A 57671-nucleotide genomic window follows, 5' to 3' on the forward strand; every position below is an offset into this window, starting at 1 on the left:
TGTCGTAGCCGTACCGGCCCGTGCCGCCTATCGTCTTGCGAATGCGTAGCTACAGCCCCGATCTGACGCCTCCGTGGAAGAAGTCCACGCCCGCGCCCGAGGTTCCGGCGGAGCCGGATCCGGATCTGGTGGTCGAGGAGGTGTCGACGGGCTTCTGCGGTGCGGTGGTCCGCTGCGAGAAGACCGCGGAGGGCCCGACGGTGACGCTGGAGGACCGGTTCGGCAAGCACCGGGTGTTTCCGCTGGTTCCGGGCGGATTTCTGCTCGACGGGCGGATGGTCACGCTGGTGCGTCCGACGGCGGCGGGCCCGGCGCGCCCGACCCGTACGGCCTCCGGCTCGGTGGCCGTGCCCGGGGCCCGTGCGCGGGTGGCGCGGGCCGGCCGTATCTACGTCGAGGGCCGGCACGACGCGGAGCTGGTGGAGAAGGTGTGGGGCGACGATCTGCGCGTCGAGGGCGTGGTCGTCGAGTATCTGGGCGGTATCGACGATCTCCCGGCCGTCGTCGCCGAGTTCGGCCCGGCACCGGACGCGAGGCTGGGCGTCCTGGTCGACCATCTGGTACCGGGCTCGAAGGAGTCCCGTATCGCGGCGGCGGTGACCGGCCCCGACGTCCTGGTGGTGGGTCACCCGTACATCGACGTCTGGGAGGCGGTGAAGCCGTCGTCGGTGGGCATCCCGGGATGGCCCTCGGTCCCGAGAGGCGAGGACTGGAAGACGGGCGTCTGCCGCGCACTGGGCTGGCCGGAGAACACGGGAGCGGCGTGGCAGCAAATCCTGTCCCGGGTCCGGACCTACCGGGACCTGGAACCGGCACTGCTGGGCCGGGTGGAGGAACTGATCGACTTCGTCACGGTCGGCGGTGACGCTTGACCGGGGGAAGCGTCTCGAACTCCGAGGTGTCGAGCTCGACACCGAGCAGATCCAGGGGCACAGGATCGCCGAACTTGGTGGTTCGCTCCACCCGGTAATCAGCGGCCTCGCCGCTGCCGACCGGCTCGGTGAGCAGCACGCACTGCTGCTCCGTCGGGTCGATGATCAGGTAGGCGGGCACCCTGCCCGCCGCGTACATGGAACGCTTCTCGCCGTAGTCGCGGTCGACGCTGGTCTTGGAGACCACTTCCAGCAGCATGGTGATATCAGCGGCGGGGATGAGCCGTCCAGGACCGATCTTGGCGACCCGTTCGAGAATGACGAGGTCGGGCTGCGGCTCGCTCTCCTCACCGGGGATGGCGATGTCCTGAGTCTGCATGCGGCGCCAGTTCTTGCGTGGAATCTGGTCCTGCACGAGCTCCACGATCGCATTGTGGACCCGGTCGGGCCCCGCCATCATCACGATGTCCCCCCTGAGGAGTTCCGCTTTGTAACCTTCGGGAACCTCCAGGTCCTCAAAGGTCTTCGCGGCGCGAGTGGCGCGAGTGATGGGTCGCTCATCCACAGCGGTCATCTCCGTGAACCTCCGCAATCCGCCGCTTTTCTGTCAGCGGCAGCCTAGGGACAGCGTAGGCAGAACTGCCCCGAACCGTCTCGGATTCACTCCGGCGAGTGATCAATCCGGGAGCGATCCATCCGCGAGTGGTCAGTCCACCAAGTCCCTCACCACCGCGTCCGCCAGTAGGCGGCCCCGTAGCGTCAGGACCGCTCGGCCCTTCTCGTACGGGCCCGGCTCCAGGAGGCCGTCGGTCAGGGCTCGGCGGGAGGCGGTCAGGCCGTCCGGGCGCAGGAGGGAGAGTTCGCAGCCGGAGGACAGGCGCAGTTCGAGCAGGACGCGTTCCACCCGGCGGTCCTCCGCCGAGAGGATCTCCCGGCCCGCGCCGGGCGAGCGGCCCTCCGCCAGCGCCGCCGCGTACGCGCCCGGGTGCTTGACGTTCCACCAGCGCACGCCGCCCATATGGCTGTGGGCGCCCGGGCCCGCGCCCCACCAGTCCGCACCGCGCCAGTACAGCTCGTTGTGCAGACAGCGGGCCGCCTCCGAGGTGGCCCAGTTCGACACCTCATACCAGGAGAAGCCCGCCTCCGCCAGCACCGCGTCCGCGATCAGATACCGGTCCGCGTGCTCGTCGTCGTCCGTCATCGGGACCTCGCCGCGCCGGATCCGCCGCGCCAGTCCCGTGCCCTCCTCCACGATCAGCGCGTACGCCGACACATGGTCGGGTCCGGCGCCCACCGCCGCCGCCAACGACTCGCGCCAGTCGTCGTCGCTCTCCCCGGGCGTCCCGTAGATCAGATCGAGGTTCACATGCTCGAACCCGGCCGCACGGGCCTCCGCGACGCACTCCTCGGGCCGTCCGGGCGTGTGCGTACGGTCCAGGACCTTCAGTACGTGCTGCTTCGCGCTCTGCATCCCGAAGGAGATCCGGTTGAAGCCGCCCTCCCGCAGCGCCGCCAGATACGCCGGACCGACCGATTCCGGATTCGCCTCCGTGGTGATCTCGGCTCCGTCCGCGAGCCCGAACTCGTCCCGGATCGCGCCGAGCATCCGTACGAGATCTCCGGCCGCGAGCAGCGTGGGCGTACCGCCGCCGACGAACACCGTACGGACCTGCCTCGGATCGTCGCCCAGCACCTTCCTGGCGAGCCGTATCTCGTCGACGAGCGTCTCGGCGTAGTTGTCGCGGGACGCCAGCACACCTCCCGAGCCGCGCAGCTCGGTCGCCGTGTACGTGTTGAAGTCGCAGTAGCCGCAGCGGCTCGCGCAGTACGGAACGTGCAGATAGAAGCCGAGCGGCCGGTCCGCCGCGCCCGTCAGCGCGTGCGGGGGCAGCGCTCCGGTCTCGGGCATGGGATCACCGTCGGGCAGTGCGGAAGGCATACCCCCCAGTGTCCCGTACCGGACGGGTTGTCCGTGTCACTGCGCCTGGAGTGGTCACTCCTCCTGGGCCCCCTCCGCCTGGAACAGTCATTCCGCTTGAAGCACCAGCAGCGCCAGATCGTCGCCCGGCGGTGTGTCACCGAAATCGTGCACCGCCCGCCGTATCCGGTCCGCGACGCCCTGTGCCGACAGCCCCACGCACTCCGCCAGCGCCCGCGCCAGCCCGTCGCCGTCGTCGAACATCCGCGCTCCCGAGCGCCGCTCCGTCACACCGTCGGTGACACAGAGCAGCGTGTCGCCGGGCTCCAGGTGGAACGTACGGCTCTCGTACGCGACGTTCTCGAAGACCCCGAGCAGCAGCTGCGGCTCCGCGGCCGGCCGTACCGTCCCGTCGGGCCGCAGGAGCAGCGGCAGCGGATGACCGGCGCTCGCGAGCGTGCACCGTACGCCGCCGCCCTCGCCCGGCAGCGGCATCAGCTCTCCGTACAGCAGCGACAGGAAGCGCGGCTGGCCGCTCTCGGCCGTCCCGGGGACGGCGCCGGGCCTGCCGAGCGGAGGACCGGCCGCGGCTGCCGCCGCGACCATCAGGGACGCCGATTCCGCCGCCTCCGTGGCGTCGTCCAGGAGCAGCCGGTTGAGCCGGTCGAGGACGGCGCCGACGCGGTAGCCCTCGCGGGCCAGCAGCCGCAGCCACGGGCGGGCGAGTCCGGTGACGACGGCCGCCTCGGGACCGCTGCCCTGGACATCGCCGAGCATGAAGCACCAGCGGTCGCCCGGCGGGCACGGGAAGACGTCGTAGAAGTCGCCGCCCGCGAGACCTTCGTCACTCGGCTCGTACACCAGGGAACTGGCGACACCGGGTATCCGCGCGACCTGGCTGGGCAGCAGGCCGCGTTGCAGAACACGGCTGATGGTGACCTGGCGGGTGTAGCGGCGGGCCGCGCCGATGGCGAGGGCGACGCGTCGCGCGAAGTCCTCGACCAGGGCGGTGACATCGTCGGGGACGCCGGTCCTGCCGGGCCGGCCGAGCATCAGGGTGCCGAGTGCACGCCCGTTGGCGACAAGCCGGCAGGCGAGCGCCGAGCCCTCCCCCGGCCCACCGTCCGCTCCAACTTCGGCCCCGCGCTCAGCTCCGGCCTCCGACTCCGCGCCCGGACCCGCTCCCGTCTCGTTCTCCGGCCCCGCCTCAGACGTATCCGTACCGTCCGTACCACCCGCACCGGATGCCTCGCTGTCCTCCACGCCCCAGCCGCCCGGCCACGGCACGCGCACCGGGCCGCCTCTCGGCAGGTCCGGCAGCCGTGGCGGGTCCTTCTCCAGGACCGCGCGCAGTTCGCCGGTCCTGGACTCGTCGGCGTGCCACACGCGGGCGAGCCGTGGCGCCGTGCCCGCCTGTGCGCTCTCGGCATCCAGCCACACCGCGCACCAGTCCGCGAGCCGCGGCACCAGCAACTGCCCGGCGAGCGCCGCGATCAGATCCTCGTCGAGCTGGCCCGCGAGCAGTTCCGAGGCCTCGGCGAGAAAGGAGAGCGCGCCACGGCCGATCCAGTCGGGATCGTCCCGTACGGAGCGCCGCGACGAGGGCGCGAGGATCTCCGCGGCGCGCAGTCCCCGGCGCAGCGCGGGTTCGGCCGGCTGGCCGGGCCCTGCCTCTCGTCCTTCGAGCGGCAGCCGGGCCCAGACGGTCTTGAGCCCGGGACGGTAGGTGATGCCCCAGCGTTCGGCGAGGGAGGCGACGAGTTGCAGCCCGCGGCCGTACTCCGGAGTGCCGGACGGCGCCTGGCCCCGGGCGTCGCTCTGGATGGCGCGCGCGGGATGGTGATCGGATATTTCCAGAACCAGGGCGGCCGGCTCCTCTCCCGTCCCCGAAGGATCCTCGGCCGCCGTCTCGTGGCGGCAGAGCAGTTCGACGGTGGTCCCGGCGTGCACGACCGCGTTGGTGACCAGTTCGCTGACGATGACCACCGCGTCGTCCGCGAGCAGATCGGTGCTGTGCCGCCCTGGCGCACACCCGCCGTCGCCTCGGCAGAAGGTGCAGGTGGCCAGCTTTCCCTGGCTGGTCCAGTCGGCCAGCGTCGCGCGTACGAACCGGCGCGCGGCGGACGGCGCGAGCGGGTTCCCGGGCAGGCTGGTACGTGACGTCGACCGCGCGTCCTGTCGTAACGGCACCTCGGGTGCCGAACGGTGCAGCGACTCGCGCGGAATCGGAATGGGCCCCACTGCGGCTCCTGATCCCGTTCTGGTGTTGTGCCACTTACGATCCCGACAGAGTGACAGACGGAGCGCGTCCATATGCGCCGAGTCATCGAAGTGGGCGGATATTTGCCTGGAGTTGGTGAACAGCCGAGGTCCGGCGGCGTGCTGGGAGAAGGACGGTATGGCTGAGGACACGGGTTGACAACACGGCGGCCAAACCCCGGGTAACGACGTGCGAAACCGCGCCGGACAGAGCAGTCTTGCCCCGCTGGCCGACAGGCGAGGGCCGAGGGCCGACAAGGAGAGCCGGATGAGCAGGTCAACAGCCGCCGTGGAACGCGCGACCATCCTTCTCGTGGACGACATGGAGGACAACCTCGTCGCGCTGGAAGCGGTCCTCGGCTCCCTGGACGTGACACTCGTACGGGCCCGTTCGGGCGAGGAGGCGATGGAGGAACTGCTGCGGCAGCCGTTCGCGCTGGTCCTGCTGGATGTCCGGATGCCGGGCATGGACGGTTTCGAGACGGCTGCGCGGATCAAGCGGCTGGACCACGCCAAGGACGTCCCGATCATCTTTCTGAACGGGCCCGAGTCCGACAGTGGTTACGCGTTCCGCGGGTACGCCACGGGCGCGGCGGACTTTCTGACCAAGCCGTTCGACCCGTGGGTGTTACGGGCCAAGGTCGGTGTCTTCCTCGATCTGCACCGGAAGAACCAGCAGTTGGAGCGGATGCTGGCGCGTGAGCAGGAGCATCTCGGGGAGATCGCGGGTCGGCTGTCGTCGATCGAGGAGGAGTTACGGCGCGGCGCGCCGAACGATCTGGCGGCGCTGGGACAGCAGCTCGCGCGCATAGGCGACACCTTGGGCGAACTGCGCCGCGAGCGGGCCCAGTAGCCCGCGGGCGCGCGGGCCGCTCGGGGGCCTGAGCCAGGCGCTGCTCGGGGGCCGCTCGCGCGCCGCGCCACCCGGCTCGGGTCCACGCGGGCGCGCACAGGCGCACGCACAGCTCGCGGCCTCGCGCCGCCTCCGCTCGGGCGCGCACGCCGGCCCGTTCGGGCGCACCAGTACGGCTCGGGGCGCGGGCCCGTGCGCTCAGGCCTCCCGGGACCCTTCGTACATCTCCTCGATCAGAGCCTTGTACTCCCGCTCCACCACCGGCCTCTTGAGCTTGAGGCTCGGTGTCAGCTCACCGTGCTCGATATCCAGATCGCGCGGCAGCAGCCGGAACTTCTTGATGGTCTGCCAGCGCTGGAGCCCGGCGTTGACGCGCTTCACATAGCCGTCGATGAGCTGCTGTACCTGCGGAGAGGCGACCACCTCGGTGTACGTCCTGCCGGCCAGTCCGTGCTCGGCCGCCCAGCCGAGGATCGTCGGCTCGTCGAGCGCGATCAGCGCCGTACAGAAGTTGCGGTCCGCGCCGTGCACCAGGACGTTGGAGACGAACGGGCACACCGCCTTGAACCGGCCCTCGACCTCGGCCGGCGCGATGTACTTGCCGCCCGACGTCTTGATCAGGTCCTTCTTGCGGTCGGTGATCCGCAGATAGCCGTCCGGGGACAGCTCGCCGATGTCACCGGTGTGGAACCAGCCGTCCGGCTCCAGCACCTCCGCGGTCTTCTCGGGCAGCCCGTGGTATCCGGCCATGATCCCCGGGCCGCGCAGCAGGATCTCGCCGTCGTCGGCGATCCGTACCTCCGTACCGGGCAGCGGCTTGCCGACCGTGCCCGTACGGTACGCCTCGCCCGGATTGACGAAGCTGGCCGCGCTGGACTCCGTCAGTCCGTATCCCTCCAGGATGTGGATCCCGGCGCCGGAGAAGAAATAGCCGATCTCGGGCGCGAGCGCGGCGGAGCCGGAGACCGCGGCCCGCAGCCGCCCGCCGAACGCCTCGCGCAGCTTGGCGTAGACGAGCGCGTCGGCGACCTTGTGCTTGGCGCCGAGGGCGAACGGCACGGACGCCGTGCCCGTACGGCGGAAGTTGTCCTGGGAGACCTTGGCGTACTCCCGGGCGATCCCGGCCGCCCACTGGAAGATCTTGTACTTGGCGGGACCGCCGGCCCGCGCCTTGGCCGCCACGCCGTTGTAGACCTTCTCGAAGATGCGCGGTACGGCCGCCATATAAGTCGGCTGGACCACCGGCAGATTCTCGATGATCTTGTCGACGCGCCCGTCCACGGCGGTGACATGTCCGACCTCGATCTGCCCGGACGTCAGCACCTTGCCGAAGACATGGGCGAGCGGCAGCCACAGATACTGCACATCGTCCTTGGTGATCAGACCGGTGCCCGCGGTGGCCTTGGCCATGTACGACCAGCTGTCGTGGGCCAGCCGTACGCCCTTGGGCCGGCCGGTGGTGCCCGAGGTGTAGATCAGGGTGGCGAGCTGGGTGGACGTGATGGCGCCGACCCGCTCCTTGACCGCTTCCGGGTGCGTGACCAGATACTCCGTGCCGCGCGCCTCCAGATCGGCCAGCGAGAGCACCCAGCCCTCCGGGTCGCCCTCGGCGGGCAGCGCGTCGGCCGCGTCGATCACGACCACATGGCCGAGCTGCGGCAGCTCTTCGCGCCGCGCGCGGGCCTTGGCGAGCTGGGCGGCGTCCTCCGCGATCAGAACGCGGCTCCCGGAGTCGGCGAGGATGTACGCGGACTCCTCGGCGTTGGTCGACGGATAGATCGTGGTGGTCGCGGCGCCCGCGCACATCACACCGAGGTCGGCGAGGATCCACTCGACGCGGGTGGCGGAGGCGAGCGCGATCCGCTCCTCCGGCTGAACGCCCAGCGCGATCAGGCCTGCGGCCACCGCGTACACCCGTTCCGCCGCCTGGGCCCAGCTCAGCGAGCGCCACTCGTCGGGGCCCTGGCCCGTGGTACGGGGGACGGGATGGCGGTAGGCCTCCGCGTCCGGCGTGGCCGTCACGCGCTCAATGAAGAGGGCCGCCACGGACGGCGGCCGGTTCTCGATCAAGTTCTGTGTGTCGCTCACGACATCCTCCGGGCCCGCGCGCAGCGCTGCGTGACTGATCCGACCGACTGGGTGTGACTGACGGGTAACTAACTGGCGAGTAACTAAGGGATCAGTGATCAGACTAGAGGCCGCCTCGCCGGTACGTAAGGGGCAGCAAGGCGCTGCTTCAAAACGAACCCGCCCGAGCGCACCCTGTACGCCCGTACGCCCACCGCCTCTACGTCCGTACACAACACGGTCAACGACGACGGACCCGCACGCCACAGCGTGCGGGCCCGTCGCGCACCGCATCCGTCCGCGTCCGTCCGCAAGGGGTCCGTCCGCAAGGGACGGGCGCGGCTACTTCTTGCCCTTGCCTCCGCCGGACTCGTCGCTGGACAGCACCGCGATGAAGGCCTCCTGCGGCACCTCCACGCTGCCGACCATCTTCATCCGCTTCTTGCCCTCCTTCTGCTTCTCCAGCAGCTTCCGCTTACGGGAGATGTCACCGCCGTAGCACTTGGCGAGGACGTCCTTGCGGATGGCGCGGATGGTCTCCCGGGCGATCACCCGGGAGCCGATGGCGGCCTGGATGGGCACCTCGAAGGCCTGGCGCGGGATCAGCTCGCGCAGCTTGGCCACGAGCCGCACGCCGTACGCGTAGGCCTGGTCCCGGTGGGTGATGGCCGAGAAGGCGTCGACCTTGTCGCCGTGCAGCAGGATGTCGACCTTGACGAGCTGGGCCGTCTGCTCGCCGGTGGGCTCGTAGTCGAGCGAGGCATAGCCCCGGGTCTTCGACTTGAGCTGGTCGAAGAAGTCGAAGACGATCTCGGCGAGCGGCAGCGTGTAGCGGATCTCTACGCGGTCCTCGGAGAGATAGTCCATGCCGAGCAGCGTGCCGCGCCGCGTCTGGCAGAGCTCCATGATCGAGCCGATGAACTCGCTCGGAGCGAGGATCGTGGCCCGTACGACCGGTTCGTGCACCGAGTCGATCTTTCCCTCGGGAAATTCGCTCGGATTGGTGACGATGTGCTCCTTGCCGTCCTCCATCAGCACGCGGTAGACGACGTTGGGAGCGGTGGCGATCAGATCGAGGCCGAACTCGCGCTCCAGCCGCTCACGGATCACATCGAGATGCAGCAGTCCGAGGAAGCCGACACGGAAGCCGAATCCGAGAGCCGCGGAGGTCTCCGGCTCGTAGACCAGCGCCGCGTCGTTGAGCTGGAGCTTGTCGAGGGCGTCGCGCAGTTCGGGATAGTCCGAGCCGTCGAGTGGATAGAGGCCGGAGAACACCATCGGCTTGGGGTCCTTATAGCCGCCCAGCGCCTCGGTCGCGCCTTTGTTCAGGGTGGTGATCGTGTCACCGACCTTGGACTGGCGTACGTCCTTCACACCCGTGATCAGATAGCCGACCTCGCCGACGCCGAGACCGTCCGCCGGAAGCATCTCCGGCGAGTTCGTACCGATCTCCAGCAGCTCGTGCGTGGCGCCGGTGGACATCATCCGGATCCGCTCGCGCTTGTTGAGCTGGCCGTCGATGACTCGTACGTAGGTCACGACTCCGCGGTAGGAGTCATAGACGGAGTCGAAGATCATCGCGCGGGCCGGCGCGTCCGCGACACCGACCGGCGCCGGGACGTCCGCCACCACGCGGTCGAGCAGGACGTCGACGCCGATGCCCGTCTTCGCCGACACCTTGAGGACGTCCTCGGGCTGGCAGCCGATGAGATTGGCCAGCTCCTCGGAGAACTTCTCCGGCTGGGCGGCCGGCAGGTCGATCTTGTTCAGCACCGGGACGATGGTGAGGTCGTTCTCCATCGCCAGATAGAGGTTGGCGAGAGTCTGCGCCTCGATGCCCTGGGCGGCGTCCACCAGGAGGACCGTGCCCTCGCAGGCCGCGAGCGAACGGGACACCTCGTAGGTGAAGTCCACATGGCCCGGCGTGTCGATCATGTTGAGGATATGGGTCTTTCCCTGGTCCTCACCCGTGTTGGGGGCCCAGGGCAGGCGGACCGCCTGGGACTTGATCGTGATACCGCGCTCGCGCTCGATGTCCATACGGTCGAGGTACTGAGCACGCATCTGCCGCGAATCGACGACTCCGGTCAACTGGAGCATCCGGTCGGCGAGCGTCGACTTGCCGTGGTCGATGTGCGCGATGATGCAGAAGTTGCGGAGCAGCGCCGGGTCGGTACGACTCGGCTCTGGCACGTGGGTAGGGGTCGCGGGCACGCAGGGTCCTGATTCTTGAGACGCGCGGCGTCTCGTCTCGGGTCGACTCGGATCGATACGTAGCCTCCATCGTCCCATGGGTGCGGGACTGCGCCCGGTTTGGGCGGGTCGGAGGGCGGCTGGTAGCGTGGTGAGCTGTGTCTCGTGCCGTCTCGGCGCGGGACGGGTTCAGTTAGTGATTCATCAAAGCTGAAAAGGCTGTATTAAACGTGGCGAACATCAAGTCCCAGATCAAGCGGAACAAGACCAACGAGAAGGCACGCCTGCGCAACAAGGCTGTCAAGTCGTCGCTCAAGACCGCGATCCGCAAGGCCCGTGAGGCCGCTGCCGCGGGCGACGTCGAGAAGGCCTCCGTGGCCGCTCGTGAGGCCTCCCGCAAGCTCGACAAGGCTGTCTCGAAGGGCGTCATCCACAAGAACGCCGCCGCCAACAAGAAGTCGGCGCTGGCCTCCAAGGTCGCTTCCCTTCAGGGCTGAGCCGTTCCGCTCCACTTGATTTGACCGCCGGAAGGGACTCAGCGGGCCCTCTCTACCGCTCCTGAACCGGCACTCCCGGACTCGTACGCGACTGCGTTCGCCACGCGGGTGCGAGTCCAGTCTCAAGACGCCGGGCCCCGGCGCCGCCCTTCCCCAGGACGGCGCCGGGGCCTTCGTCGTGTGCGTGTGTACAAGTGGGCCCGCTGTACGAGGGGGCCCGGCCGCTGTACGAGGGGGCCCGGCCGGTGTACGAGGGGCCCGGCCGGCGGTGGTCAGTTTCCGCGGCCGGAGCGCGCGGCGCGGGCGATCGCGACGACCGCCTTCTCCAGCGCGTACTCCGGATCGTCACCGCCGCCCTTGACACCCGCGTCGGCCTCGGCGACGGCCCGTAGCGCCGTCGCCACTCCGTCCGGAGTCCAGCCGCGCATCTGCTGGCGCACCCGGTCGATCTTCCACGGTGGCATTCCCAGCTCACGGGCGAGATCCGCGGGCCTGCCGCCGCGCGCGGACGACAGCTTGCCGATCGCCCGTACTCCCTGGGAGAGCGCGCTGGTGATCAGTACGGGAGCCACTCCCGTCGACAGCGACCAGCGCAGCGCTTCCAGGGCGTCGGCCGCCCTGCCCTCCACCGCGCGGTCGGCGACGGTGAAGCTGGAGGCCTCGGCGCGGCCCGTGTAGTAGCGGCCGACGACCGCCTCGTCGATCGTGCCCTCGACATCGGCGGTGAGCTGGGAAACGGCGCTCGCCAGCTCGCGCAGATCGCTGCCGATCGAGTCGACCAGCGCCTGGCAGGCCTCCGGAGTGGCCGAGCGGCCCAGCGCGCGGAACTCGGAACGTACGAAGGTGAGCCGCTCGGCGGGCTTGGTCGTCTTGGGACAGGCGACCTCCCGGGCGCCCGCCTTGCGCGCCGCGTCCAGCAACGCCTTGCCCTTGGCCGCTCCCGCGTGCAGCAGGACGAGCGTGATCTCCTCGGCGGGAGCGTCGAGATAGGACTTGACGTCCTTGATCGTGTCGGCGGAGAGATCGTGCGCGTTCCGCACGATGACGACCTTGCGCTCGGCGAAGAGCGAAGGGCTGGTCAGCTCGGCGAGAGTGCCGGGCTGGAGCTGGTCGGAGGTGAGGTCGCGGACATCCGTGTCGGCATCGGCGGCGCGGGCCGCCGCCACCACCTGCTGTACGGCGCGGTCGAGCAGCAGATCCTCCTGGCCCACGGCCAGGGTGAGGGGGGCGAGGAGGTCGTCGGGGGAAGACTTTCTGGTGGCCATCGCGGTCCAGCATCGCACGCACCACTGACAGCCGACGCCCGCACGGCGTCGGTGCGCGGGTCAGTGCCGGTACGTCTGTCCGTACACGCCCGTCAGCACACGCCCGTCAGTACGCGGCTTCCCGCCAGCCGTCCCAGTCCGCCACGAACGCGTCCAGCGCCGCGCCGTCCATCCGTGCCTCCGGGTCCTCCACGACCACCAGCCACTGGGCGTCCTCGGCGTCGTCCTCGCCGGCCAGGGCGTCCCGTACCAACTGCGGTTCCTCGGTCACTCCGAACCGCTCGCCGAGCGCCTCCGCCACCTCCTCGGCGGCATCGCGGTCGGGCAGCACCAGCACATGTCTCACATCGCTCACGGCCGTATTCTTCCAGCCGGTCTCGGCCGCCGGGAGCGGGTGCTCGGCTGCCCGGGATGGGTGTGCTCAGCTCTTGGGGACGATCTGGATATCCATCTCGATCTTGATGCTGGAGCCGACGACCGCGATGCCACGCGCCAGCATGGACTGCCAGTTGACGGTGTAGTCCTCGCGGTGCAGCTCGGTGGTGGCGCGGACGGCCGCGCGGGTCTCGCCCTCCATACCGTTGCCGATACCGAGGTACTGGGCTTCGAGCGTGATCGTACGTGTGACGCCATGGAGCGTGAGCGCGCCGGTGATCGCCCAGTTGTTGCCGCCTCGGTGCGTGATGCGGTCGCTGTAGAACTCCAGCGTCGGGTAGTTGGCCACATCGAGGAAGTCGGCGGAGCGCAGATGGTCGTCGCGCATCTGGACACTGGTGTCGATCGACGCGGCGCCGATGACGACATGCATCGCGGACTGGTCCATCGTGTCGCCGATCCTGATCGCGCCGGCGAAGTTGTCGAACCGGCCGTGCACCCGCGCGAGTCCGATGTGCCGGGCGATAAAACCGATCCGGGAATGCGCCGGTTCGATCTCCCACTCCCCGGGCGCGGGCAGCGGCAGCGAAGGCGCTATCTGGAGCGTGATGTCGCCGAGGCTGCCGGAGTCTCCTCCGTCGGTGACATACACATTGCCCCGGTACGGCGTGAAGCTGTCGGCCGAGATGGCCAGCCGGTACTCCCCGAACGGAACCATCGCCACGATCGTGCCGAAGGGATCCGTCTCACCGCTCACGATCTTACGGCCGCTGCTGTCACTCACCGTGAACTCGCCGCGTACGACGGGCTCGTTGACCGGGTCGAGGACACGGCAGCTCAGCAGACCGGCACCGGGTGGCACCGACAGCCCGGAGAGTGCGTGATTTCTCTGCTGAGCGGCCGTCCGTCGGCCGATAAGGCGCGTGATCATGGTGTGTACGTACCCCTGTGCGATCGGGCTCTGCGGGGCCGCGCACGGCCGGACAGCCTTGTCTGGGCGGCGACCCTTGACGAATAGGCATTCGACCACTCATGCGCCGTTCGAGGCAAACGTACGGACAGGCAGCGAACTCGGCTACTACACACCACCGACAGAAGGTTGCCGAACCTCCGGGACCCGGTCGAATCGCAGCCCGAAATGGTCACGGTAAGCGGCCAGAATCTCTTTCTCTCCCTCCAACAGCCGCTCCTGACGCCCGCCGTGCGCGGTGGTGATGAGCCGGTCGCCGCTGAGCGTGACACGGCCTTCCTCGGTCCGCCGCGAGCACACGAGCGAGCCGGTGAAGTGCGAGTCCGGTGACGTGCGGTGATACCAGGCTCCGGCCCTGAAGTCGGCAAGCACACCAGGGCGCGTCCCGACGCGGTACTGCGCCGTGCCGTCCCGCAGAACCTCCAGATCGCCCTCGGCCGTCTCGACGATCCGGAACGTCCCGGCCGGATCCTTCTGATCGCCGCGCTCGTCCAGATCGAGTGGGTACAGACTGTGGTCGCCGAAGCCGACATCGGTGAGCCAACGGCGAGCGATGCCCGCCTCCTCGGTCTCGACCAGGAGCGCGAGGTGGTCGTAGGGAATGCCCACCGTCCCTTCCGGGCCCAGGACCCTGGCCTGGAGGAGAACGACCGGGAAGCCAAGACCGCGCAGCAACGCGGAGAAAGCACCGTTGAGTTCGTAGCAGAAGCCGCCTCGGTGTCTCTCCGCCACCTTCCTTACGAGCGCCTCTTCTTCGAGGACGATGTCCTCGCCGAGATGGATCGAGAGATTCTCGAACGGCACGGACAGAAGGTGCCGCGCTTGCAGCTCGCGCAGCGCGGCGGCATCGGCGTGCCTCGGGCGGGTGGCACCGATCCGGTGCAGATAGGCATCGGTGAGCCGCGAAATGTCCATGAGCCCAGTGTGATGCGGCGGCCGGCTGCGGACCATGCGTCACTTGTCGTAGGTCTTCCGCCCGAGCGCGCATGGGATCACTCGGGCCTTCCCGAGGCACGGCTCTCAGGGTGGGCCCCCTACCCACTACCGCGATCGAACCGTCCGTGTCGGTACGCAGTACCGCCGCTCCTCCGGCGCGCAGCGCCTCGACCGTGCGCGGTGCGGGATGGCCGTACGGGTTGTCCCGCCCGGCGGAGATCAGCGCGAGCCTGGGCCGGACCGTGCGGAGCAGCCTCGGATCCTGGAACGGCGAGCCGTGGTGGGCCACTTTGAGCACATCCACCGGAGCCAGCGCCGGATGATCGCTCAACAGCCCTTGCTGGGCGGGCGGTTCGAGATCGCCGAGAAGCAGCAGCGTGGGCCCATGGGCGATCCGTACGAACAGAGTGACGCTGGAGTCGTTCGGCTCGTCGACGGTCAGAGCCGAACCGGCTCTCGGCCACAGCACCCGCCAGGTGAGCGGCCCGATCCGCCGCTGCTCCCCCGGCCCGGCGCGAACGACGGGCACTCCCGCTGCGGCAGCGGTTCTCCGTACGAACGCGGCCTGCTCCGGCGGCTCTTCGGAGGCCGTCGTCTGGATCGCGCCGACCGCCCTGCCTCGCAGTACGCCGGTCAGCCCGCCGACATGGTCTGCGTGGAAATGGGTGAGCAGCAACAGCGGAACGCGTGTGACGCCGAGTTCCCGCAGACAGCGGTCGGGCGGCCCGGGATCGGGACCGGCGTCCACGACCACGGCCGTACCCTTGCCCGCCGCGAGCACGACGGTGTCACCCTGCCCGACGTCACACATCGCGAACGTCCAGCCCGGCGGCGGCCAGCCGGTGACAAGCCGGGTGACCGACGGCGGTCGTACGACGGCGAGCAGCAGGAACACGGCGCACACGGCGGCCGTCCACGGGTGGCGCGGGATGCGTCGCACGGCGAACAGGACCACGACCGTCAGCGCGACAAGCAGCAGCGCGCCCCACCAGCCGCCCGGCCAGGTGATCCCCGCACCGGGCAGCGCCGCGCCACCGCGGGCGACGGACGCGATCCAGCCCGCGGGCCAGCCGGCACACCGGGCCAGCGCCTCCGCCACGGGCATCGCGAGCGGCGCCATGGCCAGGGCGGCGAAGCCGAGCACCGTCGCCGGAGCCACCGCCACCTCGGCGAGGAGATTGCACGGGATCGCCACCAGGCTGACCTTGGCCGCGAACACGGCCACCACGGGCGCGCACACGGCCTGCGCCGCACCGGCCGCCGCGAGCGCCTCGGCCACCCGGTCCGGCACTCCGCGCCGCCGCAGCGCGTCGCTCCACCGAGGCGCGATGGTGAGCAGCGCGCCGGTGGCCAGTACGGAGAGGAGAAAGCCATAACTGCGTGCCAGCCATGGGTCGTACAGCACCAGCAGCAGGACGGCCGCGGCCAGCGCCGGAATGAGCGTCCTACGACGGCCCGTGCCGATGGCGAGAAGAGTGATCAGCCCACAGGCGGCGGCCCTCAGCACACTGGGCTCCGGTCGGCAGACGACCACAAAGCCGAGCGTGAGCGCGCCGCCGAACAGCGCGGTCCACCGCAGCGAGATCCTCAGCCGTGGCGCGAGCCCGCGCCGCTCGGCTCTTATGGCCAGCCCCGGTGGCCCGATCAGCAGAGCGAGCACCACGGTCAGATTGCTTCCGGAGACGGAGAGCAGATGCGTGAGATCGGTCGCCTTGAACGCGTCGTGCAGTTCGGGCGGCACACGTGAGGTGTCGCCGACGACCAGTCCCGGGAGCAGGGCGCGGGCATCGGGTTCGAGCCCTTCGGTCGCCTCGCGCAGTCCTGCGCGCAGGTCACCGGCCATGCGCTGGACACGCGTCGGCTGCCCGATCAGGTGCGGCGGTCCCTTCCCTTCCACCCGCAGGGCCGCTGCGTAGGGATCGTCCGTGTGCAGCGGCGGCGAGAGCCGCCCGGTCACCCGCAGCCGGGCGGAGGGCAGCAGCCGCTGCCATCGGCCGGCGTGCTCGCCAGGTCCGGAGAGCACCAGAACGGGTGTCCTGCCCACGGTGATCCGGCCGTCGGGTCCCGTCAGCCGGGTGAGATCCGCGTCCAGGACGAACCCGCCGCCGGACATCCGGTCCCCGAGGACTCTCGGGCGCGTGGGCCGGGGATCGGAGGTGACCGTCAACTCCGCGGTGACCCGGGCATACCGCTCGGCAAGGCCCGGCACCGGCCCTCGGTGCGGATCCGCAGTGTGCAGCCCGGCGGACACCGCACCCGCCGCCGCGCACAGCAGCGCTCCCGCGACGGCGACACCACCCAGCCACCGTCCCTGCCCCGCACCGGGCCGGGAGGTTCGGAACCGGGACCGGAACTGGAACCGCACCAGCAACAGCCCCGCCGCCGACAGACACACCAGCACGCCGACAGCGGTCCACAGCCCTGGGGCGCCCACCGCCAGGGCCGCCGCGGCCCAGGCCGCCACCGCGAGCGGAACCAGCCGCAGATCGGCCGGGCCCTCCTGGCGCGGCTCCGCCGAGCCCGCGCGATCGCCGGTGCTGTGACGATCGCCGGTACCGTAACCGGCCGTCGGATGAACCGCGCGGCGTGTCATGGCCGTACGAGCGGCTGAAGGTCCGCGAACCTGCGCGCGCCGATCCCATTGACCTCGCGGAGTTCCTCGATGGACCGGAACCCTCCATGCTCGGTGCGGTAGTCGATGATGTGCCGCGCGAGTACGGGCCCAACCCCGGGCAGCGTGTCGAGTTGCTCCACCGTGGCGGAGTTGAGACTCACCGGCCCCGTGCCACCGCCAACTCCGCCCATGCCACCGCCGGCGCCCAGGCCGCCGACCGCGCCAACTCCGCCGCCTTCAGCCCCAGGTGGGGCCGGACCGCCCACCACCACCTGTTCACCGTCCATCAGCACCCGCGCCCGGTTGAGCCCGGTGATGTCCGCGCCGGGCTTGACGCCACCGGCCGCGCGCAGCGCGTCCGCGACCCGCGATCCGGTCGGCAGCCGCAGCACTCCCGGCTTCCGTACCTCGCCTCCCACATCCACGACGACACGGCTCGTCTCCGCCGAGGCCGACGCCCCGGGCGCCATCGACGGGATCACGGCCCCGGCCGCACCGACCGTCTCCGGCGCCCGGACGGAGCGCGGGCGCCCGGCCCAGAAGTGCTGAGCGGCGAGCAGCGCGGCCACGACCAGAACAACGGCGAGCGCCGCGAGCGTCCTCGGCTCAAGGCCGCATCGGAGCTGGAGCCACATCGGCAGCCGCTCACGCAGCGCGAGCCCCACCCGCTCACGCCTGCCGGCCCCCGCATGCCCGCCTTCGCCGTCACCGCCCGTAAGGAGCACGGGCGGTGGATCCGCCGCCGCCACGACCGGCGGACCGGCGAAGAGGGCATCCGCACGGCGGCGCGGATGACGGGCACGGACATCGGAGCCCGGGGCACGACCGGGCCCGCTGGTTACGGAGCGTGTTCGGATAGTCATGCCACAGAACGGTAGGCACTCCCGCCCGACCTCGCTCAGCAGCCCGAATTCCCGTGGACAACAAGCCCATTGTGGAAAACTCGGCCACCCGTACGAGTGGCCCGCACAGCTACGAGTGGCCCGGCGCTCCCGGCCTTGGGGACCAACGGAACAGCTATTAGCGCTAAGCACTTGATCTTGGTCGTTTAGCACACATGATCGGCTCGTCGGGGGTGTTCAGCGGAAAATCCACGGTTGCTCGCCGCGGCTGGTTACGTCCGCGATATGCCCGTGGAATTCTTGACTGATGAGCAGGCCACCGCGTTCGGATCGTTCGCGGATGAGCCGACGAGACCTGAGCTGGAACGGTACTAGGACCACGCTCAGGGCCGGAAGTTCCGGTCGTTCCTGCACGGACGGGCATGGACGGCGCACGCCGAGGGGCCGAAGACCCTGTTCGATCATTCGGTAGGCCGGCTGCGCCGCAACCGAGTGCTGCTGCCGGGGTGAGCGTGCTGGCCCGGGAGGTCGCCGAGGTCCGCAGGATCGCGGAGGAACGGCTGCACGCCACGGTCGCCAAGGAGGTCCGGCGGGCGGACGCGGCGCTGCCCGGGGCTCTGGTGGCCACGCTGAAGACGCCGGAGGGCAAGCGGTATTCAGAGCTGGAGCGGATGCGCCGGCCGCCGACGCGGACCACGGGCACGGCGATGAAGGGCGCGTTGCAGCGGGTCGAGGACATCGCCGCATTCCAGCTGGGGCGGGTGAAGCTGGACAAGATCCCGCCGAACCGGCTGTCCGCGCCGGCCCGGTACGGGCTGGGTACCAAGGCTGCGAAGCTGGAGCGGGCCTCGGAGCCCAAGCGCACGGCGATGCTCACCGCGGTGATGCGCTCACCGCAGTGATGCGCCACCTGGAGGCGAAAGCGATCGGCGACGCGCTGGACCTGTTCGAGATCCTGATGGCCACCCGGTTGATGAGCGCTGCGAAGCGGTCCACAGACAAGGAGCGCCTGTCGACGCTGCCGCAGTTGGAAAAGGCATCGCGGCTGGTGGCGAGGGCGGCGGCGGTGTTCATCGAAGAGCTGGAGCTCATCGAGCAGACCGGCTGCGATGTGGATGTGGCCGCGCTGTGGGCGGCGCTGGAGGAGGTCGCGCCGCGGGCCGCGCTGTCCAGCGCGGCGGTCACGGTGGTGAGCCTGGTGCCGGAGGACGACAACACGGCAGAGACCGCGCTGCGGAGCGCGCTGTCGCTGCGCTACAACACCGTCAAGCCGTTCCTGTCCTTGCTGGGTGAGTCGAAGGCGCTGGACGCTGCACCCGCCGGCAGGCGGATTCTCACCGGGGTGCAGCGGCTCCCGGCGCTGTCGCGGAGGAAGGTGGGCGAGAAGCCGCTGCTGCCGCGTGAGGTCGACGAGAAGCTGGTGCCGGCGCACTGACGCAAGGCGGTGTACACGAACGCGGACCTGCCGCAGGGGGCGGTGGACCGCGACGCGTACGTGGTGTGCGTGCTGGAACAGCTCTTCGGCGCCCTCAGGCGCCGCGACATCTTCGCCTCGCCCTCGCACCGCTGGTCCGACCCGCGCGCCCGCCTGCTGGCGGGCAAGGGGTGGGAGGCGGTGCGCGAGGACGTCCTGGCGGGCCTGAGCCTGGACGAGGACGCGGAGCGGCACCTTCGGGAACTGGTCGACGTGCTGGACGCGACGTGGAAGCAGATGGCTGAGCGGCTGGAGGAGGCCGGCCCGGACGCGAAGATCAGCATCGAAGTGCAGCCCAACGGGCGGGCGAAGCTGAACGTGGAGAAGCTCCACGCGCTCGGTGAGCCGAAGTCGCTGAAGTGGCTGCGCGAGCGCGTCGAGAAGATGCTCCCGAAGATCGACCTGCCGGACCTTTTGTTCGAGGTGCACGGCTGGACCGGGTTCCTGGACGCCTTCGTGCACCTGGGCGACGGCAAGACCCGCATGAAGGACCTGACGACGTCGATGGTCGCGCTGCTGGTCTCGGAGGCGTGCAACATCGGCATGACGCCGGTCATCAACCCGGGCTACGAGGCACTGACCCGCTCCCGGCTGGTCCACGTCGACCAGTACTACCTGCGTAGCGACACCATCGCTGCGGCGAACGCCGCCCTGATCGAGGCCCAGGCCCGGGTGCCGATCGTGCAGTTCTGGGGCAAGGGACTGCTCGCCTCCGTCGACGGCCTGCGCTTCGTCGTCCCCACGCGGACCATCAACGCCGCACCCTCCCGCGCGACTCCCTGTTCATCCTGGACGCGCTGCTGAACCTGGACGGCGGGGTGAGGCCGGAGATGGTCGCCACCGACAACGCTTCCTACTCCGACATGGTGTTCGGCATGTTCAAGATGCTCGGCTACCGCTTCTCCCCGCGCTTCAAGGACCTTCAGGACCAGCGGTTCTGGAAGGCAGCGATGCCCGGCGCCGAGACGGCGGGCGGGTACGGGCCGCTGGAGGCCATCGCCCGCAACAAGGGGGGTCGGGTGGCCCTCACGGCCGAACATCCGCAGCAGGTCATAGGCCCTCACCTGGTTGGTGACCAGGGAGCCGGCCACCCGCAGGGTCTGGTTTTGAACGCCGTGGTGCTCTGGACCACCAGGTACGTCGACGCCGCCGTCGGGGAGCCGTTGGTGGCTGCATGCCATGGCTCGGGTCACGAAATCGGCGCATGATCAGCCGGGCCGGGATCCGGTCGGCCGATCGTGCGCCGGTGAACGCGATGAACACGGAGCGGTGTGCCCGGTGTGCGTCTGGCTCTTGTGCGGTCAGCGGGCGGCGAGGGCCTCGGCGGTTTCTGCCTCGTCGGTGACCGCGGGTGTTGTGTTCTTGGGGCCGCGGAAGACGATGTAGACGAGCAGGGCGCCCATAACGGCCGTGCCTGCCCACATGGACTGCTGCCAGCCGTCGACGAAGGACTGCTGGGCTGCGTGGAGCAGGTCCTGGGCGTGCGGGCCGGCGTTGCCGGCCGCTTCGACTGCGTTGGCGACTCCTTCGCGGGCGGTGTCCGCCGCTCCTTGGGGGATGCCGTGCAGCCGGTTGTCGATGGCGCCGCGGTAGCCGTTGGCCAGCAGCGCGCCGAGCAGAGCGACTCCGAGTGCGGTGCCGAACTCGCGGGTGACGTCGTTCAGGGCGGAGGCCACGCCCTGCTTGGCGCGTGGCAGGGAGGCGGTGATGGCGGTGGTGGACGGGGTCATCGACAGGCCCATGCCCAGTCCCATGGCGAGCAGTCCGGGCAGGATGGACAGGTAGCCGCCCTCGACGGAGACGAGCAGGGCCATGAGCGCGAGGCCGAGTCCGGCCAGCGCGATGCCTGCCGCCATGGTGGTACGGGAGCCGATGCACGCGGCGAGCTTAGGGGCCAGCCCGGAGGTGGCCATCATCATGACGGCCATGGGCATCATGGCGGCCGTGGACAGCAGCCCGGACCAGCCGAGCACGGCCTGGAAGAACGGGAAGATGACCACGCCGATGCCCGCCTGGACACCGAAGACCACCAGCAGCGTGATCGAGCCGCCGCTCAGGCCGCGCTCGCGGAACAGCCGCACGTCCAGCAGTGCGCTGTCGCGGCGGTGCAGCTCCCAGGCCACGAAGCCGAGGACGGCGAGGAGACCGACGGCGAGGCTGATCAGAGTGACAGGGGCGGTCCAGCCGCGTTCGGAGCCTTCTTGCAGGACGAAGATGAGGCCGGTCACGGCGAGGGTGGAGAGCAGCGCGCCAGCGGTGTCGAAGCGGTGGGCCGAGGTCTCGCGGGAGTTGGGAACCGACTTCGCCGTCATGGCCAGGGCCGCGAGGATCAGGGCCACCGGCAAAGCGAACAGCCAGCGCCAGGAGGCGACGTCGACGAGGAGGGCGGAGAGGAACATGCCCAGGATGCCGCCGCCGCCGGCGACGCCGGTCCATACGCCGATCGCCTTGCCTCGCTGTTCCTCGGGGAAGGTGGAGGTGATGACGGCGAGAGTGATCGGCATGATCATCGCGGCGCCGATACCGCTGGCGACGCGTGCGGCAATCATCACCTCTGCCGTGGGGGCCAGGGCCGAGACGACGGTGGCGACGCCGAAGACGCCCAGTCCGGCGAGGAGCGTGGGCTTGCGGCCCAGGCGGTCGCCGATGGCGCCGAGCGGCAGCAGCAGGGCGGCCAGGGCGAGGGTGTAGATGTTGATGATCCACAGGACCGTGTTCTGCGAGGCCCCGAACTCCACGGCCATGTGGGTCTGCGCGACGTTCAGCCCGGACACCGAGGCGATGACCGACATCAGCGCGAGGGAGACGGCGATCAGGACCGTCCGCAGCTGACGCGCGTCCGGGCCGCCTTCGCCACTGGCCGGCGCGGCGTGTGGGGGCTGGGGTGTGCTCATGGATTCCTCACAGAGTGGGCATGCCGAGCCGACGCCGGGCAGGGCCGGTCGGCGGGTGAACGGGGTGGGCGCGGGGCCCAGTGGGCGCGGGGCGGGTTCGGTCGACCAGCCGGCCGGGCCCCAGGGGGATGTCAGGGGGCGGGCGTCTCACCCCGCGCGGCGGCGAGCGCGGCGTCGGTGTCCGCAGTGACCAGCACGGCGTTGATGTGGGAGCCGGCCAGGGCGCCGGCCGCGGCGGAGGCGCCGACCTGGGCGGAGAGGTCGGTGGCGTTGCCTGCCACCCACACGCCCGGCACCTCGGTGGTGCCGGCCATGCCGGAGGCGAAGCGGCGACCCATGCGGTCGGGCAGGTCCTCCATCGGCAGCTTCAGCGCGTCCAGGCCCTCGGTGCGGGCATGCATCTGCGTGGCGACCGCGAGGACGCGGCGGGCCACGACCTGGCCGCCGGTCAGGCGCAGCCCGGCCAGGGTGCCGTCCTCGTGGTCGACAACCTCCTGCACCGGGGTGTCGATGATGCGGATACCGCGGGCGGCGAAGCGGGCGCGGGTGTCCTCATCCAGGGCAGTGCCGTGGGTGAAGTAGGTCAGGTCCTCGGTCAGCTGGCGGAACAGGAGTGCGTGGTGGACGGAGGCGGGGCCGGTGGCGAGGACGCCGATGGGCTGGTCGCGGACCTCCCAGCCGTGGCAGTACGGGCAGTGCACCACGCTGTCTCCCCAGTGCTCGGCGAGCCCGGGGACCTCGGGCAGCACGTCCCGCAGACCCGTGGCCACCAGCAGGCGGCGCGCGGTGATGCTGCGGCCGTCGGCAAGGGTGAGGGTGAAACGCAAGTCCCCGTCGGCCGACGAGGCGGCCGGGGCGGCAGAGGCCACCTCGCCGAAGACGATGCGCCCGCCGTACTGGCGCACCTGCTCCTGGCCCTGCCGAAGGATCTCGCGCGGCTCGGTACCGTCCAGCACGATGAAGCCGTGCATGGCCGCAGCCGGCGCGTTGCGCGGGGAGCCGCCGTCGATCACGACAACCGACCGGCGGGAGCGGGCCAGCACCAACGCGCCGGTCAGCCCCGCGGCGCCCCCGCCGATCACCACTGCGTCGACGGTCCCACCGGGCAGTGCGTCGCTCGCGTACGGAGAAGTCGTCACAGTCACAGCCATGTCCTCCTGCTTTCGTCGTGCGTGGTCCCAGGGGGTGCGGACCATCTGGGACACGACGCTAACCCCGCATTGCATTCAAGGCATACAATGTTGCCCATGACGCAAGAAAATGGAGAGCTGGACAGCCTCGTACGCAAACGCATCCGCGCGCTGCGGGTGGCACAGGGCCTGTCACTGGAGGAACTGGCCACCCGCGCCCACCTCAGCCAGTCCTCACTGAGCCGCATCGAGAACGGCCAGCGCCGCCTCGCACTGGATCAGCTGGTCACCCTCGCCCGCGCCCTGGACACCACCCTGGACCAGCTCGTGGAGACCGCCACCGACGACGTCGTCACCAGCCCGACGATCGACAGCACCCACGGCCGGATGCGCTGGAACCTGAAGGCCGACCCCGGCATGAGCGTGGTGCGCCAGCGCCTGACCGACCCCCCGCCCGACAACCCCGCCCGCATGCGCGCCCACCCGGGGCGCGAGTGGCTCGTCGTGCTGTCCGGCACCGCGATCCTCATGCTCGGCCAGCGCCGCTTCCGCATCGAGACCAACCAGGCTGCCGAGTTCCCCACGATGATGCCGCACGCGATCGGCGCCGAGGGCGGGCCCTGCGAGATCCTGGGCCTCTTCGACCGCGACGCCCGCCGCGGCCACCAGCGCGACGACGGCGACGCTCAAGGCCCTCCCGAATGACGGCGCGAGCTGTGCAACACCCTCCGCAGCGGCGCCCTTTTGCGCGTCGGGCAGCACCTACGGCCATCGTCTTGCGCAAATGGGGAGACAGCACGCCTCTGACGCATAGTGGACCTAGGGTGAAAAGCATGAACCAAGCACACACGCACACCCCCCACCACGGCGCATCGCACGGCCACCACCACGAGCAGGACACCAGCGGCCAGGCGGAGATCCTCGACCTGGACGCCGAGGTCCTCGCCGAGCACACCGCCTCCATCACCGCGTCGCTGCCACTGAAGACCGCCCCCGGCCACATCGTGGACCTCGGCTGCGGCACGGGCGCGGGCACCTTCGCCCTCCTCGACCGCTTCCCCGACACGCATGTCACCGCCGTCGACACGTCCGCCGAACACCTTCAGCGCCTGCGCACCAAGGCATGCGCCCGCGGCGTCGAGGAACGCGTACGCACCGTGCAGGCCGACCTCGACGCCGCCACCTGGCCCGACCTCGGCACACCGGACCTGATATGGGCATCGGCCTCGATGCACCACATGGCCCACCCCGACCGCGCACTGCGCACCGTCCACGACATGCTCGCACCCGGCGGCCTGTTCGCCGTCGTCGAACTGGCCGGCCACCCCCGCTTCCTGCCCGAGAACGCCCCCGAGGACCGGCCCGGCCTGGAAGAGCGCGTCCACGCCGCCGCCGACCTCCGCCAAGCCGAACACATGCCCCACCGCGGCGCCGACTGGGGCCCGATGCTGACCGCCGCCGGCTTCACCGTCGAAGACGAACGCACCATCACCGTGAACATCGAGGGCGACCGCAGCGAGGCGATCGGCCGCTACGCCCTCGGAGTCCTGCAGCGCATCCGCGGCGTCATCGCCGACAAACTCACCCCCGAGGACCTCACCGCACTCGACCAGCTCCTCGACACCACCAACCCGCACGGCATCCTGCGCCGCGACGACCTGACGGTACGCACCGAACGCACCGTCTGGGCCGCCCGCCGCGCCTGACCCCTTCACTCCTACGAGACACGCTCAAACCGCAGAGCTAACGCCCGGTGCTCAACCGCCCAGCAGGAACTCCAGTCCCAACTCGATACCCTCGCCCTCGCGCAGTGCAAGCGCGTCTTCTCCGAGAAGATCAGCACCCGCGTCAAGGTGCGGCCCGAGCTGGAGGAAGTGCTCAAGCTCGCGTACGACATCAAGGAGGCCGCCCCCGACCAGGAGGTCATCCTCACCGTCCACGAGCTCAAGCGCCTCGCGCGCAACGCGGCCGAGCTGATGACCCTGTCCACCCGGCTCCAGACCGCCGGCGTCCAGCTCGAACTCCTCACCGGCCCCCTCACCGGCATCTACGACCCCAACGGCATGGGCGCCATGTTCTTCGCAGTTCTCGCCGTCGCCGCCCAGCTCGACCGCAACTACATCCGGGAGAAGACCCTGGAGGGCCAGGTCACCGCGGCGAGCAAGGGCAACCACGGCGGACGACTCAAGGTCATCGACGACGACTCGCTCACCTTCGCCGTCGCACTGAAGGACAAGGGCGTCCCCGTCCCGGAGATCGCGAAGAAGCTCACCATCAAGACCGGCAAGAACGTGGGCAAGCACCCCTCGGTCGCCTCGCTCTACCGGGCCCTGGCCGAAGCCGAGGAGGCCGACGCTTCCGACGAAGCACAGGTCATCGGCCCCCGGCGGCCGGGGCGCGCCCGCATCACCGGTCCCGGCAGCGGCACCGACCCAGAGCTGATGGAACGGCTCACCCGGCAGGTACTCGACGGAAAGGCAGACGTATGAGCGACGACGAGCAGAACGTCACCCGGATCGGACGCCCGCGGGCTCCCCACGGCTACAAGACGTACCACGGCCCCGTCGAGGCCAAGACCCGTGAGAACAACGTCCAAGTCATCACGTTCACCGGCTCCGAGGAATCCGACCTCCTCCACGCGGCCGGCTCGTGGATGGCGGAGCACCTCGACGCCGTCCTCATCGGCCTGAACTGGATCGGCGACTTTCTGTCCCCGCACGACATCGACCCACCCGGCCCCCCACTCCACCGCTTGGACCTCACCGTCGACCTCTCCAACGAACGCCACTGACCCACCACGCGACGACGACCCCAGCGATCACCGCTGGGGTCGTCGTCATCCATGATCAAGTGCTTAGCGCTGACGGCTGTTCCGTTGGTCCCCAAGGCCGGCTCCCAGAAATCTCCCGCTCAGCGCGGCGAGATCACCGCTCCCAGCAGCCCCGGCCCCGTGTGCGCCCCGATCACCGCGCCCACCTCGCTCACATGCAGATCCACCAGTCCCGGCACCCGCTCACGCAACCGCTCGGCCAGCGTCGCAGCCCGCTCCGGCGCCGCGAGATGGTGTACGGCGATGTCCACACGGCTCGTGCCGGCCCGCTCGGCGACGAGCTCCTCCAGCCGCGCGATCGCCTTCGAGGCCGTACGTACCTTCTCCAGCATCTCGATACGTCCGCCGTCCAACTGCAGCAGCGGCTTCACCGCGAGCGCCGAGCCCAACAGCGCCTGTGCGGCACCGATACGGCCGCCTCGGCGCAGATAGTCCAGCGTGTCAACATAGAAGTACGCGGAGGTGCCCGCGGCCCGCTTCTCGGCGGCGGCCACCGCCTCGTCAAGCGTCCCGTTCCCTTCCGCGGCCTCGGCGGCGGCCAGCGCGCAGAACCCGAGCGCCATCGCCACCATCCCGGTGTCCACCACCCGCACCGGCACCGGCGCGTCCTTCGCCGCGAGCACGGCGGCGTCGTACGTTCCGGAGAATTCGGCCGAAAGATGCAGGGAGACGATCCCGGTCGCGCCTGCCTGCGCCGCGGCACGGTACGCGGCGGCGAAGACATCGGGACTGGGCCGCGATGTGGTCACGGAACGCCGCTTCTGGAGCGCCAGAGCCAGCGAACGGGCCGAGATCTCGGTGCCCTCCTCCAGCGCACGGTCACCGAGCACGACGGTCAGCGGCACCGCGGTGATGCCGTGCCGCGCCATCGTCTGTGGCGGCAAGTAGGCCGTGGAATCGGTGACGATAGCGACATGGCGGGACATGAGCGGGAGGTTACCCGTCGTCGCCCCCGGTCGGCAGCCCGGGCCCGTCCCAATGATCGATTCCGCCCAGGACCCGGACCGTGTCCGGCCGATTCCGGTCAGTTGGTGGTCTCGGGCCTCGCCTGCCCGGTCCGCTTCTGCCACGGGTAGGCGATCCGCTGCCGGATTCCGGGCGGCTCGATGGCCTGCGTCTGCCCCTGCCCCGGTCCCTGTCCTTCATCCGTCGCCCGGGGCTCGGCCTCAGGCCCGGTGGTCGGCCCGGACCCGTTCCCGGGCTCCGGCCACACCACATGCTGCTCGGACCGCTCGGGCCTTTCGACGCTCTCGGGCCACTCGCCCTGCCGTTGCTGCTCCGCCGCCGGCGCCGACCAGTGCCTCAGCGCCCCCGACTCCACATCGATCTGGGCGCTCAGCGACGACAGATCGTCCTCCGCGAACTTCCGCGCCCGGTCCCGCGCCGCCCAGCGCAGCGAATCCGCCGAATGTGTGATCCGCTCCGTACGCTCACGCAGCTCCTGAAGGTGTTCGGCCACCCTCGCCCGGTCCGGATCGCGCTCCACCCGGCGCAGTTCCTCGTCCAGCTCACGCCCATGCACACTGAGTCGCTGGAAGAGCGCGACCGACTCCGACAGCGAGGCGTCCTCCGCCACGCCGGCCTGGAGTATTTCCTGCGTCGCCCGCATCGAGGTGCGCAGCCGTACCCGGAGCTGAGCCAGCTCCCCGGCCACACCTATCTGGCCGAGGCTTCTCGCGCGCAGCGTGGTGTCCTCCACCGTGCGGCGCGCGTTCGAGATCGTACGGTCGACGCCGCGCTTGGCCGCGCCGACGGCCTTCACGCTCACATACACCCCGAGTGACACGAACGCGACGAAGAGCAGCGCCAGGATCACGATGACGACCTCCATGGGCGCCCCCTTCGTTGTCGTTTACGCTCTCTCCACCGTAAACGGAACAGGCAGGTTGAGGGTTCCTGAGGAACCCCCAACCTGCCCGTAGGGGAAAGCCCTGCCTGTCCCACGCCGCCCGCCCATACGCGGGAGCCGCCGAACGCCCGCCCTACACGAGAACCGCCCGCCCCTATGCCGGAACGATGTTCACCAGCTTCGGCGCCCGTACGATCACCTTGCGGATCCCACCGCCGCCCAGCGCCGCGACCACCGCCTCATCGGCCAGCGCCAGCGCCTCCAGCTCCTCGTCCGAGATCGACGGCGAGACCTCCAGCCGCGCCTTGACCTTGCCCTTGATCTGCACCACGCAGGTCACGGCCTCGTCCACGACATACGCCGGGTCCGCGACCGGGAAGTCCTGGTACACGACCGAGTCGGAGTGGCCCAGCCGGTGCCACAGCTCCTCGGCGACATGCGGCGCCAGCGGCGCGATCAGCAGCACCAGCCGCTCGGCGACCGAGCGCGGCACCGGACGGCCTGTCTTGGTGAGCTGGTTGTTCAGCTCGGTGATCTTGGCGATGGCGGTGTTGAACCGCAGCGCCGTCATGTCCTGGGCGACTCCGTCGATCGCCTTGTGCAGCGCGCGCAGCGTCTCCTCGTCGGGCTCGGCGTCCACGACGGTGACCTCACCCGTCGTCTCGTCGACCACATTGCGCCACAGCCGTTGCAGCAGCCGGTACTGGCCGACCACCGCGCGTGTGTCCCACGGCCGCGAGACATCCAGCGGGCCCATCGCCATCTCGTACAGCCGCAGCGTGTCCGCGCCGAACTCGGCGAAGATCTCGTCCGGAGTGACCGCGTTCTTCAGGGACTTGCCCATCTTGCCCAGAACACGGCTGACCTTCTCGCCCTGGTACCAGTATCCGCCGTCCTGCTCCTCGACCTCGGCGGCGGGCACCGCGATCCCGCGGCTGTCCCGGTAGACGAAGGCCTGGATCATGCCCTGGTTGTACAGCTTGTGGAACGGCTCGACCGAGGAGATGTGCCCCAGGTCGTACAGCACCTTGGACCAGAAGCGCGCGTACAGCAGATGCAGTACGGCGTGCTCGGCGCCGCCCACATACAGATCGACACCGCCGTGCGGCTGTCCCTCGCGAGGGCCCATCCAGTACCGCTCGATGGCCGGATCGACCAGCTTCTCGCTGTTGTGCGGATCCAGATAACGCAGCTCGTACCAGCACGAACCGGCCCAGTTCGGCATGGTGTTGGTCTCGCGGCGGTAGCGCTTGACGCCCTCGCCCCGGCCCAGGTCCAGTTCGACGTCGACCCACTCCGCGTTCCGCGACAGCGGTGTCTCGGGCTGGGTGTCCGCGTCGTCCGGATCAAACGTCCGTGGCGAGTAGTCGTCGACCTCGGGCAGTTCCAGCGGCAGCATCGACTCGGGCAGCGAGTGCGCGGTGCCCTCCTCGTCGTAGACGATGGGGAAGGGCTCGCCCCAGTAGCGCTGGCGGCTGAACAGCCAGTCGCGCAGCCGGAAGTTGACCGTGCCCTCGCCGATACCGCGCTCGGCCAGCCATTCGGTGATCTTCGCCTTGGCCTCGGCCACCGTCAGACCGTCCAGGGAGACGTCCGTACCGGTCGAGTTGATGACATGCGCGTCGTACGAGTCGAACGCGTCGTCCCACTCCGCCGGGTCGGTGGAGCGGCCGTCGGAGGGCTCCACCACACAGCGCATCGGGAGCTCGAAGGCGCGCGCGAAAGCGAAGTCACGGCTGTCATGCGCCGGTACGGCCATGATCGCGCCCGTGCCGTATCCCATCAGCACATAGTCGGCGATGAAGACGGGTACCTGCTCGCCGCTGACCGGGTTGGTGGCGTACGCGCCGGTGAAAACACCGGTCTTGTCCTTGGCCTCGGCCTGCCGCTCGACATCGGACTTCGACGCGGCCTGCTTGCGGTACGCGCCGACGGCGTCGGCCGGAGTCGCGTGTCCGCCCGTCCACACGTCGTGCGTGCCCTCGGGCCAGACGGCCGGGACGATCTTCTCGACCAGGTCGTGCTCCGGCGCCAGCACCATGTACGTGGCGCCGAACAGGGTGTCCTGACGGGTCGTGAAGACGGTGACCGCGCCCGCGTCACCGACCGGGAAGTCGACGCGAGCGCCCTCGCTCCTGCCGATCCAGTTGCGCTGCTGGAGCTTGATGGCCTCGGGCCAGTCCAGCGCGTCCAGATCGGTCAGCAGCCGGTCGGCGTACGCGGTGATCCGCATGTTCCACTGGCGCAGCTTCGCCTTGAACACCGGGAAGTTGCCGCGCTCGGAGCGGCCGTCCGCGGTGACCTCCTCGTTGGCCAGCACGGTGCCCAGCCCAGGAGACCAGTTGACGGGCGCGTCGGAGGCGTACGCCAGCCGGTACTCACCCAGGACGTCGGCGCGTTCGACGGCGCTCAGCTCACTCCAAGGGCGCCCGTCGGGAGTGGCGCGCTGCCCGCTCTCGAACTGCGCCACCAGTGTGTCGATCGGACGGGCCTTGTCGGCGTCCTTGTCGTACCAGGAGTTGAAGATCTGTACGAAGATCCACTGGGTCCACTTGTAGTAGTCCGGGTCGATCGTGGCCACGGACCGGCGCTTGTCATGTCCCAGACCCAGCCGGCGGAGCTGCGCCTTCATATTGTCCATGGCGGCCTCGGTGGACACCCGGGGATGCGTACCGGTGGCGACCGCGTGCTGCTCGGCGGGCAGTCCGAACGCGTCGAAGCCCAGCGTGTGCAGCACATTGTGCCCGGTCATGCGCTGGTGGCGGGCGAACACATCGGTGGCGATATAGCCCAGCGGATGCCCGACGTGCAGTCCGGTGCCGGACGGGTAGGGGAACATGTCCATGATGAACTTCTTGGGCTCGGCCACCAGCGCCGGATCGCCCGCCAGATCACCCGTGGGATTCGGCGCCTCGTACGTGCCCTCGGCGTCCCAGAAGTCCTGCCAGCGTGCCTCGATGTCGGCGGCCATGGCGGCCGTGTAGCGGTGCGGCGCTGTCTGCTCGGCGGCAGCGGAATTCGTCTCGCTCATGATCCTCTGAAGCTCCATCGATCGTCTCTGCCGGCGGGGTTCGGCCGTGCCGTGCCACTCGGCGAGTGGCTGCGCCGGCCGGTGAACGAAAAAGACCCCTCACACAGGAGGGGACGCCGCGCCGATTCCGACCGGATTTCTCATCCGTCGGGACTGATCAGCGCGGCCCGCTAAGCAGAAGGCGTACGGCTCGCATGGCGTCAGGGTACCGCAGGGCCCCGACAGCCCGCACAGAGACCACCGGACGAGCACATGAGAAGCACGGGAGAGCCACGGGAGAGGCACGAAACGATCGTGGAACGGTCGGAGGCGGAAACCGTTACCCCGCGTATCGCCTCGTTCCGGGGCATCTCCCGGGCCGCCGGGAGTCGGGTAACTCACCTTCCCCCGGTTAAACCTGGAAACCGGGTACTGCCTGGTATGGCTCCACTTAGCATGCGGCAACGGGACCGCTTTCCCGAGCCCTTCGGAGTTGCCCCCTCATGAACCCTCAACGCAAGTTCAGCTCGTCGCTCTCCCTGGACCACGGCATGAGCCGGCAGGTGCAGGGCGGACTCACGGTCGCCGCGCTGGTACTGGTACCACTGCTCGCCGTCGCGGGAGGCGACGCCTTCCGTGCCGCACTCGACTTCACCACCGGAGTGCTGTCCCTGCTGTCCCTCACCGGGGCCGTCGCCTGGGGTCTGATAGCCACCGACCGGCTGCTGCTCTCCCCGCGCGACCGGCTGCTGGCCCAGGGCGTCCACCGGGCGACGGCGATCGCCTCGCTCGGTTTTCTGCTGCTGCACGTCACCGTCAAGGTCGCCCTCGGGCATGTGGCGCTGCTCGGCGCGCTGGTGCCGTTCGGCCTCGGTGTCAGCGGTACGAACGGTCTCATCGGCTTCGGCTCGCTCGCCGGGCTGCTGATGGTCGTGGCCGCCACTACGGGCGCGATGCGCAGCGCCTTCGCCGTGCCCGGCCGGTTCGCGGGACGCTGGCGCGCGATGCACATGGTGGCCTATCCGGCCTGGTGCTTCGCGCTCGTGCACGGGCTCTACACCGGCCGTCCGGCCGCGACCTGGGTCGTCACGATGTACTGTCTGGCCCTCCTCGGAGTCGCCGCGGCCGTGTCGGTACGGCTGCTGCCGCCTCCGCTCAAGCGCCGTCTCGCCGACCGGATCCTCACACTGACCGGCGGCGTCCGTGAGACACCCGCCGAGCCCGAGCAGAACCGTCGCGATCTCGTGTCGGACCCGCTCCCCGGCGCGACGGGCATCCCGTCGCAGCCCGGCTACCAGCAGCGGACGCTGCGTGAGCCCGCCGTCTCGGCGCAGCCGCTCGGATCGGCGCTGGGCCGGCCGCGTACGCCACCGCGGCTGGCCGCTCCGGCGCCGCCGCTGTACGAGGCGACGCGATCGGGCGCGGAGCCCTACCCCGTGTCGGATCCGTTCAGCACCAGCACAAGCACCAGTGGCACCAGCCCCGGCATCACGGAGTCGTTTCCACGGACGGAGTCCGGTACGGGCCTCTCCGCCGGCTATCGCGCGGTCTCCCAAGGAGGTGAGCCGACCGCACGCATACCGACCGGCGAGATACCTCTCGCCGAACGCGTTCCGCTGACCGAGGAACTCCCGATCATCTCGGACGAGCCCTCGGGCAGGCCCGGCTCCTGGCCCGCGCCGTCGCCGCCACGCCCGGCGGAGGCCTTCGCACCGCCGGCGTCGACTCCGTACGACACCGGCGCGGTCCCCACCTACGGCCCGAACGCGTCCTCCCCGTACGACACCGGCGCGAACGCCTCGTACCCGACGAGCGGCACGACGTCGTCCCCGTACGACACGAATGGCGCCGGCACCCCGCTCTACGGGCCCGACGCGCCGTCCCCGTACGACACGGGCTCGATCCCGACGTACGACACGGGCTCGATCCCGGCGTACGACACGGGCTCCGTCCCGGCCTACGGCAGCGGCGCGGCTCCCGCATACGACACCGGCGGCGTCCCGGCCTATGACACGGGCGCGATTCCCACGTACGGCACGGGCCCTCTCCCCGCGTACGACACCGGTTCGATTCCCACCTATGACACCGGCTCCCTCCCTCCGTACGGCACGGGCGCGGTCCCCACCTATGAGGGCACGGTCTCCCCGCCGCCGTCCTCCTCCGCCGCCCCGTCCCCCACACCCTCCGTGCCCTCGTCCGCGCCGCGGGACGGGACCGAGGCCTCGCCCGGTCCCCTCTATCCGCCCCCGGCCGGGGAACCCTGGCACGCACCCGCAGGAGACCGACCGTGAACACCCCTCTCCCCGATGTCCCCGAAGTCCGTGTCGTCGGGCTCCCCCAGCTCACCCAGGGATTCGACCTGGTCGAGCGGCTCGATCTGCCCATGCATCTCAAGGTCCACGGCCCGCTGGAGCCGGTGACCGGGGAACGGCTGGCGCAGCTCGCCGAGAACATGTCCCTGACCGGCCGCGGCGGCGCCGGATTCCCGTTCGCCAAGAAACTGCGCGCGGTGGCCACGGCCGCGATCCGGCGCGGTGTACGGCCCGTCGTCGTGATCAACGGCAGTGAGGGCGAGCCCGCCTGCCGCAAGGACACGGTGCTGATCAACCGTGCTCCGCATCTCATCCTCGACGGCGCGCTGTTGGCCGCCGAGGCGCTCGGCGCCCGCACGCTGATCGTCGCCGTCACCCGTAACTCCACCGAGGTCTCGATCCGCGCGGCGCTCGCCGAGCGCGGGCTCTCCGACCGGCGCGGCCAGCAGTTGCGCGCGCGGGTGGTCCGTACTCCGGAGCGCATGGTCTCGGGCGAGGCCTCGTCCGTGATCCGCGCCATCGGCGGCGGTCCCGCCCTGCCGCCGGGCCGCCGTGAGCGTGCCGCCGAGTCCGGTGTCGGCGGACTGCCGACGCTGCTGTCCAACGCGGAGACCTTCGCCCAGCTCGCCATCGGCGCCCGGATCGGCGCCCGCCGCTACGGCCACACCGGGCTCGACACCGAGCCGGGCACCGTCATGCTCACGATCTCGGGCGCGGTGGCCCGGCCCATGGTCGTCGAGGTGCCGACGGGTGTGCCGCTGCGGTACGTGCTTCAGATGGCCGGCGCGCCGCCGCTGCCGCAGGGCGTGCTGACCGGCGGCTACCACGGCAACTGGATCGACTCGGTGGCCGCCCATGAGGCCGTCGTCTCCAAGGAGTCCCTCGCGTCCTTCGGCGGCGCGCTGGGCGCGGGCGCGATTCTGCCGATCGGTCCCGAGACCTGTCCGCTGGGCGAGGCGCTCCGCGTCGCCAACTGGCTCGCGGCCGAGACGGCCGGCCAGTGCGGTCCCTGCAAGCTCGGTCTGCCCGCCGCGGCTGGCGGCCTCTCCGATGTGATCAACGGCGGCGGTCCCGCCGCGCTGGAGGCGCTGCGCGCGGTGACCCAGGCGGTCAAGGGCCGAGGCGCGTGCAAGCACCCCGACGGCTCCGCGCGCTTCTTCGCCTCCACGCTGTCGGCGTTCACCGACGACCTCGCCGCGCATGTGCTGGACGGTGGCTGCGGACGTGAGACGACCGGTGTGCTGCCGCTGCCCGGTCCCGGCTACCAGGACGCCGAGGAATCCATTCCGAGCGGTGAGAAGCTCGCCGTGGACTGGACGCTCTGCCAGGGACACGGGCTCTGCGCCGATATCGTCCCCGAGCTGATCAGACTGGGCCCCGACGGCTATCCGGCGCTCGCGGACGCGTCCGTTCCCATGCATCTGCGGGGACGGGCCCAGCGCGCGGTACGCAGATGCCCGGAGCTCGCGCTCCGTATCGAGCAGCCGGCGCCCGCGCGGCCACCGGGTGGCAGTGCCACGCGCGCGGCGCTGCCGCCCGGTGGTGGCCGCAAGGCCCTGGGCCCCGGGCGTGGTTGAGCGCCGTGGTTGAGCGTTGAGCACCGGGACGGGCGGGGCCCTCGGGCCTCGTCCGTCCTGTGCCCCGCACACGTACACAGCGCACAGAACGCACTGAGAACAGAGAAGCGGGCCACCCGGATTCGGATGGCCCGCTTCTTCTCTGACGATCTGCTGTGGAGCTAAGGAGAATTGAACTCCTGACCTCCTGCATGCCATGCAGGCGCTCTACCAACTGAGCTATAGCCCCTTGCGGTGTACCGCTTCCGGGCTCCCCGGCGGCGGCAGCGCCAACATTACACGGTCCTTCCGGTCGATCACCAAATCGTTTCCGCTCTGCACCGATTAGACCGGTACTGTCACCTTTCGTGACCGTTCCCGTACTTGTGCAGCTTGTCCGGAACAGCGACCGGAGACCGTCTCCTCGGCGCGCGCTTCTGATCGCCGCCGCCGTCTGTCTGGTCTCCTTCGCAGCGTTCTGGACCGCGCAGCGTGCGGCCGGAGTCTCGATGATCGATCTGCTGGTCTACCGCGCCGAGGGCCGTACGGTGCTCGACGGGCTGGATCTCTACGCGATGCGCGCCACCCATGCCCGACTCCCCATGACCTACCCGCCGTTCGCCGCGCTGCTGTTCACGCCGCTCACGCTGCCGGGCGTGCCGCTGCTGCGTACGCTCACGACCGCCGGGAATCTGGTGCTGCTCGTCGTGTTCGTACGGCTCTCCCTCCAGCTCGCCCTTCAAGGACAGCTCGCTCTTCAAGGAAAAACGCGTCCTCCTAAGGAGGCACTGTCCAAGAAGCTGCCCAAGAAGGCGTCACCGCAGGCGGCCCGGCTATGGGTGGCGACGCTGTGGGTGGCCGCGTTCGCCGTCTGGTGCGAGCCGGTCTGGACGACACTGCGCTACGGGCAGATCAATCTGCTGCTCGCGGTGGCGGTGCTGTGGGATCTCACCCGGGAGCCCGCCCGTTGTCCCGCCCTCCTGAAAGGAAGACGCCGACACCGGTGGTCGGGCGCGGGCATCGGTCTCGCCGCCGCCGTCAAGCTCACTCCGGCCCTCTTCGCCGTCCTGCTGCTGCTCGTCGGACTGGTACGAGCACGCCGGACGGGCTGGAATCCGTGGCTGCGCCAGGCCGCGACAGCCACCGCCGTCTTCGTCGGAGCGACTCTCCTGGCCGCCGTCGTGCTCCCTGCGGACTCGCTCCGCTTCTGGACCGGAATCCTCTTCGAGACCGGCCGCGCGGGCCTCGCTGAGGACGCCGCCAACCAATCGCTGCGCGGAGTGCTGGCCCGGCTGTCGCACACCGGCGATCCGGCGCTCTGGTGGCCCGTGGCCGCCGCCGTGGTGGCCGTGACAGGGCTCACGGCGGCTGTCGCGACGGCGCTGCGCGAAGAGCGCGTCGGTGCGGTGGCCGGCTGTGCCGCAACGGCGCTGCTGATCAGCCCGGTCTCCTGGTCGCACCACTGGGTCTGGTGTGTGCCGATGGCGCTGTATGTCGCGGTGCGCGTGGGAGCCAGGTGGGCGGCGGCGGGCTGGCTGATCTTCTGTTCGTATGCCTTGTGGTGGGGACCGCGCCCGTCCGGCGGCCCCGAACTGGCCCAGGGAGCCCTTCAGATGGCCCTCTGCGCGCTCTATCCGCTCACGGCCCTGGCCCTGATCGGACTGCTGCTCGGCGACACCGCCAGGGCCCGGAGAGCCCAGGGATCCCAGGAAGCCCAGGGAGCCAAGGGATACGGTCAGGCCGTGGCGAACGAGTAGAACCGCTTGAGCGTGCAGTGCTCGTCCAGGAGACGGCCGTAGATCGGCTCGCCCTCCAGCTCCCGGTAGGTCTCGATGGGATCGCCTTTTATGATCAGCGCCCGCGCGCACTCCTCGCACCAGTACTGGAACTCGGGGTTGAGCGGATCCATGTCGCGAACGATGGGCGTACCACTGCCGCACCAGTCGCATTTACGCCTGTGGGCACCCATCAATCAGCTCCAACAGTGGCCGCAGGCCGTACACACGTAGGAAATCCCGCCGTTGTCACCGAGCACTTGAGCCACCTGGGACGAACCGCACGAGGGACAGTTGAGGCCGACGAGCGCCTCCGCCGGGACAAGCAGATCATCGGGCTCCTCGATGCTGCTGGCGGACAATACGGCTCTCCCTTCCGGTCCGGCCCTTCGTCCCCTTCGGTCGTCCGATTCTGCCACGCCGGAGCCTGGCGGGCAGCCGGAAAAAGCCTCCCGGTAAGGGCTTATACCGGACGTCGTCGGATCGCGGGACGCATCACCGTGCTGATGGGACCCGCCTCATCGCGTTGACGGGACCCGCCGCCGCGCCCAGGAGCGCGGCTCCGGCGAGCGCGAGCGTACACACCAGAAGCGCGTCGCCCGGCGCGTCGGAGCCCGGCACCGCCAGCCGGTTCAGGAAGAGCGTCCCGAATGTCGCGACTCCGATGAGCTGGCCGAGCTGGGTGACGGTGGCGAGCAGTCCGCTCGCGTCCGCCGCGTCCTCCTGGCGTACGGTCGCCAGCGCGCCCGTCAGTACGGGACTGAACCCGAGCGCCAGACCGGCACCGACACCGACGAAAGCGGCATACATCGCGAATCCGCCGTCGCCTATGTCGCGCAGCACCCAGCCCACGGCGGCGCAGGAGACGGCCGTCAGCAGGAATCCGCCGGGAATCAGCGCCCGTTGCAGCCTCCGGGGCCAGTTCCGCCAGGTCAGCCCGACCAGGCCGAAGACCACGGCCATCGGCGCGAAGGTCAGTCCCGCGCGCAGCGCGCTGTAGCCCAGACCGCCCTGGACATAGAGGGTGAAGCTGAACAGGAAGCCCGCGTTGACCGCCATCACCAGCAGGATCCGCAGGGCCGCGAGGCCCATCCCCGGGATACGGAGCACTCTCGGCGCTATCAGCGGAGCGCCTCCGCGCCGGGCGAGCCGGGCTTCGAGCACGAGGAAGCAGCCGAAGAGCACAGCGGCGGTGGCCAGGGAAACCCATGTCCAGCGCGGCCAGTCCTCCTCCTGGCCGAGGACCAGCGGCACGGTGAAGAGCGAGACCGCCGCGGCCAGCAGCACCAGCCCCGGCAGATCCAGACCGCGGGCGCGCTCCGGTTCACCGCGCCGGTCGCGCGGCAGCACCCGGGCGCCCAGGACCAGCAGCGCCAGCCCGATCGGTACGTTCACCAGGAAGACCGGCCGCCAGCTCGCACCGAACAGATCGGCGCTGACCAGCACACCGCCCAGCACCTGTCCCGCCGCGGCTCCGGTGGCGAGCACGGCCGCGTAGGCGCCGAGCGCCCGTACCCGCCGCTCACCGGCGAAGTTGCGCTGGATCAGACTGAGCACCTGCGGGATCATCAGCGCCGCGCCCGCGCCCTGGACCAGCCGGAAGGCGATCAACTGGCCGCTGCCCGCGGCCAGTCCACAGGCGAGCGAGGCGACGGTGAAGACCACGAGCCCGCCCAGATACAGCCGGCGGTGGCCCAGCAGATCGCCCAGCCTGGCGCCGGTGATCAGCAGGACGGCGTACGCGATGGTGTAGCCCGCGATGACGAGCTGGAGTCCGGCGCCCGAGGCGTCGAGTTCGGTACGGATCGTCGGCGCCGCCACATTGACGATGAACACATCGAGCAGCGCCATGAACTGGGCCGCGAGCACCACGGCGAGCAGCAGACCGGGCCGGCCGCGAACGCCGGTGCCGGTGTCGGCGGCGGTGCCGACAGCAGTGCTGGCAGCGGCTGTTCCCCCGGCATTGTCAGTGGCGTCGTCTTTACTTGATCCGCGGGTGTGTTGAGGGTTCTCGGGTGAGGTGGTCGTCATGGCACCGAGCCTGAGGGCGGTCGAGTACGGGTAACGAGAGCCCACTGATGCTGGTACTGACAGCACCTGGCAAGAGGCGGTGCGGGAACGGACGATGGAGGTGTGACAACGATGACGGTACGGGATGCAACAGGCCGGCGGCGCAGATCCGAGCTGGCGGTCTTTCTGCGCGGGCGCCGGGCGCGGGTGACGCCCGCCGATGTCGGAATGCCGCCGGGACTCCGCCGCCGTACGCCGGGACTGCGCCGCGAGGAGGTCGCGCAGCTCTCCGGCGTGGGCGTGACCTGGTACACCTGGCTGGAGCAGGGCCGTCCGATCAACGCCTCCGCGCAGGTGCTGGACGCGGTGGCGCGCACGCTGCGGCTCGACCGGACCGAGCGCGAGCATCTCTACCACCTCGCGGAGGTGCCGCACGAACCGGATCCGCAGGCCGACGCGGACGGTGTCGGCCCGGAGATCCAAGGCATCGTCGACACGCTCGATCCGCTTCCGGCGGTGGTGTACAACGCGCGGTACGACATCCTCGCGACCAATGCCGGCTATGACGACCTCTTCGACATCCCGATGATGCAGAAGTACGAACGTCCGAACGCGCTGTGGATCCTGTTCACCGTGCCCGAGGAGAAATGTCCGCTGGTCTATCCCGAGACGGAGCTGCCGGTGATGGTGGCGACGCTGCGCGGCGCGTACGGACGGCATGTGGGCGAGCCCGGCTGGGAGTCGTTCGTCCGCCGGCTCTCGGCGGCCAGCCCGCACTTCGCCGAGCTGTGGGAGAGCGGCGATGTGATACTGCCGGGACCTCGGGTGAAGACCTTCCGGCACGAGGCGGTCGGCGAGATACGGATGACCTCGGTCTCGCTGTCGGTCAACGGGATGCCGGAGTGCCGGATCGTCGTCTACACGCCGGTGGACGAGGAGAACCGGCAGCGGACGGCCACGCTACGGGCGCTGCGTCCTGGCGCGTAGAGCTCCCCGGAGCAGGGACGTCACCGCACCCGCCGTAGACGCGTCCGTACAGCAGAAATCCCGCCCCCCAGCTGGGGACGGGATCCGGATTGTGGAGCTAAGGAGAATTGAACTCCTGACCTCCTGCATGCCATGCAGGCGCTCTACCAACTGAGCTATAGCCCCGCGTGTTCTCCGCGCTCCGCGCCGCGAACAAGAAGAACTTTAGCCTGCGACCAGCCGGAAAGTGAAATCCCGGCCCTGCCACCGCCCGGAGCCGTTCAGTCGTCGTCGCCGAGGACCGGTTCGGGGAGAGTTCCCGCGTTGTGCTCCAGCAGCCGCCAGCCGCGCGCGCCCTCGCCGAGGACCGACCAGCAGCAGTTGGAGAGCCCGCCGAGGCCCTCCCAGTGGTGTGCCTCCAGGCCCAGCAGCCGGCCGATCGTGGTGCGGATCGTGCCGCCGTGGCTGACGACCACGAGCGTGCCGTCGTCGGGCAGCTTCTCGGCGTGGTGGAGCACCACGGGCGCGGCCCGGTCGGCGACCTCGGTCTCCAGCTCACCGCCGCCGCGCCGGACGGGCTCGCCGCGCTTCCAGGCCGCGTACTGCTCGCCGAACCCGGCGACGATCTCGTCGTGCGTCAGGCCCTGCCAGGCGCCCGCGAAGGTCTCGCGGAGAGTGGCGTCGTACGAGACGTCCAGCCGGGTGATCGCGGACAGCTCGGCGGCCGTGGCGGCGGCCCGCTGGAGGTCGGACGAGATGATCGCGTCCGGCTTCAGGGAGGCCAGCAGCCGGGCCGACCGCTGGGCCTGGGAGACGCCGGTGGCGGTCAGCCCGATGTCCGTGGAGCCCTGGAAGCGGCGCTCCACATTCCAGGCGGTCTGGCCATGCCGCCACAGGACGATACGGCGGCCTCTGCCGCCTTTGCTGCCGTTCAGCGCAGCTCACCGTCCGTCTCGACGGACGAGCCCGATCCGGACGGGCCCGTTCCCGCCGCGCCGGCGACTCCGGCGTGCTCCGCAGTCTTGCCGCGCGTCTTGACGGCGTCCTCGGGCAGCTCCAGCTCGGGGCAGTCCTTCCAGAGCCGCTCCAGGGCGTAGAAGACCCGCTCCTCGCTGTGCTGGACGTGCACGACGATGTCGACGTAGTCGAGCAGGATCCAGCGGGCGTCGCGGTCGCCCTCGCGGCGCACCGGCTTGGCGCCCAGCTCCTTCTGGAGCCGCTCCTCGATCTCGTCGACGATCGACTTGACCTGGCGGTCGTTGGGTGCGGAGGCGAGCACGAAGGCATCGGTGATCGACAGCACATCGCTGACGTCGTAGGCGATGATGTCGTGCGCGAGCCGGTCGGCCGCCGCCTGGGCGGCGGCCTTGACGAGCTGGATGGAACGATCAGTAGCGGTCACAAGCAGGCTTCCGTCGACGGTCATGGAGACATCCAGGATCTCACGCCGTACCGTCCCCCGGCACAGCCATTGTCCGCGGCCCGATCCAGGCCTTCGCGCCCCGCCCTCGCGCTCGGCCCAGGGCCCTCGGGGCCGTGTGCGAGGCTCCCCGCACACGGCCCGTAGACCTGCTGCTCCGCCTACTCCACGTCGATCTTGTAGTCCTCGCCCAGGACCACCGAGACATCGGCGTTCGGAGCGGGCGTGCCCTTCTGCACCGCGCTCGTCGGCAGTCCCAGCGTCTTGGCCACCTCGACCGCCTTCGGCTTGTTCGCGTCGTCGCCATAGCTGACCTGCGAGGACGTCTGCGCGAGACCGGTGCCCGCGTCCACGAAGCCATAGCCGCCGTTGACCAGCGAGATCCGGGCCGACTCCGCCGCGTCCTGGTTTCCGCTCGCGTTTTTCACGCCGACCCGTACGGCCGAGCCCTTCTCCGGAGCGCTGACCGAGCCGCCCAGGATGTCCTTGACCACGGTGTCGGCGGTCTGCTCGCTGAGCCTGCCGTCCGTCTCGACGGGCAGCACCTTGGTGCTGTAGTCGCCCACCTTCGCGTGTTCGGCGAGCTTGGCGAGCGAGGCGCCCAGGTCCTTCTCGGGAAGCGACGGATCGAGGATCTGCGCCAGCGTCTCCACGGTGATCGTCGCGGCCTGCGGATCGTCCGACATCTTCCGCAGCACGCCCTGGAGCACCTGGCCGAACCGCTGGAGCTGCTTCGACTCCGGCTCGCCCGGCCCGCGGTAGGTCGCGTAGGCGACGGCCATCCGCCCGCTGAGCGTCTGGTTCTGGCCCTTCTTCACCACCGGCGCCTCGCCCTTCTTCGCGCCGGGCACCTCGGTGTCGGTGGTCAGATCGATGGTGCCGACCAGTTCGACGAGATTGTCCAGATACGGAGTGTCCAGCCGCCAGGTGCCGGTGATCTCGGTGCCGAGCAGCGTCCCGATAGCCTCGCGGGTGCCGTCCGAACCGTCCTCGTCGACCGACTTGCCGAGCGTGGTGGGCTCGCCGTCGGCGTTGGCGACGGCGAGGGAGTTGGGCAGCAGCAGCGTCGTGCCCCGGCCGGTCGTGGAGTTGTTGACCAGCAGCGCCGTGGATGTGCCCTTCTGCTTGGTGTTGTGCAGATGCACCACGATCACATCGCGCTTCTGCGGTCCCGTGGCCGTGCTCTGCGCCTTCTCCGTCGTGGACAGTCCGGGCAGCTTGCCCGCGTACCAGAGGTAGCCGACGCCGCCGGCGACGGCCAGGGCGAGTACGACGATCAGGGCCACCACTCGGTTACGGCCCCGGCGCCGGGCCTCCTCGCGCCGCTCGGAGCGGCTCTCGGTGAACTTGAGCCAGTCGATGACGTCTTCGGAGTCCTCGTCGGGCTCCTCGATGAAGGAGAACTGCTCGGTCCGGTAGTCACGGTCCTGCGACTCCTGCGTCCCCTGCGGCTCTTCCTCCGTCTCCTGTGTCTCAGGGCGCCGCTGCCCGGGCACGGCGGGCTGGGCGTGCTGCGCGGGCATGGAGGGCTGCGCCGTCTGCTGCTGCGGGATGTTCCACTGCTGAGTGGTGTCGACCGCGACGGGAGGCTGTTGGCCCGTCTCGTACGCCTGCTGCTGCCCGGTGTCGTAGCCGTATCCGTCGTACCCGTATCCCTGTTGCTGGGCATAAGGGTCGTACTGCCCCTGGGACGGCGGCTGTTGAGGCTGCTGGGACTGGTGAGGCGCCTGGGCGTACGGGTCGTATCCGTATCCCTGCTGCCCGTGCTGCCCCTGCTGCCCCTGCTGTTGCGGATGCTGCGGTTGCTGCTGCTGCGATTGCTGATGTTGCTGGTGCTGTTGCGGCTGCTGGTACACCGGCTGCCCGTACTCGTCGTATCCGACGAGCTGGGGCTGCGTGTAATACGGGTCGTACGGATCGTACGGCTGCTGCTGGTCGTTCACCGGTGCCCCTCTCCGTGGCTCAGTCGCTCATGCGCCGCGGTACAACTGCCGTTTGTCGATGTAGCGCACCACACCGTCGGGCACCAGATACCAGACCGGATCGCCCTTCGCGACTCTCTCCCGGCAGTCGGTCGACGAGATCGCCAGCGCCGGAATCTCCACCAGGGACACCCCGCCCTTGGGCAGTCCGTCGGCCGACAGATCATGGCCCGGCCGTGTGACTCCGATGAAATGGGCGAGCGAGAACAGCTCTTCGTGATTCCGCCAACTCAGAATCTGGGAGAGCGCGTCGGCTCCGGTGATGAAGAAGAGATCCGCGTCGCCGTGGAGAGACCGAAGATCCCGCAGCGTGTCGATCGTATACGTCGGGCCGCCGCGGTCGATGTCGCTGCGGCTGACCGAGAACTGCGGATTGGACGCCGTGGCGATGACCGTCATCAGATAGCGGTCCTCGGCCGGCGAGACCGCGCGCTGGGTCTTCTGCCACGGCTGCCCGGTCGGCACGAACACCACCTCGTCGAGATGGAACAGGGCGGCCACTTCACTGGCCGCCACCAGGTGTCCGTGGTGGATCGGATCGAAGGTCCCGCCCATCACGCCGAGCCGGCGCCTGCCGCGGTTCACGGCCGGGCCGGACCCGGGACCGGTCACGAGTCCGGTTCCGGCGCCGGTGGACGCTCGCTGCTCTCCCATGCGTGCAGAGCCTACTTGCACCGGGTTACGGGCCGGGGTCAGCGGTCGCGGTTGAAGCGAGTGGTGATCCACAGCAGCAGAAGCAGCCCGAACAGCGCGCCGCCGCCGATGAGGAACGGGTTGAGGCTTTCGTGGTTGCCGCCGTGTTCGGCGCCCTCGGCGAGCATGACCAGGTTGGCGGCGGTGCCGGTGAGGCTCATCTTCAACAGGCCCTATCGATCGTGTCGGAGCGGAGACTTCGCGCACATCGTATGCGGGGGCCTCGGGCACCCTTACGCCGACTCAGTCGTTGTGGTCGTTGTCGCGGTATCCGCGCAACAGGAACCAGGCCAGCAGGACGGCTCCCACCATGGAGGCGCCCAGCACGATCCGGAGCGTATCGCCCGGTCCCTGCTGATCGGCTGCCGCGGCGAGCAGTGTGGCGGTATCCGGCATGTCGGGTGTGCTCCTCGGTCTCTCCGGTCGGCGCCCGGGGCCCTTCCCCGGGAAACACACGGCCGCTGCCCCCCGCCACACGGTAGCTCCAGGCATTTAGTCTGGGGCCGTCAGGGGGACGAGCTTGGACTCGGAGAAAGCGGGGACATCCATGACCGAATCCGAAGGCAAACAAGGCAACGGCTCCAACGGCGGCAACCGCGACGACCACGGGGACGCACTCCACAAGAACGTGCCGAGCAGGCAGCGCAAGCGCTTCCCCGGCATCTCCTCGCGGGCATATGAACATCCCGCGGACCGCTCGGCGCTGGTCGCCCTGCGCAAGCTCAGCGGATTCGACACGGTGTTCAAGGCGATGAGCGCGCTGCTGCCGGAGCGGAGCCTGCGGCTCCTCTTCCTCTCGGACTCCGTACGCGTCAGCGACGCGCAGTTCGCGCATCTGCACGCCATGCTGCGGGACGCCTGTTACATCCTGGACCTGGAGAAGGTCCCGACGATGTATGTGGCGCAGGATCCCAAGCCGAACGCGATGTGCATCGGCCTGGACGAGCCGATCATCGTGGTCACCACCGGGCTGGTGGAGCTGCTCGACGAGGAGGAGATGCGGGCGGTCGTCGGCCATGAGGTCGGCCATGCCCTCTCCGGTCACTCCGTCTACCGGACGATACTGCTGTTCCTGACGAATCTGGCGCTCAAGGTCGCCTGGATCCCGCTGGGCAATGTCGCGATCATGGCGATCGTGACGGCACTGCGGGAGTGGTTCCGCAAGTCGGAGCTGTCGGCGGACCGGGCCGGTCTGCTGGTCGGACAGGATGTACGGGCCTCGATGCGCGGTCTGATGAAGATCGCCGGTGGCAACCATCTGCATGAGATGAATGTGGACGCGTTCCTGGAGCAGGCCGCGGAGTACGAGGCGGGCGGCGATCTGCGTGACTCCGTGCTCAAGATCCTGAACGTGCTGCCGCGCTCGCATCCCTTCACCACCGTGCGCGCCGCCGAGCTGAAGAAGTGGGCGGAGAGCCGTGACTTCCAGCGGATCATGGACGGTCACTATCCGCGCCGCGAGGAGGACAAGGACACATCCGTCACGGACTCCTTCCGCGACTCCGCGGCGCATTACGCGGACACGGTCCGTGGCAGCAAGGACCCGCTGATGAAGCTGGTGGGCGATATCGCGGGCGGCGCGGGTGACCTCGGCGGCAAGCTGCGTGGCGTCTTCACGGGCGGTGGCGGCGGTGGCGCCTCCCGCGCCACGGACGGCACCGACTCTGACCCGGGCACGGGCGCGGGCCCAGGAGACAAGAGCTAGTTTCGCCGGAGCCGGCCGGCTGCCGGTTTGTCCTCAATCGCCGGACGGGCTGATTTTCAGCCCGTCCGGCGCGGCTGCGCCGTTGGGCTGGGCTGGGCCGTACGGGCCAGCGTGCCGCACAGCGCCGTATCGGCCGGGCCCGTCGAGTACGGATCCGTACCGGCCGGATCGTCCGGCTTCGCCCGCTCACCGGCCAGCAGAGGCCGCAGCGTCGTCGGCGGCTCGGCAGAGCAGGCCTGCGGGCCCGCCAGGACATCGCTGCTGAGCACCTGCGTACGGTGCTTGATCAGATCCTCCACGTCGAACCGGAAGCGCATCTCGCGCCGGACGGTGAACAGCGACGCGTCCCGTACGGGCTGATCGGTCGGCCGCTCGGCGGACGCGGCCGGTCGCAGCGCGTACACGAAGACATGGTCCGAGGTGATCTCCAGCATCCCGGTCGAGCTCTGCTCGTACCGCAGGGTGCCGCGCGCACGCACACCGCCGACCGTCGCCGTCTTCGCCGGGTCGAACCGTACGAGCCAGCCGGCCGGAGCGTGCCGGCCGTCGTCGGCCGGAGCGGCGAAGCTGCGGTCGAACTGGTCGAACTGGTCGGGTTCCAGCAGCACCCTCACAGGCCGCACCGTATGGCCCGTGAGGACGTCCGGATCCATCGAGGACGCCACGAGATAGTCCTTGACGGTGGTCAGCGCGGCCATCACCTGGCCCTCCGAGAAGTCGCCGGTCTCCCGGGCCGGAGGCAGCGCGATCCCGGCCGCGCCCTCCTGGAACTGCGCCGCCGGGCTGTGCTCGAAGAGATCCTCGGGACTGCCGCCCGGCACCGGCTCCCTCGGCGCCAGCGGGACCACCGCCATCCGCAACTGCTCCGCGGTGCCGCCGATCGGGGGACGGTACGGATTGCGCAGGCCCAGATACACCGCCGTACCGAAGGCGAGCACGATCACCAGGAAGAGCAGCAGCACCCGTCTGGGACCGTTCCTGAACCACGGATGTCGGCGTCTCCTGGGCGGAGGCGGCGGGACCCGCCGTACGGCGTGGGCGTGGTCCTTCATCCGCTCCTTGGCGGAGGCCTCACGGAGGCGGGCAGCGCGGATGAACGATTCGTCGAAGTCGACGGACCCGTACTCGTCGTCACCTCCGCCCGGGAGCCCCTCAGGTCCCCCTTCGGGTGGGTCTCCGCGCCCTGCCATACCTTCAGGGTAGGTCGGCGAGGGCGATCGTAAACGCTCGGACAACCGTCAAGTACCGGTACGGCGCCGTTCCGCCATTCAGGTGAAAACCTGGAAACCGGAAGGACTTTCGACCGGATTTCCGCGAGGTTCGGAGCGAGGTCGGCGCGCACTTGAGCGGAAGCTTGAGCGCCAGGTCCACCGCGAGGTCTGCCCAGGCTTCAGGGCGAGCGCGGAGCCGCGGAGAGCGGCGGCCCCGTGGGCACCGCGGAGACCGCGGGACCGACCGGTCCCGGCTTGTCGATCCCGGTCGTGGCGGGCTGCGGCACCTGACTGTCACGGCTGCTGGAGGCGCCGCGGTAGACGGCGGTGAACGCGAGCGCGACCATCCCGATGCCCATCAGCAGCGCGAGCAGCCAGGCGACCGGGCGGTGCCAGCGGGCGCTGCCGCGGTACGGGCGCAGAGCGCCGCCATGGCGTCCGTACGGGCCGAGAGCCGCGTCCGGGTCGTCGGGGTCGTACTCGCTGTCGTAGGGATACTCGGGGCCGTATGCGCCGTCCCGGCCGTACAGCTCCTCGTAGAGCTCGTCCTCGGGCGGTCCGCCACCGGCCCTCGCCCGGGCCGCCTCGGCCTCCGCGCGCGCCTGCGCTGCGGCCAGCAGCCGTTCCACGGCGGAGGGTTCATGGACGGCGGCCGACCGGACGAAGTCCTCGTCGAACACCACGGAGGCGAACTCCTCGTCCGCTCCTCCGCGGTCGTCGTCGGGCTCCCAGCCGTCCGGGAACGGCCTGCCCCCCACGTCGTCCGGCACCTCTTCAGAGTAGACCTGGGCGGTCGTTTTGGGCAGGCGGAGTCCGAACTCTCCCGACTTCGTTCACAGCGCCCGCTCAGCGGAACCCCACGCCCGGCCACCGGACATGACCGTCACCGGGACCACCGGACATGGTCGCCGGAACTACCGGACATGACCGTCACCGGTGACGATGTACTTCGTCGACGTCAGCTCCGGCAGTCCCATCGGCCCGCGCGCGTGCAGCTTCTGCGTGGAGATCCCGATCTCGGCCCCGAAGCCGAACTGTCCGCCGTCCGTGAACCGCGTGGACGCGTTCACGGCGACCGTCGTGGAATCGACCAACTGGGTGAATCGCCGGGCCGCCGCCTGCGAGGTGGTGACGATCGCCTCCGTATGGCCGGACGACCAGAGCCGGATATGGGCGACGGCCGCGTCCAGCGAGTCCACCACGGCGGCGGCGATGTCGTACGAGAGGTACTCGGTCTCCCAGTCCTCCGCGGTGGCCGCCACGACCGTCGCCTTCGAGCCCTCCGCGTACGCCAGCACCCGCTCGTCGGCGTGGACGGTGACTCCGGCGTCGGCGAGCGCGTCCAGCGCGCGCGGCAGGAACGCCGCCGCGATGTCCTGGTGGACCAGCAGCGTCTCGGCCGCGTTGCAGACGCTGGGCCGCTGCGCCTTGGAGTTGATCAGGATCTCGACGGCCATGTCGAGATCGGTCTGCGCGTCCACATACACATGGCAGTTGCCGGTGCCGGTCTCGATGACGGGCACGCTGGATCCCTCGACGACCGTACGGATCAGGGAGGCGCCACCGCGCGGAATCAGCACGTCGACCAGTCCGCGCGCCCGCATCAGTTCCTGTACGGACTCCCGGCCCTCGCCCGGTACGAGCTGGACGGCGTCCGCGGGCAGTCCGGCACCGCCGACGGCGTCACGCAGCACCCGGACGAGCGCGGTGTTGGAGGAGAGCGCCGAGGACGAGCCGCGCAGCAGTACGGCGTTGCCGGACTTCAGACAGAGGGCGGCGGCGTCCACGGTGACATTGGGACGTGCCTCGTAGATGATCCCGACCACGCCGAGCGGCACCCGCACCTGGCGCAGATCGATGCCGTTCGGCAGCGTCGAACCGCGGACGACCTCACCGACCGGATCGGGCAGCGCCGCCACGTCTCGTACGTCCGCGGCGATGGCCCGTACCCGCTCCGGCGTCAGGGTGAGCCGGTCGATGACCGCCTCGCTCGTGCCCGCCTCCCGGGCCCGGGCCACGTCCTCGGCGTTGGCCGTGACGATCTCGTGCGTACGGACCTCCAGCGCGTCCGCGATCGCCAGCAGTGCGTCGTCCTTGGCCGCGCGCGGCAGCGGCGCGAGGTCGCCGGCCGCGGCACGGGACCGGTAGGCGGCCCTGGCGACCGGGGAGAGGTTGTCGTACGGCGAGAGCGAGGTCATGCCCGCAGGGTAGTGCGCCTCCTGCGGGCATTCCGCACGTATTCCGTACTCCGAGACACTTCCGGGCGGATGCCGGAACGTATGGCCGTGCCCGGAGCACGGACGGACCTGAAGGAACGTGACCGGTCGTGATCAGGCGTAATCAGACATGATCGGATGTGCGCCGACGCATGAGGCCGACGCAGCCGCCGCATGAGGCGACATAAGTGCGTCGGACATCGCATCAGTGCGTCAGAAGCGCGTCAGAAGGGATGGACGCCCACCGGAGCCGCCGGAGGCGGACCGTATCCCTCCGCGATCCGCAGGTGGTACGTCTCGCGGTCGATGACCTCAAGGCCCACGATCTCCCACGGCGGCAGCTTCGCGCTCGACCGGTGCTCGCCCCAGAGCCGCAGGGCCACCGCGGCGGCGTCGTGCAGATCTCTGGCCTCTTCCCAGTAGCGGATCTCCGCGTGGTCGTTCGCGTACCGGCTCGTGAGCAGAAACGGATGGTCGTGGGCAAGCTGTTCCAAGCCACGCCGGACCTCCGTCAGCGGAGTTTCGGCGCCCGAGACGCTCAGCGTGATGTGCCACAGCTTCGACACCGCCCGGCCCTCCCGGCGCGCGTCCGTTCTCGATACGGCCTCCCGCGGTCGCTCCTCGTCGAAGTCTTCCCCCGCTTCGACGCTGGTCAGGGCCCGTTCTTCCGCCTTGGCCCTGCGGGCATGGGCGCTGCCCCCGGTCCCTCGGGGCACCGCCCCCGGGCGCGCTCGTCTCACCAGCGGCCTCCTGTTGTTGCGTCGTCGTGCTGTTCCCCGCCTGATACCCCTGAGACAAAGTTGACCAGTCCCGGGCGCGGCATGGGGCGGTTTTGGTAAAGGTCCCTGTTCAAAGGCAGGAGTTTCAGCCGTTTCAGGGGCGCGGTCAGGGACGCAGGATGACCAGATCGTCTCTGTGTACGACCTCGCGCTCATAGGCGGGACCCAGTTCGCGCGCGAGCTCCCGGGTGGAGCGGCCGAGGAGCTGCGGGATCTCCTTCGCGTCGAAGTTGACCAGCCCGCGGGCGACGGCGCGGCCCTCGGTGTCCCGGAGCTCGACCGGGTCGCCGGCGCTGAACTCGCCCTCCACGGCGGCGATCCCGGCGGGCAGCAGCGAGGTGCGCCGCTGGACGACTGCCCGTACGGCACCGTCGTCCAGTGTGAGCGCGCCCTGCGGAGTGGAGGCGTGCGCGAGCCAGAGCAGCCGGCCCGCGGAGCGGCGTCCCGTGCGGTGGAAGTACGTACCGGTGTCGCGGCCCGCGAGACCGTCGGCGGCGTGGCTGGCCGAGGTCAGCACCACCGGGACACCGGCCTCGGTGGCGATCGCGGCGGCCTCGACCTTGGTGACCATGCCGCCGGTGCCGAGCCCCGCCTTGCCCGCGCTGCCGAGGGAGACGCCCGCCAGATCGGCGGGACCGCGCACCTCGGCGATCCTGGTGGTGCCGGGCCTGCTGGGATCGCCGTCGTACAGCCCGTCGACGTCCGAGAGCAGGACGAGCAGATCGGCCCGGACGAGATGGGCGACGAGGGCGGCCAGCCGGTCGTTGTCGCCGAACCGGATCTCGTCCGTGGCGACCGTGTCGTTCTCGTTGACGACGGGCACGGCGCCCATGCCGAGGAGCTGGTCGAGCGTGCGGTAGGCGTTGCGGTAGTGGGCCCGGCGGCTGGTGTCGTCCGTGGTGAGGAGCACCTGTCCGACGCGTACGCCGTACCGGGCGAAGGACGCGGTGTAACGGGCGACCAGCAGCCCTTGTCCGACGCTGGCCGCGGCCTGCTGACGGGCCAGGTCCCGAGGACGGCGGATCAGCCCGAGCGGTGCGAGTCCGGCGGCGATGGCACCGCTGGAGACCAGCACGATCTCCTTCTCGCCGCCGCTTCTGACCTGGGCGAGCACATCGACAAGGGCGTCGACACGGTCGGCGTCGAGTCCCCCGGATGCGGTGGTGAGCGAGGAGGAGCCGACCTTGACGACGATTCTGCGGGCCTGCGCCACCACCTCGGCCCGCCCGGCCGGCTCAGGCCCGTCGCCCCGGTCAGGCCCGTCAACCCGATGAGGCTCGTCCACCCGCTCCGGGCGATCCACCGGCTCCGGCTGCCCCGCCGCGTCCGCGTCCCGTCGTCCCGCCGCGTCCTGCCGTGCCGCTGCCACGTGCTCTGCCTCTGCTCTCACTGCGCTTCTTCGCCGCACCGCACCGCGCTCTTCGCCGCGCCCGCCGCGCTCACCGTCGGAGGCCCACGGTCGGGGAGCCTCCCGACCGGTCAGCGTACGCGGGCCACGCCCGGGGACGGCACGCCTTTTCAGTGGGTGGGACGAGGGCCCGCGCACCCGCTTCCTTGACGTAATCCAGGCCTCCGCACAACCGGAAGCGGGTGACAGCAGTCTGTCAGGTGTGACAACGGTGGGGAAACTTCGCGCTCCGAGCGAGGTTAGGCTGGCTCTCGGCAGCGCTCCCCTCGCTTCGCCGACGGCGGCGCCCCTTCCCCCCGTGTAGCACGCCGGGCAATCACACACGAGATGGGCCACCAGTACATGCCAGTAAAAGTGAGCGTCGTCATTCCGGTTTACAACCCGGGTAAGTACATCGATCCGTGCATCGATTCACTGCTGGCCCAGACACTGCCGGCCGCCGATTTCGAGGTGCTGTTCGTCGACGACGGTTCAACGGACGACACTCCCGGCCGGCTGGACAAACTGGCGGACGAACACCCTCACCTCCGGGTGATCCATATCCCTAACTCCGGCTGGCCCGGAAAGCCCAGGAACATCGGTGTGTCCGAGGCGAAGGGCGAGTACGTCCAGTTCCTCGACCAGGACGACCACCTGGCCTCCGACGCCCTGCGGAGGCTGTACGAGATGGGCCACCGCAACGGCTCCGACATCGTGATCGGCAAGGTCGCGTCGAATTTCCGCGGCGTTCCGCACGGAGTGTTCAGGACGAACCGCGAGAAGTGCGATCTGACCGACGCACCGCTCTACGACAGCCTCACGCCGCACAAGATGTTCCGTACGGAGTTCCTCCGCGAGAACGGCATCGCCTATCCCGAGGGCAAGCGGCGCCTTGAGGACCAGCTCTACATGATGCAGTCGTATTTCCCGGCGAAGGTCGTGTCGATCCTCGGGAATTACACCTGCTACTACTACTCGAAGCGGGACGACGGCCAGAACGCCGGATCGGCCAAGCTCGTGCCGTCCGGCTACTACGGCAACCTCCGTGAGGTCCTCCAGGTCGTCATGGACAACACCGAACCGGGTGAATTCCGGGACCGGTTGCTGCGCCGCTTCTACCGCGTCGAGATGCTCGGCAGGCTGAGCGAGCCGGGCGTGCTCACGTTCACTCCCGAGTATCTGGACGAGATGGTCGACGCCATCCGCCCGCTCGCCGAGGACTTCATGAACGACGGTGTGCACGAAGGGCTCGGCTCGCTGACGCGGCTGCGCTCCACCCTGCTGCGCGCCGACGACCGCGAAGGGCTGATGAAGGTCGCCCGCTTCGCCTCCTCGGTCAAGGGCGCCGCCCGTCTTGAGGACTTCGACTGGGAGTCCGACGGCAGGATCGCGCTCTCGCTGACGGGCCGTCTGGTCCATGGCGAGGACAAGGAACCGCTGCGTCTGGTCCGCCGCGACAACCGGTACTTCCTGCATCCGGAGATCACCGAAGGGCTGCTGCCCGCCGGTGAACTCCTCGATATCACCGGCGACATGGACGGCTTCAAGGGCGAACTGTCCCTGCGCAACCGCGAGACCGCCGTCGAGTGGCCGTGTCCCGTCGACTTCTCGGCCGAGGTCGAGAAGCTGGACGGCGACAGCTACGAGGTCGTGCTGCGCGGCCGGGGCCATGTCACCAGCGAGGCGGCCAAGGGACGCGGCCGGGTCTCCCGCGGCTTCTGGGACATCTGGGTGCCGCTGCGCGGCCTCGGGCTCGTACGGAAGGCCCGGCTCGGCGCCGACCGCGCGCCGCATGTGGACGCCAAGTGCCTGCCCGCGGTGCTCGGTTCGCCCGCGCGCCCGGTCATTCCGTACTTCACCGATCCGCACGGCAATCTCACTCTCGATGTCGCGGGCCGCGCCAAGAAGCTCGCCGCCTATCTCGCGGACCGGCCGGTACGGCGGATGCCCGGCAGCGGCCGGCCCGAGCTGCGGCTCGATGTGTTCACCGGCACCAAGTCCGGCTCCCGGGCCGCCGAGCTGATCGTGACCGCCGTGGACGGCACCACCCGTACCCTGCCCGCCACCCTGCGTCCCGACCACGGCCGGGCACATCTCGGCGTGCCCGCGCGTGTGGCGGATCTGCCCGTCGGCACGGCGCGGCTGTCGGCGCGGCTGGACGGTCCGAAGGGAGCCGAACTGCCGCTCTGCGAGGTGCCCGTGGCCGCCGGCGGCCGGATCAGGCTCGACCGCAGCGAGGTGGCCGTCGTCGACGCGGCACTCGTACGGGTGGTCACGGTACGGCGCCGCAGGGCGGCCCTGCGGCGGCTGCTGCGCTCGGCGGGCGGGCCGATCGTACGGCGGCTGCCCTCCTCTGCGCGCAAGAAGGTACGCCGTCTCGCGGCCCGCTTCTGACCCGCCGGCGCGGCGCCTCCCTCCGTCTCCCCCGAACAGCACGCACCGTGCGACAAGAACACCGTGCGGCACCGTGCGACAAGAACAAGGACGTGATCACATGCGGCAGCTCTCCGTCGAAGGCGCCTGGATCCAGGAACCGAAGGTCTTCCCGGACAGCCGTGGCAGCTTCCACGAGTGGTTCAAGGCCTCCGATCTCACGGCGTCGGCCGGCCATTCCCTCCAGCTCGCCCAGGCCAACTGCTCGGTGTCCAGCCGCGGCACGCTGCGCGGGATCCACTTCGCCGATGTGCCTCCCGGCCAGGCCAAGTATGTGAAGTGTGTGCGCGGCGCGGTGCTCGACGTCATCGTGGACATCCGGGTGGGCTCTCCGACGTACCGGCAGTGGGAGGCCGTACGGCTGGACGATGTGGACCATCACGCGGTCTATCTCGCCGAAGGGCTCGGCCATGCGTTCATGGCGCTGACGGACGATGCGACCGTCGTCTATCTCTGCTCCGAGGGCTATGCACCGGGACGCGAGCACGGCATCAATCCGCTGGATCCGGAGCTCGGCATCGAGTGGCCGTCGGGCATCACTCCGCTGCTCTCCGACAAGGACGCGGAGGCCCCGACACTCGCGGAGGCCGAGGCCCAGGGCCTGCTGCCGTCGTACGAGGAGTGCCGGGCGTACTACGCCGAACTGGCCGCCCGCGGCTGACACGTACGCGGGCGCACACGGCCACATACGGCCGGATACGGCAGGGGCCCGAGCGATCCAGAATCGCTCGGGCCCCTGCCGTATGTGCTTGGCCTCAGCCGCTGATCGCCTCGATCTGCTTGCGCAGCGGCGCGAACGCCGACCGCGGACGGCGCAGATTACGGGCGCGCGACAGGCCCGTCCAGAAACCGGCGCCGAGCAGCGACTCGGGCCGTACCGCGTTCTTGCGGACCAGCACCTCGTCGGGCACGTTCTGCGGATCCGGTACGACATACTCCTCGATGATCTTGTCGTACTTGTCCTTCAGTACCGTGCTCTCGGGATTCGCGCCGAAGATGGCCACCACTCCGGTCGGCTCGGTGTCGACATCGACCACCAGCAGATCGGGACGGAAGCGCCGCAGCACCTGGGCGACCTTGTAGACGTCGCCCGCCCAGAACTTGGTGTGCCGGTCGCGCGCCGCCTCGTCCACATCGCGCGGCAGCATGTCGTCCAGGACGATCACGCTGGACCAGCGGGAGTGCTTCTCCACATTCATGAAGTCGCGCAGCGCGTACTCGAAGAGGTGCATGCCGTCGATGAACGACAGCTCCAGCTTCGGGTCGCCGCCGAGGAGATTGACCGGGTCCCGGCGGGCCAGCGCACGGAACGGATTGCGGCCGTTGCGCAGATGGATCAGAGGATCCTTGCGGGCGAAGAAGTCATCGCTGGTGGCCTTGACCAGATGGACATCGCAGCTGATGTCCGTGACAACCCGGAACGCCGGGTCGACAGCCACCGACGGAACCCGGGACAGTGCCAGGCTGCGCCCGTCATTGACCCCGATTTCCAGATAGTTGCGGGGTTTGTACACACGGTGCAGTTGGCGCAGGAAGCCGTGGCGATCCACGTAAGGGGCCCTTCACTGAGAATCAAAAATTGGGGATTGATTCTCAGTGAACTTAGTGGGAACGGCGGTTGCACGTAAACATCTACCGGCCAGTAACACCCGATTGGCGCTCTACCGCAACCAAGGCGGGAAACGCCTCTTCCAGGGCCGCCCGCCACTCCCTGATCGGCTCGATCCCGGCCCGCTTCCACCGCTCGTGTCCCAGCACGCTGTACGCGGGCCGAGGCGCGGGCCGTACGAAGGCCTCGCTGGTCGTCGGACGGACCCGCTCCGGGTCCGCTCCGAGCAGCCGGAAGATCTCCCGGGTGAAGCCGAACCAGGTCGTCTCGCCGCCGCTGGTGCCGTGATAGACCCCCGGCTCGGCCACTCCTTCGAGCGCCGCCGCGCCGAGCCGTACCAGCAGCTCCGCGAGATCGCCGGTCCAGGTCGGCTGGCCGCGCTGGTCGTCCACCACGTCCAGGGTGTCCTTGACGGACTCCAGCTTGATCATCGTGCGGACGAAGTTCCCGCCGCCCGCTCCGTACAGCCAGGCCGTACGGACCACATATCCGGTCCCCGGCAGGGTGTCGAGCACCGCGCGCTCGCCGGCCAGCTTGGTGCGGCCATAGGCGCTGCGCGGGCCGGTGGCGTCGTACTCTCCGTACGGCGTCTGTCCGTCACCGGCGAAGACATAGTCCGTGGAGACCTGGATCAGTACGGCGCCCGAGGCGGCGCAGGCCTCGGCGAGGACCCGGGGCCCGGTGCCGTTGACCGCCAGCGCCTCGGCCTCCTTGGCCTCGGCGTCGTCCACGGCCGTCCAGGCCGCGCAGTTGACCACCACGGCCGGCGCGTAGGTCTCCAGCGCCGCACGGACCGCGCCGGCGTCGGTGATGTCCAGCGCGCTACGGTCCAGACCGGCCGCGCGCTCTCCCGCCGCGGCGAGCCGTGCCAGCAGATCCCGGCCCAGCATCCCGCCGGCGCCGGTGACGAGCCAGCCGCTCACAGCGCCGCACGTCCCTTCAGCGGCTCCCACCAGGCTCGGTTGTCGCGGTACCACGCCACGGTCTCCGCGAGGCCCGTGGCGAAGTCCTTGCGAGGCGCGTATCCCAGCTCCGTACGGATCTTGGCGCAGTCGACGCTGTAGCGGCGGTCGTGGCCCTTGCGGTCGGTGACGTACTCGACGCTGGTGTCCCAGTCGGCTCCGCAGGCCTCCAGCAGCAGCCCGGTCAGCTCCTTGTTGGAGAGCTCCGTGCCGCCGCCGATGTTGTAGACCTGCCCGGCCCGGCCCTTCGTACGGACCAGCTCGATGCCCTGGACATGATCATCGATGTGCAGCCAGTCGCGGACATTGCCGCCGTCGCCGTACAGCGGGACCTTCTTGCCGTCCAGCAGATTGGTGATGAAGAGCGGGATGACCTTCTCCGGGAAGTGGTGGTGCCCGTAGTTGTTGGAGCAGCGCGTCACCCGCACATCGAGGCCATGCGTGCGGTGGTACGACAGAGCGATCAGATCGCTGGACGCCTTGGCCGAGGAGTAGGGCGAGTTGGGCTCCAGCGGATGGGTCTCCGGCCAGGAGCCCTCTTCGATGGAGCCGTAGACCTCGTCGGTGGAGATATGCACGAAGGTCTTCACACCGGCGCGGTGCGCGGCGTCGATCAGGGTGTGGGTGCCGACCACATTCGTACGGACGAACTCGGCGCCGCCGTCGATGGAGCGGTCCACATGCGACTCGGCGGCGAAGTGCACCACCTGGTCATGCTCGGCCATCAGCTTGGCGACCAGCTCGGCGTCGCAGATGTCGCCCTGGACGAAGGCGAATCCGGAATGGTCGCGGACCGGATCGAGATTGGCCGGGTTGCCCGCATAGGTGAGCTTGTCGAGCACCGTCAGCTCGACATCGCCGGGGCCCTGGGGCCCGAGGACCGTACGGACATAGTGCGAGCCGATGAAACCGGCACCGCCGGTCACAAGAATCCTGTGGGTCATGAAGAGATCTGCACCTTGCTGTGGTCGCCGAGGACGAGTCGGTGGGCGGACGGATTGCGGGGAGCGGGGGTGATCTCGACATCGCGGCCGATCAGCGACGCCTCCACCCGGCGTACACCGGTGAGGGAGGAGCCTCGCAGAACGATGGAGTACTCGATCTCGCTGTCCTCGATCCGGCAGCCCTCGGAGACCGAGGTGAAGGGACCGATATAGGCGTCGCTGATCACCGTGCCCGCGCCGATGATCGCGGGACCCACGATCCGGCTGCGGGTGACGCGCGCGCCCTCCTCGATCCTGACCCGCCCTATGATCTCCGTCGCCTCGTCCACGGATCCGTCGCGGCACGGCTCGACGGTCTCCAGCACCGAGCGGTTGACCTCCAGCATGTCGGCGACATTGCCGGTGTCCTTCCAGTACCCGGAGATGGTCGTGGAGCGGACGTCGCGGTCCTGGTCGATCAGCCACTGGATGGCATGGGTGATCTCCAGCTCACCGCGCCAGGAGGGCTCGATGGAGCGCACGGCCTCATGGACGGCCGGAGTGAACAGATAGACACCGACGAGCGCGAGGTCGCTCTTGGGTTCCTTCGGCTTCTCCTCCAGGGCCACCACCCGGCCCTCGGCGTCGAGTTCGGCCACACCGAAGGAGGTCGGGTTGGGCACCTTGGTGAGCAGGATCTGCGCGTCGGGCCGCTCCCGGCGGAAGCCGTCGACCAGTCCGCTGATACCGCCGACGATGAAGTTGTCACCGAGGTACATCACGAAGTCGTCGTCGCCGAGGAAGTCACGGGCGATGAGGACGGCGTGCGCCAGCCCGAGCGGCGCGTCCTGCTGGAGATAGGTGACCTTTATCCCGAACTGGGA

Annotated in this window: 46 protein-coding genes, 2 tRNA genes and 3 pseudogenes (2 of these 51 only partly in view); 16 read left to right on the forward strand and 35 right to left on the reverse strand. The window is 69.8% G+C overall.

Going from position 1 to position 57671, the window contains the following annotated elements; all coding sequences use genetic code 11:
• Positions 1-8, forward strand: the final stretch of a protein-coding gene (locus ACFV6H_RS12305; RefSeq protein ID WP_385540948.1) for an MBL fold metallo-hydrolase. 829 nt of this gene lie to the left of the window's left edge; the window shows 8 of its 837 coding nt (coding positions 830-837); its start codon lies off the left edge, out of view; it ends in the stop codon at positions 6-8.
• A 33-nt stretch (positions 9-41) separates the two neighbouring features.
• The gene (locus tag ACFV6H_RS12310; RefSeq protein WP_385540950.1) at positions 42-872 is read left to right on the forward strand and encodes a DUF3097 domain-containing protein; all 831 of its coding nucleotides are present in this window, start codon (positions 42-44) and stop codon (positions 870-872) included.
• On the opposite strand, the gene ACFV6H_RS12315 is transcribed toward ACFV6H_RS12310, so the two are convergent.
• From ACFV6H_RS12315 to ACFV6H_RS12325, 3 genes are all read right to left on the reverse strand, one after another.
• Positions 850-1446 (reverse strand): Uma2 family endonuclease, encoded by a 597-nt coding sequence (locus tag ACFV6H_RS12315; protein WP_385540952.1) that lies wholly within the window; start codon positions 1444-1446, stop codon positions 850-852. The two genes, ACFV6H_RS12310 and ACFV6H_RS12315, sit on opposite strands and share 23 nt — an antisense overlap.
• A gap of 132 nt (positions 1447-1578) precedes the next feature.
• Positions 1579-2811 (reverse strand): radical SAM family heme chaperone HemW, encoded by a 1233-nt coding sequence (hemW, locus tag ACFV6H_RS12320; protein ID WP_385540954.1) that lies wholly within the window; start codon positions 2809-2811, stop codon positions 1579-1581.
• A gap of 87 nt (positions 2812-2898) precedes the next feature.
• On the reverse strand, positions 2899-5031 hold the full coding sequence (locus ACFV6H_RS12325) for a SpoIIE family protein phosphatase (RefSeq protein WP_385540956.1): 2133 nt from the start codon (positions 5029-5031) through the stop codon (positions 2899-2901).
• A 286-nt stretch (positions 5032-5317) separates the two neighbouring features.
• On the opposite strand from ACFV6H_RS12325, the gene ACFV6H_RS12330 reads away from it, so the two are divergent.
• Entirely contained in the window at positions 5318-5902 is a 585-nt protein-coding gene (locus ACFV6H_RS12330) for a two-component system response regulator (protein WP_384980338.1), read from the forward strand.
• Between the two features lie 198 nt (positions 5903-6100).
• On the opposite strand, the gene ACFV6H_RS12335 is transcribed toward ACFV6H_RS12330, so the two are convergent.
• Complete coding sequence (locus ACFV6H_RS12335; protein ID WP_385540958.1) at positions 6101-7990, reverse strand: AMP-dependent synthetase/ligase; 1890 nt, start codon at positions 7988-7990, stop codon at positions 6101-6103.
• A 321-nt stretch (positions 7991-8311) separates the two neighbouring features.
• Positions 8312-10183, reverse strand: a complete 1872-nt coding sequence (lepA, locus tag ACFV6H_RS12340) for a translation elongation factor 4 (protein ID WP_384980332.1) — start codon at positions 10181-10183, stop codon at positions 8312-8314.
• Between the two features lie 209 nt (positions 10184-10392).
• Here lepA and rpsT point away from each other — a divergent pair, with 209 nt between their 5' ends.
• Positions 10393-10659: a 30S ribosomal protein S20 gene (gene rpsT, locus ACFV6H_RS12345; protein ID WP_066942594.1), complete on the forward strand. Its 267-nt coding sequence runs from the start codon at positions 10393-10395 to the stop codon at positions 10657-10659.
• A 272-nt stretch (positions 10660-10931) separates the two neighbouring features.
• On the opposite strand, the gene holA is transcribed toward rpsT, so the two are convergent.
• From holA to ACFV6H_RS12375, 6 genes and pseudogenes are all read right to left on the reverse strand, one after another.
• On the reverse strand, positions 10932-11924 hold the full coding sequence (holA, locus tag ACFV6H_RS12350) for a DNA polymerase III subunit delta (protein ID WP_385540960.1): 993 nt from the start codon (positions 11922-11924) through the stop codon (positions 10932-10934).
• Positions 11925-12030: 106 nt separating this feature from the next.
• Complete coding sequence (locus ACFV6H_RS12355) at positions 12031-12279, reverse strand: hypothetical protein (protein WP_385540962.1); 249 nt, start codon at positions 12277-12279, stop codon at positions 12031-12033.
• Positions 12280-12345: 66 nt separating this feature from the next.
• Positions 12346-13230: a YceI family protein gene (locus ACFV6H_RS12360; RefSeq protein WP_093599252.1), complete on the reverse strand. Its 885-nt coding sequence runs from the start codon at positions 13228-13230 to the stop codon at positions 12346-12348.
• A gap of 147 nt (positions 13231-13377) precedes the next feature.
• On the reverse strand, positions 13378-14184 hold the full coding sequence (locus tag ACFV6H_RS12365) for an arylamine N-acetyltransferase (RefSeq protein WP_385541060.1): 807 nt from the start codon (positions 14182-14184) through the stop codon (positions 13378-13380).
• Positions 14185-14272: 88 nt separating this feature from the next.
• Positions 14273-16798: pseudogene (locus tag ACFV6H_RS12370) on the reverse strand (ComEC/Rec2 family competence protein); the annotation flags it as partial.
• Complete coding sequence (locus ACFV6H_RS12375; RefSeq protein ID WP_385540964.1) at positions 16795-17682, reverse strand: helix-hairpin-helix domain-containing protein; 888 nt, start codon at positions 17680-17682, stop codon at positions 16795-16797. The gene ACFV6H_RS12375 and the pseudogene ACFV6H_RS12370, both read right to left, overlap by 4 nt.
• A gap of 264 nt (positions 17683-17946) precedes the next feature.
• On the opposite strand from ACFV6H_RS12375, the pseudogene ACFV6H_RS12380 reads away from it, so the two are divergent.
• Positions 17947-20334 (forward strand): annotated as a pseudogene (locus ACFV6H_RS12380) (Tn3 family transposase); the annotation flags it as partial.
• Positions 20335-20436: 102 nt separating this feature from the next.
• Here the strand turns inward: ACFV6H_RS12380 and ACFV6H_RS12385 are convergent.
• Together ACFV6H_RS12385 and ACFV6H_RS12390 are read right to left on the reverse strand one after the other, a co-directional pair.
• Positions 20437-22029 carry an MFS transporter gene (locus tag ACFV6H_RS12385; RefSeq protein WP_385540966.1) on the reverse strand — a complete coding sequence of 531 codons (1593 nt, stop codon included), beginning with the start codon at positions 22027-22029 and terminating at the stop codon, positions 20437-20439.
• 131 nt (positions 22030-22160) lie between these two features.
• Positions 22161-23180: an NAD(P)/FAD-dependent oxidoreductase gene (locus ACFV6H_RS12390; protein WP_385540969.1), complete on the reverse strand. Its 1020-nt coding sequence runs from the start codon at positions 23178-23180 to the stop codon at positions 22161-22163.
• 96 nt (positions 23181-23276) lie between these two features.
• Here ACFV6H_RS12390 and ACFV6H_RS12395 point away from each other — a divergent pair, with 96 nt between their 5' ends.
• The 4 genes and pseudogenes from ACFV6H_RS12395 (at position 23277) to ACFV6H_RS12410 (ending at position 25950) form a co-directional block, all read left to right on the forward strand.
• A complete protein-coding gene (locus tag ACFV6H_RS12395) occupies positions 23277-23864 on the forward strand; it encodes a helix-turn-helix domain-containing protein (RefSeq protein ID WP_385540971.1) in 588 nt (195 codons plus the stop codon).
• Between the two features lie 128 nt (positions 23865-23992).
• Positions 23993-24865 (forward strand): class I SAM-dependent methyltransferase, encoded by an 873-nt coding sequence (locus tag ACFV6H_RS12400; RefSeq protein ID WP_384980312.1) that lies wholly within the window; start codon positions 23993-23995, stop codon positions 24863-24865.
• Between the two features lie 54 nt (positions 24866-24919).
• Positions 24920-25648 (forward strand): annotated as a pseudogene (locus tag ACFV6H_RS12405) (recombinase family protein); the annotation flags it as partial.
• Positions 25645-25950, forward strand: a complete 306-nt coding sequence (locus ACFV6H_RS12410) for a hypothetical protein (RefSeq protein ID WP_385540973.1) — start codon at positions 25645-25647, stop codon at positions 25948-25950. The pseudogene ACFV6H_RS12405 and the gene ACFV6H_RS12410, both read left to right, overlap by 4 nt.
• Positions 25951-26069: 119 nt before the next feature.
• On the opposite strand, the gene ACFV6H_RS12415 is transcribed toward ACFV6H_RS12410, so the two are convergent.
• The 3 genes from ACFV6H_RS12415 to leuS form a co-directional block, all read right to left on the reverse strand.
• Entirely contained in the window at positions 26070-26915 is an 846-nt protein-coding gene (locus ACFV6H_RS12415) for a DegV family protein (protein ID WP_385540975.1), read from the reverse strand.
• 98 nt (positions 26916-27013) lie between these two features.
• Positions 27014-27820, reverse strand: a complete 807-nt coding sequence (locus ACFV6H_RS12420) for a hypothetical protein (RefSeq protein WP_385540977.1) — start codon at positions 27818-27820, stop codon at positions 27014-27016.
• Positions 27821-27992: 172 nt separating this feature from the next.
• A complete protein-coding gene (gene leuS / locus ACFV6H_RS12425) occupies positions 27993-30869 on the reverse strand; it encodes a leucine--tRNA ligase (protein WP_385540979.1) in 2877 nt (958 codons plus the stop codon).
• 482 nt (positions 30870-31351) lie between these two features.
• Between leuS and ACFV6H_RS12430 the strand changes: the two genes are divergently transcribed.
• Both ACFV6H_RS12430 and ACFV6H_RS12435 read left to right on the forward strand, forming a co-directional pair.
• Positions 31352-33139: a hypothetical protein gene (locus ACFV6H_RS12430; protein ID WP_385540981.1), complete on the forward strand. Its 1788-nt coding sequence runs from the start codon at positions 31352-31354 to the stop codon at positions 33137-33139.
• Positions 33136-34737, forward strand: coding sequence for a ferredoxin (locus tag ACFV6H_RS12435; RefSeq protein ID WP_385540983.1), 1602 nt, complete (start codon positions 33136-33138; stop codon positions 34735-34737). Before ACFV6H_RS12430 ends, ACFV6H_RS12435 begins: the two co-directional genes overlap by 4 nt.
• 156 nt (positions 34738-34893) lie before the next feature.
• On the opposite strand, the gene ACFV6H_RS12440 is transcribed toward ACFV6H_RS12435, so the two are convergent.
• Positions 34894-34966 (reverse strand) — tRNA-Ala (locus ACFV6H_RS12440).
• Positions 34967-35084: 118 nt separating this feature from the next.
• On the opposite strand from ACFV6H_RS12440, the gene ACFV6H_RS12445 reads away from it, so the two are divergent.
• The gene (locus tag ACFV6H_RS12445; RefSeq protein ID WP_385540985.1) at positions 35085-36473 is read left to right on the forward strand and encodes a glycosyltransferase 87 family protein; all 1389 of its coding nucleotides are present in this window, start codon (positions 35085-35087) and stop codon (positions 36471-36473) included.
• On the opposite strand, the gene ACFV6H_RS12450 is transcribed toward ACFV6H_RS12445, so the two are convergent.
• Both ACFV6H_RS12450 and ACFV6H_RS12455 read right to left on the reverse strand, forming a co-directional pair.
• Entirely contained in the window at positions 36452-36685 is a 234-nt protein-coding gene (locus ACFV6H_RS12450; protein ID WP_046498555.1) for a hypothetical protein, read from the reverse strand. The genes ACFV6H_RS12445 and ACFV6H_RS12450 overlap by 22 nt on opposite strands.
• 301 nt (positions 36686-36986) lie before the next feature.
• Positions 36987-38342 (reverse strand): MFS transporter, encoded by a 1356-nt coding sequence (locus ACFV6H_RS12455; RefSeq protein WP_385541062.1) that lies wholly within the window; start codon positions 38340-38342, stop codon positions 36987-36989.
• A gap of 291 nt (positions 38343-38633) precedes the next feature.
• Between ACFV6H_RS12455 and ACFV6H_RS12460 the strand changes: the two genes are divergently transcribed.
• On the forward strand, positions 38634-39488 hold the full coding sequence (locus ACFV6H_RS12460) for a helix-turn-helix transcriptional regulator (RefSeq protein ID WP_385541064.1): 855 nt from the start codon (positions 38634-38636) through the stop codon (positions 39486-39488).
• 92 nt (positions 39489-39580) lie between these two features.
• On the opposite strand, the gene ACFV6H_RS12465 is transcribed toward ACFV6H_RS12460, so the two are convergent.
• The 7 genes from ACFV6H_RS12465 to ACFV6H_RS12495 form a co-directional block, all read right to left on the reverse strand.
• Positions 39581-39653 (reverse strand) — tRNA-Ala (locus ACFV6H_RS12465).
• 95 nt (positions 39654-39748) lie between these two features.
• The gene (locus ACFV6H_RS12470) at positions 39749-40402 is read right to left on the reverse strand and encodes a histidine phosphatase family protein (protein WP_384980894.1); all 654 of its coding nucleotides are present in this window, start codon (positions 40400-40402) and stop codon (positions 39749-39751) included.
• Positions 40399-40869: a ribosome silencing factor gene (gene rsfS / locus ACFV6H_RS12475; RefSeq protein ID WP_093590881.1), complete on the reverse strand. Its 471-nt coding sequence runs from the start codon at positions 40867-40869 to the stop codon at positions 40399-40401. Before rsfS ends, ACFV6H_RS12470 begins: the two co-directional genes overlap by 4 nt.
• Positions 40870-41048: 179 nt before the next feature.
• Positions 41049-42830, reverse strand: a complete 1782-nt coding sequence (locus ACFV6H_RS12480; RefSeq protein ID WP_385540988.1) for an LCP family protein — start codon at positions 42828-42830, stop codon at positions 41049-41051.
• Positions 42831-42857: 27 nt separating this feature from the next.
• The gene (gene nadD, locus ACFV6H_RS12485) at positions 42858-43523 is read right to left on the reverse strand and encodes a nicotinate-nucleotide adenylyltransferase (RefSeq protein ID WP_093590863.1); all 666 of its coding nucleotides are present in this window, start codon (positions 43521-43523) and stop codon (positions 42858-42860) included.
• Positions 43524-43561: 38 nt separating this feature from the next.
• Positions 43562-43723, reverse strand: coding sequence for a hypothetical protein (locus ACFV6H_RS12490; protein ID WP_384980283.1), 162 nt, complete (start codon positions 43721-43723; stop codon positions 43562-43564).
• A gap of 82 nt (positions 43724-43805) precedes the next feature.
• Positions 43806-43958, reverse strand: coding sequence for a hypothetical protein (locus ACFV6H_RS12495; RefSeq protein ID WP_384781292.1), 153 nt, complete (start codon positions 43956-43958; stop codon positions 43806-43808).
• A 151-nt stretch (positions 43959-44109) separates the two neighbouring features.
• Here ACFV6H_RS12495 and ACFV6H_RS12500 point away from each other — a divergent pair, with 151 nt between their 5' ends.
• Positions 44110-45267 carry a M48 family metallopeptidase gene (locus ACFV6H_RS12500; protein WP_385540991.1) on the forward strand — a complete coding sequence of 386 codons (1158 nt, stop codon included), beginning with the start codon at positions 44110-44112 and terminating at the stop codon, positions 45265-45267.
• A gap of 56 nt (positions 45268-45323) precedes the next feature.
• On the opposite strand, the gene ACFV6H_RS12505 is transcribed toward ACFV6H_RS12500, so the two are convergent.
• The 5 genes from ACFV6H_RS12505 to proB form a co-directional block, all read right to left on the reverse strand.
• The gene (locus tag ACFV6H_RS12505) at positions 45324-46457 is read right to left on the reverse strand and encodes a hypothetical protein (protein WP_385540993.1); all 1134 of its coding nucleotides are present in this window, start codon (positions 46455-46457) and stop codon (positions 45324-45326) included.
• Positions 46458-46657: 200 nt separating this feature from the next.
• Positions 46658-47248: a hypothetical protein gene (locus tag ACFV6H_RS12510; RefSeq protein WP_385540995.1), complete on the reverse strand. Its 591-nt coding sequence runs from the start codon at positions 47246-47248 to the stop codon at positions 46658-46660.
• 144 nt (positions 47249-47392) lie between these two features.
• Positions 47393-48676: a glutamate-5-semialdehyde dehydrogenase gene (locus tag ACFV6H_RS12515; protein WP_384980272.1), complete on the reverse strand. Its 1284-nt coding sequence runs from the start codon at positions 48674-48676 to the stop codon at positions 47393-47395.
• Positions 48677-48918: 242 nt separating this feature from the next.
• Positions 48919-49434: a hypothetical protein gene (locus ACFV6H_RS12520; protein WP_384980269.1), complete on the reverse strand. Its 516-nt coding sequence runs from the start codon at positions 49432-49434 to the stop codon at positions 48919-48921.
• Positions 49435-49579: 145 nt separating this feature from the next.
• Positions 49580-50686, reverse strand: coding sequence for a glutamate 5-kinase (gene proB / locus ACFV6H_RS12525; protein WP_385541066.1), 1107 nt, complete (start codon positions 50684-50686; stop codon positions 49580-49582).
• A 549-nt stretch (positions 50687-51235) separates the two neighbouring features.
• Between proB and ACFV6H_RS12530 the strand changes: the two genes are divergently transcribed.
• Positions 51236-53254, forward strand: a complete 2019-nt coding sequence (locus ACFV6H_RS12530; protein WP_385540997.1) for a glycosyltransferase family 2 protein — start codon at positions 51236-51238, stop codon at positions 53252-53254.
• 100 nt (positions 53255-53354) lie between these two features.
• Complete coding sequence (rfbC, locus tag ACFV6H_RS12535; RefSeq protein WP_385540999.1) at positions 53355-53954, forward strand: dTDP-4-dehydrorhamnose 3,5-epimerase; 600 nt, start codon at positions 53355-53357, stop codon at positions 53952-53954.
• A 94-nt stretch (positions 53955-54048) separates the two neighbouring features.
• On the opposite strand, the gene ACFV6H_RS12540 is transcribed toward rfbC, so the two are convergent.
• From ACFV6H_RS12540 to ACFV6H_RS12555, 4 genes are all read right to left on the reverse strand, one after another.
• Positions 54049-54843 carry a class I SAM-dependent methyltransferase gene (locus tag ACFV6H_RS12540; RefSeq protein WP_384792239.1) on the reverse strand — a complete coding sequence of 265 codons (795 nt, stop codon included), beginning with the start codon at positions 54841-54843 and terminating at the stop codon, positions 54049-54051.
• Positions 54844-54925: 82 nt separating this feature from the next.
• Positions 54926-55825: a dTDP-4-dehydrorhamnose reductase gene (gene rfbD / locus ACFV6H_RS12545; RefSeq protein ID WP_385541001.1), complete on the reverse strand. Its 900-nt coding sequence runs from the start codon at positions 55823-55825 to the stop codon at positions 54926-54928.
• Complete coding sequence (rfbB, locus tag ACFV6H_RS12550; protein ID WP_385541003.1) at positions 55822-56808, reverse strand: dTDP-glucose 4,6-dehydratase; 987 nt, start codon at positions 56806-56808, stop codon at positions 55822-55824. Before rfbB ends, rfbD begins: the two co-directional genes overlap by 4 nt.
• Positions 56805-57671 carry the 3' portion of a glucose-1-phosphate thymidylyltransferase gene (locus ACFV6H_RS12555; protein ID WP_385541005.1) on the reverse strand. Its footprint extends 201 nt past the window's final position, so only the last 867 of its 1068 coding nucleotides appear in the window; the start codon falls outside the window, past its right edge; the stop codon is at positions 56805-56807. The genes rfbB and ACFV6H_RS12555 overlap by 4 nt, the downstream gene beginning before the upstream one ends.

The sequence above is a fragment of the Streptomyces sp. NPDC059743 genome, assembly GCF_042732975.1.
Classification (GTDB): domain Bacteria; phylum Actinomycetota; class Actinomycetes; order Streptomycetales; family Streptomycetaceae; genus Streptomyces.

Coding starts and splice junctions, on each gene's coding strand:
- ACFV6H_RS12360 (WP_093599252.1), bottom strand. CDS start 13,230: ATGATCACGCGCCTTATCGGCCGACGGACGGCCGCTCAGCAGAGAAAT.
- ACFV6H_RS12450 (WP_046498555.1), bottom strand. CDS start 36,685: ATGGGTGCCCACAGGCGTAAATGCGACTGGTGCGGCAGTGGTACGCCC.
- ACFV6H_RS12400 (WP_384980312.1), top strand. CDS start 23,993: ATGAACCAAGCACACACGCACACCCCCCACCACGGCGCATCGCACGGC.
- leuS (WP_385540979.1), bottom strand. CDS start 30,869: ATGAGCGAGACGAATTCCGCTGCCGCCGAGCAGACAGCGCCGCACCGC.
- ACFV6H_RS12310 (WP_385540950.1), top strand. CDS start 42: ATGCGTAGCTACAGCCCCGATCTGACGCCTCCGTGGAAGAAGTCCACG.
- nadD (WP_093590863.1), bottom strand. CDS start 43,523: ATGGGAGAGCAGCGAGCGTCCACCGGCGCCGGAACCGGACTCGTGACC.
- ACFV6H_RS12505 (WP_385540993.1), bottom strand. CDS start 46,457: ATGGCAGGGCGCGGAGACCCACCCGAAGGGGGACCTGAGGGGCTCCCG.
- ACFV6H_RS12515 (WP_384980272.1), bottom strand. CDS start 48,676: ATGACCTCGCTCTCGCCGTACGACAACCTCTCCCCGGTCGCCAGGGCC.
- rfbB (WP_385541003.1), bottom strand. CDS start 56,808: ATGACCCACAGGATTCTTGTGACCGGCGGTGCCGGTTTCATCGGCTCG.
- rfbC (WP_385540999.1), top strand. CDS start 53,355: ATGCGGCAGCTCTCCGTCGAAGGCGCCTGGATCCAGGAACCGAAGGTC.
- ACFV6H_RS12315 (WP_385540952.1), bottom strand. CDS start 1,446: ATGACCGCTGTGGATGAGCGACCCATCACTCGCGCCACTCGCGCCGCG.
- ACFV6H_RS12390 (WP_385540969.1), bottom strand. CDS start 23,180: ATGGCTGTGACTGTGACGACTTCTCCGTACGCGAGCGACGCACTGCCC.
- ACFV6H_RS12500 (WP_385540991.1), top strand. CDS start 44,110: ATGACCGAATCCGAAGGCAAACAAGGCAACGGCTCCAACGGCGGCAAC.
- ACFV6H_RS12410 (WP_385540973.1), top strand. CDS start 25,645: ATGAGCGACGACGAGCAGAACGTCACCCGGATCGGACGCCCGCGGGCT.
- ACFV6H_RS12365 (WP_385541060.1), bottom strand. CDS start 14,184: ATGGACATTTCGCGGCTCACCGATGCCTATCTGCACCGGATCGGTGCC.
- ACFV6H_RS12395 (WP_385540971.1), top strand. CDS start 23,277: ATGACGCAAGAAAATGGAGAGCTGGACAGCCTCGTACGCAAACGCATC.
- ACFV6H_RS12490 (WP_384980283.1), bottom strand. CDS start 43,723: ATGAGCCTCACCGGCACCGCCGCCAACCTGGTCATGCTCGCCGAGGGC.
- ACFV6H_RS12330 (WP_384980338.1), top strand. CDS start 5,318: ATGAGCAGGTCAACAGCCGCCGTGGAACGCGCGACCATCCTTCTCGTG.
- ACFV6H_RS12415 (WP_385540975.1), bottom strand. CDS start 26,915: ATGTCCCGCCATGTCGCTATCGTCACCGATTCCACGGCCTACTTGCCG.
- ACFV6H_RS12420 (WP_385540977.1), bottom strand. CDS start 27,820: ATGGAGGTCGTCATCGTGATCCTGGCGCTGCTCTTCGTCGCGTTCGTG.
- ACFV6H_RS12375 (WP_385540964.1), bottom strand. CDS start 17,682: ATGACTATCCGAACACGCTCCGTAACCAGCGGGCCCGGTCGTGCCCCG.
- ACFV6H_RS12455 (WP_385541062.1), bottom strand. CDS start 38,342: ATGGCGCTGCTCGATGTGTTCATCGTCAATGTGGCGGCGCCGACGATC.
- hemW (WP_385540954.1), bottom strand. CDS start 2,811: ATGCCTTCCGCACTGCCCGACGGTGATCCCATGCCCGAGACCGGAGCG.
- ACFV6H_RS12385 (WP_385540966.1), bottom strand. CDS start 22,029: ATGAGCACACCCCAGCCCCCACACGCCGCGCCGGCCAGTGGCGAAGGC.
- ACFV6H_RS12430 (WP_385540981.1), top strand. CDS start 31,352: ATGAACCCTCAACGCAAGTTCAGCTCGTCGCTCTCCCTGGACCACGGC.
- holA (WP_385540960.1), bottom strand. CDS start 11,924: ATGGCCACCAGAAAGTCTTCCCCCGACGACCTCCTCGCCCCCCTCACC.
- ACFV6H_RS12460 (WP_385541064.1), top strand. CDS start 38,634: ATGACGGTACGGGATGCAACAGGCCGGCGGCGCAGATCCGAGCTGGCG.
- ACFV6H_RS12495 (WP_384781292.1), bottom strand. CDS start 43,958: ATGCCGGATACCGCCACACTGCTCGCCGCGGCAGCCGATCAGCAGGGA.